Genomic DNA, 56,102 nt, shown 5'->3' on the forward strand with positions numbered 1-56,102 from the left:
GCTCGTTAATCGCATGCAGCCTCCCCGTCTCATACCTACACGACCGGTGCCACCTCGTCCGCTTCTCTTTTTTTTTTTTTTTTTTTTTTTTAATGGTCTCGTGGGCTCGGAGATGTGTATAAGAGACAGGTCCCCGTCCCGGCAACAACCCGTTCGCCACGTCCCAGGGCATGCCCCGCGGCCGCGGCGGCGACAACGAACGTCCCTCGCGTCCGGGCAACAACCCGTTCGCTCCTTCCCAGGGCATGCCCCGTCCGGGCGGAAGCCGCACCGAGGGTGAACGCCCCGGTGGTCCGCGCCCCGCAGCAGGCGCAGGCGGCCCCCGTCCGGGTGGTCCCCGTCCGGCAGCAGGCGCAGGCGGCCCCCGCCCCGGCGCCCCGCGTCCGGCCGGCGCTCCCGGCGCCGGTCGTCCGGCAGGAGCCGGCGGCAACCGCCCGACTCCCGGCATGATGCCTAACCGCACCGAGCGTCCCGCACCCGCTGGTGCCGGCCGTCCCGGCGGCGGAGGCCGTGGTCCGGGCCGTCCGGGTGGCGCTCCGGGTACCGGTGCTCCCGGTGCCGGTGGCGGCGCTCCGGCCGGTGGTGGCTTTGGTAAGGGCGGTCGCGGTCGCGGCGGCACCCAGGGTGCCTTCGGTAAGGGCGGCGCAGGCCGTGGCAAGCAGCGCAAGTCGAAGCGTGCCAAGCGTCAGGAACTGGAGCAGATGAGTGCTCCGTCGCTGGGTGGCGTGAGCGTACCCCGCGGCGACGGCAACACCGTAGTCCGGCTTCGCCGTGGCTCGTCCATCACGGACTTTGCCGACAAGATCGAGGCAAACCCGGCAGCACTGGTGACGGTCCTCTTCCACCTCGGCGAAATGGCCACGGCCACGCAGTCGCTGGATGAAGAGACCTTCGCCCTGCTCGGCGAGGAGCTTGGTTACAAGCTCCAGGTTGTGTCCCCGGAGGACGAGGAGCGCGAGCTGCTCTCCACCTTCGACATCGACTTCGACGCCGAACTGGAAGCCGAAGGCGATGAAGACCTCGAGGCACGTCCTCCGGTTGTCACCGTCATGGGTCACGTTGACCACGGTAAGACCCGACTGCTCGATGCCATCCGCAAGTCCGACGTTATGGCGGGCGAGCACGGCGGTATCACGCAGCATATCGGTGCCTACCAGGTCACCCACGCCCACGAAGGCATCGATCGCAAGATCACCTTCATCGATACTCCGGGCCACGAGGCGTTCACCGCCATGCGTGCCCGTGGTGCGAAGGTTACCGACATCGCCATCCTGGTGGTCGCAGCGGACGACGGCGTCATGCCGCAGACCGTTGAGGCCCTCAACCACGCCCAGGCGGCCAACGTGCCGATCGTCGTGGCCGTGAACAAGATCGACAAGGAAGGCGCCAACCCGGACAAGGTCCGCGGCCAGCTGACCGAGTACGGCCTGGTTCCGGAAGAATACGGTGGCGACACCATGTTCGTGGAGGTCTCTGCCCGCCAGAACCTGAACATCGACGAGCTCCTCGGCGCCGTTCTGCTCACCGCAGACGCTGCCCTGGACATGCGCGCCAACCCGAACAAGGACGCCCGCGGTATCGCGATTGAAGCCAACCTGGATAAGGGCCGCGGTTCCGTGGCCACCGTCCTGGTTCAGTCCGGTACCCTGCACGTCGGCGACACCATCGTGGCAGGCACGGCCCACGGCCGCGTCCGTGCGATGTTCGACGACGACGGCAGCGCCCTGACCGAGGCCGGCCCGTCCCGCCCCGTGCAGGTGCTGGGTCTGTCCAACGTCCCGCGCGCCGGTGACACCTTCTTCGTGACCGCTGACGAGCGTACCGCCCGCCAGATCGCCGAGAAGCGTGAAGCCGCCGACCGCAACGCCGCCCTGGCCAAGCGCCGCAAGCGCATCAGCCTGGAAGACTTCGACCAGGCCGTCGCCGATGGCAAGATCGACACCCTCAACCTCATCCTCAAGGGTGACGTGTCCGGTGCCGTGGAAGCCCTCGAAGACGCGCTGCTCAAGATCGACGTCGGCGAGGGTGTCCAGCTCCGCGTCATCCACCGCGGTGTCGGTGCGATCACGCAGAACGACGTCAACCTGGCAACGGTCGACAGCGCCGTCATCATCGGCTTCAACGTCAAGCCCGCCGAGCGTGTTGCCGAACTGGCAGACCGCGAAGGCGTGGACATGCGCTTCTACTCCGTCATCTACGCAGCAATCGATGACATTGAGGCAGCCCTCAAGGGCATGCTCAAGCCGGAGTACGAAGAGGTCCAGCTTGGCACCGCCGAGGTCCGCGAAGTGTTCCGTTCCTCCAAGTTCGGCAACATTGCAGGCTCGATCGTCCGCTCCGGTGTTATCCGGCGCAACGCCAAGGCCCGCATCAGCCGCGACGGCAAGATCATCGGTGACAACCTCACCGTTGAGACGCTCAAGCGCTTCAAGGACGACGCTACCGAGGTCCGCACGGACTTCGAGTGTGGTATCGGTCTTGGCTCGTTCAACGACATCACCGAAGGTGACATCATCGAGACCTTCGAGATGCGCGAGAAGCCGCGCGTCTAGGTTGGTTTAGCAGTACAGGTGCGGGGCCGTTGGATTTTCCGGCGGCCCTGCACTTTTCCGCCGTAGAGGGGGCCCCGCCCCTACGCTGGGTGGCCCGATGCCACTCCCGGGCCCCCTCCACGGCTCCAAAGGGCCGCCGGAAGAATCCAACGGGAGTCCGTCGTAGACTCGCCTTAGGCGCGTGGCATGAAAACCCAACTGGTGTACGGCAGCCGTTACAGCGCCGTCGTACATCCAAATTTTTAGGAGTGGAAATGGCTGATCCCGCACGGGCCGCCAAGTTGGCGCAGCGGATTAAGGTTGTCGTTGCTGAGGCGCTGGGCCGGAGGGTGAAGGATCCCCGCCTGGAAGGCGTCACCGTGACTGACTCTCGGGTGACCAACGACCTGCAGCACGCAACTGTTTACTACACCGTGTTCGGTGACGAGGTGGCCCAGGCCGATGCCGCCAAGGGGCTTGAGAAGGCCAAGGGCGTGCTGCGGCAGGAAGTCGGGCGGAACATCACCGTGCGGCTGACTCCGACGCTCGAGTTCGTGGCTGACCAGATCCCTGTCAACGCCTCGAACCTTGAGGAGCTGCTCCGGGCGGCGAAGAAGCGGGACGCCGAGGTGGCCGCGCTTGCCGAAAGTGCAAAGCACGCCGGCGACGCCGATCCTTACAAGAGTGACACTCCGCAGGACGTGGAGCTCGACGAGGACGACTTTGACGAAGAGGACTTGGACCTCATTGACAACGACGCAATCGATGAGGACCGCAACAAGTAGGAATGCCTTCCACAGCAGGGGCCGGAACCGGTAACGGATCCGGCCCCTGCTGTTCCGGGTCTTGGTGCTGCTAGGTGCCAGAGGCGCTATTTTGCGATGCGTGCTTGAGGCTCAGGACCGCGACTTGGCCGTTGGGGGGTGTTGTCGAGGGGCCCTCAGGCGGAAGGGCGTTGACGGTGGCGTACAGCGTGGAACCTTGAAGGGCGACGTCGGCCGTGAGCCCAGCGCTCAACAGCGTGCTCTGCCGGCCGGAGTCCCCGTCGATCTTGAGGACTCCCATACCAAACAGGGACGCGACGAACACGTCGCCGTCGTTATCGACCGCCAAGCCGGTGGGGGACAGGATCTTGTCCGCGAACACCTTCACGTGACCGTTGTCCGGATCCACCTTGAAGACGGCGCCCCTGGCCCCAAAGGACGGGTCCTCGGGTCCTCCCGGCAACGACGTGACGTAGAGCCAGCCGTCCGGCCCAACCCCAACATCGGTGGGTACCGGCTCGAAGTCGTAGCTCCGCCCGACCACGCAGGCCGGCAGGTGGTTGGCGGCTGCGGCTTCGGCCGTAATCGTGAACGGCCGAGGCGGCAGTACAGCGACGGTCCGTGTCTTCCCGCTCTCTATATCAACGGACACCACGCTGTTTGCGCCCGCATCCGCCACATAGAGGGTGTGGCCGGAGACGGTAATCCCGTATGGATGGGAATCCACTTCACCGTTGTAGGCCGCCGGCATCTCGGGCGGCAGCAGCGCTGCGCACCCGTTCGGCAGGTTGCGGAAGCCGTAGTGGACTTCTCCGTCGGCGTTATGCCCAGCTTCCAGTGCGGCGAAGTCGCCGTAGGTGCGTTGCCGACCGTCGCCATCGATGGTGTGAACATGACCGGCGAGCGGACGTTGGTCCTCGGGCCCAGCGCCCTGGCTCTCGAGGAAGTAGGTTGTCGATCCGCGCTGGGCATTTCCGGCGACGTCCCAAGCAGGATTCGAGTAGAGGACGCTCTTGGTACCGTGAGCGTCGATCCGGGTCAGCCGGCCCGCGAATTCTTCGCTGACCGTGACGGTTTTGTCATGGCCGGCGCTGACATGAAGCGGGGCCACCAGTCCGCCCGCCAGAGTGGCCGGTGGCTGTCCGTTCGGGGTGGCGGCCGCAGCCGTGAGGGTGGAAAGGAACACCGCGGCGATAGCAGCCGCGGATGGAAATGTCATTAGTTTTCTCATGGTGTGCTCCCGTGGCCGTGATGAAGTATCCACAGTTCGAGACCGATGAAGATCGGGGAAGCACAGCCGGAAACCCACGCCTGCTTCCCAAGCGGATTGTATTCCAGCGGGCCGGCGAAGTCGACAGTTCCCGCGGACGCTCATTTCTCCTGGCTTGTCTCCTGTCCTCGGCGTCGGTGACCTTCGACTCTATGCCCGTCCAAGTGCAGGCGAGTCCCATGGACCCATGAGTGCGTGTATGCGGGAAGGCACCGGCGTGCCGTGGAATCCAGCCTGACCAAGTGCCCGCACTGCGGGAAGACCAACCGGATTCCCGCGGCGGCTGCCGGGCACCCGCGCTGCGGCAATTGTGGCCAGGATCTTCCGTGGATAGTGGCGGCGGGTGACGCAGATTTTCCGGTTGTGGCGGAGCAGTCTTCGGTTCCGGTTCTCGTCGATTTCTGGGCGGCCTGGTGCGGGCCGTGCCGGATGGTCAGCCCGGTGCTGGACAAGTTGGCGGTGGAGCGGGCCGGTAAGGTCAAGCTCGTGAAGGTCGACGTCGACACCTCCCCGGAGCTGTCCCGCCGGTTCGATATCCAGGCCATTCCAACGTTGCTTGTCATCAAGAACGGGGCAGTGGCGGCCCGCCAGGCTGGAGCGCCGCAAGCCGCGGCCCTCCGCAGTTGGCTCGACGCCGCGCTGTCCGCCTAGCGGCGTCTTGAGCGTCCTCGGGCTCCCAGGCCGCCGCCCAGCACGGGAGATCCCATGCCCAGGAGATAGCCGAAGTCGTACCAGTTTCCCGCACGGGCGGAGTTGTAGAACGGGAATTCACTCCAGAAGCCGAAGACATGGGCGATCAGGACGATCCATGCCGTCAGCCCATTCCAGAAACCCCACAACAGGTCTTGCCACCACACGATGTACTCCCTCGGCCGGAAATCGGCGGCGCCCTGTCGGGCCAGCCCGCAGCCAGTACACCGGGCAGGCCTGGAATCGCCGTGAGCTCAGGCTAGGGCGCCAGCTTCGCCGGCGATAGGGCCGGTTGACCCGTCGGTGCCCGCAGGCTCGCGCGCAGGGATGCGCCCGAGGCCCTCCACCAGATCGGCTTGACTGCCGCAGAGCGCGATCCGGATCCAGCCCTCGCCGATCGAGCCGAACGCCGTGCCGGGGGCGAAGGCCACCCCGGAGTCCGCCAGGAAGCGGCGCGTCCATGACCGGACATCCCCGCCACTGGCATGCGAGACGTCCGCCCACAAATAGAACGCGCCTTGGGCCGCGAGGTAGCGGATGCCGCGGGCGCGCAGCACCGCCGAGGCCGCGTCGCGGTTGGCCCGGTAGTGGGCATGGGCGTGGCTGACGTAGTCCTGCGGACCGGTCAGCGCTGCCAGCGCGGCGTACTGCGACGGCGAGGCCACGCACGACACGATCGACTCCATGACGTTGTTCATCTTCTGTTCCAGCCCCGGCGGGCAGATCAGCGCACCGATCCGCAGTCCCGTCAGCCCGTAGGTTTTGGAGAGCGTGAGCGAGGTGAAAACGCGTGCTTCGCCTGGGGCGTCGCTGTCGAAGCGGGCCGGGCTGATGTGCGGGACATCGTAGGTGAACGCCTCGTAGCATTCGTCCGAGATGACCCACAGATCGTGCCGCCTCGCCAGCTCCACGAGCCGGCGGGTCAGATCCTCGCCCAGGACAGCACCGAGCGGGTTGGACGGGGAATTCAGGATCAGGACCTTGGTGCGGGGCGTGATGAGCGCCTCGATGTCCTCGATCCGCGGCTGGAAATCGTGCTCCGGGTACAGCGGGTAGCGGACCGGAACGGCGTGCAGCAGGCTGGACGTCATCGCGAAGGTGGGGTAGCCGGGATTTGGGATGAGGATCTCATCCCCGGGGGAGAGCAACAGGCTCATGGCGAAATGCAGGCCCTGCTGGGCGCCGTCGACCACGTAGACGCGCTCCGCGCCGACCGGCGTCGCATTGTGTTCACGGAAGCGGGCGGCGAAGGCCTCCCGCAGCGCGGGGATTCCGGCGTTCGGTGTGTAGTTGGTCTCGTCCCGGTCGAGGCAGGCCATGCCGGCCTCGAGGACATGGCGGGGGACTGCGAAGCCCGGCTCCCCGATACTCAGCACGATCGCACCGGGCGTTCCCCAGGCGGCTTCGGTGATCTCGCGGATCTGGTTGATCGGGACGTCGCGGACATGTGCGGCAAGCTCGGGCATGTCTGCCATCCTAACGCCCGGCGTCCGCGGTGGCGGCGGGACGGTGGGCGTCGGGGCAGGGCTTGCCCGCATATACTGGGAGGCGTGCTTTCTGGACTGGTGATAGTAGACAAACCGCAAGGTTGGACCAGCCACGATGTGGTTGGACGGATGCGGCGGATTGCCGGTACCCGAAAGGTTGGCCACGCCGGGACACTGGATCCGATGGCCACCGGCGTTCTGGTGGTGGGCATCAACAAGGCCACCCGGCTGCTGACCTACATCGTGGGCACGTCCAAGACCTACACGGCCACCATCAGGCTCGGTGAATCCACCGTGACAGACGATGCCGAAGGCGAGGTCACCGCCACCCGCAGCGCCGCCGGGGTCACCGAAGACGCCGTCCGCGCCGGCGTCGCGGCACTGACCGGGGAAATCGAGCAGGTTCCCAGCAGCGTCAGTGCCATCAAGGTCAACGGCGAACGCGCCTACGCCCGGGTCCGGTCCGGTGAAGAGGTCAAGCTCGCAGCCCGGCCTGTAACGATCCACCGCTTTGAGATCCACGAGACCCGTCCCGTCCACGACGGCGAGGCCCTCGACGTCGACGTCACCGTGGAGTGCTCCTCCGGTACCTACATCCGTGCCCTGGCCCGCGACCTCGGCGATGCTCTCGGCGTCGGCGGCCACCTGACTGCACTGCGGAGGACTCAAGTGGGTCCATACACCCTTGATCAGGCGCACACCCTCGAACAATTGGCCGAGACGCTGGACGTCCTGGAAATCTCGGACGCCGCACGGGCACTCATGCCGAACCGTGAACTCAGCGAGGCGGAAACCACCGAGATTTCCTTCGGCCGCAGAATCGGAGCCGGAGCAACCGCAGGCACGCCCGAGGCAGCGACCGCGGACAAACCGGCAGCGGCGTTCGCGCCAGATGGTTCGCTCGTGGCCCTCCTGGCCGATGCGGGAAGCTACGCCAAACCTGTGCTCGTCTTCGCGCCGGATAATGAAAAGCCGGGCAACGAAAAGCCCGGCAACGGCAAGCCGACTACAGAAAAGCGGCCAACAGATAAGCAGCCCACCGAAAAGCTGGCCGGCCAGTAGTGGACGCGTATTTCTACATCATTCTGGTGGTTGGCCTGCTCTCCAGCATCATCTGCGTCGTCGCGGGCCTCCTGAAAAAGGCGCCCAACGACACGACGATACTGTCGGTGGCCGCCGTCGAACTTGCCCTCCTGGTCTATCTGGGGGGTTCGATTGTCCGGGTGGCCAGCGGCGAGCGGATCGCGGGAGAGTCCTGGGAGTTCTGGGGCTATCTGGCCACGGCGCTGATCCTTCCGATCGGGGCCGTTTACTGGTCCATCCTGGAGCGGACCCGCTGGAGCAACTTTGTCCTGGCCGCCGTCGGCGTCACCGCCCTGGTGATGGCGGCGCGCATGAACCAGATCTGGTATTGAGATGGAAGAGGCAGAAAACGTGAGCGCAAACTCCCCGCACGACGGCACCGGAAACCCGGCGGCGCCGGCGTCCCGGACCCCTGGGCCGGCGGACGCTGGATCCGCCGACACTGCGCCGGCGGAAACCGCGGCGCCGGGCACTGGGGCGACTGAAACTGCGCCGGCAACGACCGATACCCGCAACACCGGGCCGGGACGGCTGCTGATTGCTGTCTATGCCGTCTTCGCGATTTCGGCGACGGCCCGGGCCGGCTACCAGATTCTCACGAAGTTTTCTGAGGCGCCGCTGGCGTACATGCTGTCCGCGTTCGCCGCCGCCGTCTACGTCGTGGCCACCGTGTCGCTGGCGAAGCCGGGGCGCACCGCGTTCAAGGTCTCGGTGGCGGCAGTCCTGGTGGAGCTTGTGGGCGTCCTGGTGGTGGGAGCACTCAGCGTGTTCGACTCGGTGAACTTCCCGCATGAGACGGTGTGGTCCCTGTTTGGCCGCGGCTACGGATTCATCCCGCTCCTGCTGCCGATCCTGGGACTTATCTGGCTGTACCGCCGCCGCCCTGCGCGCCGGGACCACTAACTCCGGCTGCCTACAAGCGGCCGGCGATGCCCCGGGCCTCCGTGAGCCTGCTGCGCAGCCCCGGCCAGGCCGCGGCGAAGCCCGGGTGCAGTTCCTTGCCGCCGACGCCGTCGACCCCCACCCACTGCAGTTCGATACTTTCCGCATCACTGATCGCGGCCTCAAACGGCTGCAGCGCAAGGGCCACCACGGTGGTGTAGGACCAGTAGCCGACGTCGAACACCGACGTAAACAGGACCTCGAGATTCCCCGGAGGCACGGCCGCTTCCTCGTGTGCTTCCCGCAACGCGCCGTGGATGGCTTCTTCCCCTTGGTGCAGGGCGCCGCCGGGGAGCCCCCAGGTGCCGCCCTGATGGCTCCACAAGGCGCGGTGCTGGAGAAGTACCCCCTTGGCGGGGTCGTGGACCAAAAGCCCGGCGGAACCGAACCGACCCCAGAACCGCCCCCGGTCGCCATCGACCCAGGCATCGCCAGGATCGCGTGGGCCCAACGGGCGGCGCGGATCGCCCGGCAGCAGTGGTGCGAACGGTGATTCCCCGACTTGGGGAGCGGCTGTGCTGTCCATCCCTACAGCTTGCCACGCACCGGTCCGTAGGAGGGCGGGGGTCGTACGCAGTGTTACGTGCCCGGACGTGCCCTATGCGCTCCAGATGCTCTGAGGTGCGCTGCCGGGAGTCACTCTCACTATGAGTCGCGCGCCGGCAAGAATGGCTTCCGCTATTTCTGTCGTACCCCTCTGGCAGAGTTTAGTTATGGAAGCCATTGGAGAGTTCATCCCGGACCGGGCCCCGTGGGCCGGCCCGGCTGTGTCCTCCCGGCATCCCCGACTGGCCGCCGTTCCCGGCGCGGCTGACGCAGCCGGCGGCGCTCTGGGCGCCGCGGTGGAGACGGCGCTGGCGGCGCTGCGGGCTTCGAGCCCGACTGCGGATGTCGACGCCGCCTGGTTTGGCTTGCGGGAGGCTGCGGACTTTGCCGGCCACGTCGAGGACCTGTCCCGCACGGTCGAATACTTCCAGCTCGTTGCCGCGGCCGCGGTAGAACGGACGCGCCAACAAGCCGTGTTCACCGCGCCGGCCGCACACGGCTGGGGTGAGGAAGCGGCCCAGGCGGGCTGGCTCACGGGCTGGAAACAGGAATCCGACGGCGGGACGGATGCAGGGGCCGGCGGGGGAGCTGATGCCGTTTCCGACGCCGGGGCTCACGGCGTACCTGTCGGCGGGACGCTTGCCGGGGCCGGACCTGGCCCCCGCGGTGACTTGGCCGGGCACATGGGGATGTCCGCTGCTGCGGATGACGGCTACCGGAACGCCACGGATTTTTTGCGGGCGCGGCTGCGGATCAGCGCCGCCGAGGCAAAGCGCCGGCTGACGCTGGCCGCCGAGCTGCTGCCCCGCGCCGGCAGCGGCGGCCATACCGGGCCACCGGTCCGGAAGGAGCTCGCCGCTGCCGTCGCGGCCGGCGAGGTCGCGTCCCGCGCCGCAACCGTCATCACGCTCGCCCTGGACCGGGTCCGGCACAGCTGCCTCCCCGAGGCCGCCGCAACCATGGAACATGCCCTGACAGTGACGGCCATCGAAAACGACGCCGACTTCCTGGCCCGGATCGCCCGCCGGTGGGCCGAGGCGCTGGACCAGGACGGCGCCGAACCTTCCGAGGAATTGCTCCGCCGGATCCAGGGCGCCTTCCTCCGCAAACCCCGGCACGGCCTGCAGCACCTGGAAATCTTCGCGACCGCGGACCAGTTCGAACACCTTGTGACAGTGATGAACACCGCCACCAACCCCCGCAGCGGCCCCGACACCGGCGAAGGCACCGCCACCGGCCACACGGCGCAGGCCGGACCGGGTGACGGGTCCGAAGCGGCCGACGAGCCCGGCCCGTCTGACGAGCCCGCCACGGCCGAACAGCACGCCGCGCTGCCGTCCCTGGACCTCCGCTCCCGGCCCCAACGTCTGCTCGACGGCCTGGTCGGTGCCTGCAAGGCGGCGCTCGCCACCGGAGGGCTGCCCGCCGCGGGCGGGCTCCGGCCCCAGGTCATGGCCACCATTGACTACCGCGACCTGCTCACCCGGCTCGGGACGACTCCCGCCGAAGCAGGCGCCCCTGCCAACACCGCACAGCACGGCACCGGAACCAGACACGGCACCGGGACGCTGCTGTTCACCGGGCCCGTCACCGCGTCCACCGTCCGCAAAATCGCCTGCGACGCCGACATCATCCCGGTCGTCCTCGGCGGCGAGGGCCAGGTCCTGGACATCGGCCGCGCCTCCCGCGTCTTCCCGCCCCACATCCGCAAGGCCATCACGGCCCGGGACCGGGGCTGCGCCTTCCCGCAATGCACGATTCCGGCATCCTGGTGCGAGGCCCACCACATCACCTACTGGTCCCGCGGCGGCACCACCGGAACCGGCAACGGAACCCTGCTCTGTTCCCATCACCACCACGTGATACATAAGGAACACTGGAGCATCCAGATGCGCACCGGGATTCCCTGGTTCATCCCGCCACCCCACCTTGATCCAGCCCGGACGCCCCGACGGAACAGCTACTTCCGCCTGGAGTGACCCCGCGCCTGGACTGAAGCTCGCCTCGACTGACTCGGTGGGACCCCAGAAATCGGCGCCCTCCGTCGCCGGGCTCCCTGCACCGGGCCGAAAGTCCCAAGCATGCGCGCCCGGTCGGGCCTAGGGTGGAGGCATGGACCAGCGCAGTCTGATGCTGCGGGCAGTAAAGACGCTCCACACCCTTGCCTGGCTCGTGATCGAGGCCTGTATGGCTTACGTCCTGTACGCCGGCATCACGGGCCGAAATGACCGGAAAACGAGGGCTGCCGCCGTCGTGGTTGCCAGCGAATCGCTGATTTTTGCGGGCACCGGCTTCCAATGCCCGCTGACCGTCGTCGCGAAAAATCTTGGCGACGGCTCTGGCTCCGTCACGGACATCTACCTGCCGCGGTGGTTAGCGAATATCCTGCCCGGGCTCCACGTCCCCCTCATCCTCGTCGCCGTCCTGCTGCATTGGCGGAATTGGCGGAAACAGACGGTGCGCGACAGCGAGCGGCGGCTTTTGCTCGGGCGCTAGTGCGCGCCCGCCTCACACCTTCTCCCTGCCGCCGATTAACCGTGGTTCCTCCGGCGGGGCCTCTACGCGGATGCCCCGGGAGCCCGGCGGACCGTCCGGGAGTTGCCCGGATTGCGGGTAATCTAAGAGAGTTCCGGAGCCGGCACGGTCGCTCCGGAGCAGTTCATGGCAGGCAGCAAAAGGCGAGGTTGATGGTCCACATCTGGAACGATCTGTCCGAGGTCCCGGCGGACTTTGGTCCTTCGGTTGTCACGTTCGGCAATTTCGACGGCGTGCACCGCGGCCACCAGCAGGTGCTGTCGCAGCTCATCCGTACCGCCCGGTTGAACCACGCACGCGCCGTCGCCATCACCTTCGACCCGCACCCCGCACAGGTACACCGCCCGGAATCGGCTCCCGAACTGATCATGGGGCTGGAGGACAAGCTCGTGGCTCTCGGAGAGCTCGGCCTCGACGCCGTGCTGGTGATGAAGTACTCGATGGAGCTCGCCAGTCTCACTCCCGAGGAATTCGTCGCGACAGTGCTGGTCGACAGCCTCAAGGCCAGCCACGTGGTGGTCGGCCACGACGCCCGGTTTGGCCGCGGCAATTCCGGCGACCTCGCCACCATGCAGGAGCTGGGCAAGAAGCTCGGGTTCGAGGTGCTGGTCATCAGCGAATTCGGCTCAGAGGGCTTTCCCATCCACGACGACGACGGCACGGACCGCCGCTGTTCGTCCACGTGGGTGCGCGAGGCCCTGCGCGCGGGCGACGTCGCCACCGCCGCTGCCGTCCTCGGCAGGCCGCACCGGATGCGCGGCGAGGTGGTGCACGGTGCCGCACGCGGCCGCGACCTCGGGTTCCCCACCGCGAACCTCTCCTCGACGGCCACCGGGTACATCCCCGCGGACGGCATCTACGCCGGCTGGCTCGTGGACCAGGCAGGCACGCGCTGGCCCGCCGCCATCTCCGTGGGCTCGAACCCGACGTTCGACGGCGTGAGCCGTCAGGTCGAGGCCCACGTGATCGACCGCCCGGAAGAGTCTCCCGACGACTTCGATCTGTACGACCAGACAGTTGTGGTGGAATTTGTCGCCAGGCTCCGCGGCATGGTGGCGTACCGTGGGGCTGAAGCTTTGGTGGAGCAGATGCGCCTGGACGTCGTCCAGGCCCACGACCTCCTGTTCGCCCACTAAGAACCGGGCCGGATCGGCGTCGGCCCCCGCGCGGACAATGTTCTGATTCACTGGAGCGCGCTGATTCACAGCCACTTGGCAAGGAAGGCAAGACACGTGACCATCGAGAAAAACACGAGGGAACTGGACCAGGACATTGTCCGGGATTTCAGTGCGCGGATGAGCTACGCGTCGTACCTGCAGTTGCCCACCCTGCTCAGCGCCCAGCAGCCGGTCAGCACCCCGGAACACCACGACGAGATGCTGTTCATCATCCAGCACCAGACCACGGAGCTGTGGCTGAAGCTGGTATTGCACGAGCTTCGCAGCGCCGCCGCGTGGCTGCGGTCGGACGACCTCGGGTCCGCCCTGAAGGCGATCGCCCGCGTCAAGCACATTCAGAAGACGCTCACCGAGCAATGGTCCGTGCTGGCCACCCTGACGCCCACCGAGTACTCCCAGTTCCGCGGCTTCCTCGGCAATTCGTCCGGATTCCAGTCCAGCCAGTACCGTGCGGTGGAGTTCCTCCTCGGCAACAAGAACGCCAAGATGCTTCCGGTGTTCGAATCGGACCCCGAGGCCCACGAGATGCTGCGCGAACTGCTCGAAGCCCCCAGCATCTACGACGATTTCCTCGCCTATCTCAAGCGCCAGGGCTTTGACGTCCCTGACTCCCTGCTGGAGCGCGACGTCACCAAGGCCCACGAGTTCTGCCCGGAACTGGTCCCGGTGTTCAAGTACATCTACGAGAACGCCGCCGACAACTGGGGCGCATACGAGGCCTGCGAGGAACTTGTGGACCTTGAGGACAACTTCCAGCTGTGGCGTTTCCGCCACCTGCGCACCGTCCAGCGGACCATCGGCATGAAGGCCGGCACCGGCGGATCCAGCGGCGCCGCGTTCCTGCAGAAGGCCCTCGAACTGACCTTCTTCCCCGAGCTCTTCGCCGTGCGGACGGAGATCGGCCAGTGAGCATCTCCGCCAACACCGAAGCGACGGACAGCCTGTGGCAGCGCGCCCTTGAGCTCGACGCCGCGGATCCGCTGGCCGGCTACCGCGACCACTTCGTCGGCACGGACACGGACCTGTCCTACCTTGACGGCAACTCCCTGGGCCGTCCGCTCAAGCGGACCGTCACCGACATCAGCAGCTTCATCCAGGACAGCTGGGGCGGCCGCCTGATCCGGGGCTGGGACGAGGAATGGCTCGAACTGCCCGAGAAGATCGGCGACCAGCTCGGCCGCGCCGTGCTCGGCGCGGCGCCGGGGCAGACGATCATTGCCGATTCCACCACCGTGGTGCTGTACAAGCTCATCCGCGCCGCGCTGGCAGCCGTCACTGATCCGGCCCGGACCGAGATCGTCCTGGACACGGATAATTTCCCCACGGACCGCTACCTGGTGGAGGGAATCGCACGTGAAGAAGGCCTGACCCTTCGCTGGATCGACGCCGATCCCGCCTCCGGCGTCACCGTCGAGCAGGTGCGGGACGCCACCGGCCCGGCCACCGCCGTCGTGGTCCTGAGCCAGATCGCCTACCGCTCCGGCTTCCTCGCGGACCTGCCGGGCATCACCGCGGCAATCCACGACGCCGGCGCCCTGGTGGTGTGGGACCTGTGCCACTCCGCCGGGTCTGTAGAGATCGCTTTGGACGACGCCGACGTCGACTTCGCGGCAGGCTGCACCTACAAATATCTGAACGGGGGACCGGGCTCGCCCGCATTCGCCTACATCAACGCACGGCACCTGGCCGGGCTGCAGCAGCCCATCTGGGGCTGGATGGGGCGCAAGGACGCGTTCGAGATGGGTCCTGGCTACGAGGCCGCCCCCGGCATCCGCGGCTTCCTTAGCGGCACTCCGGCGATCTTCGGGATGCTCGCCATGCGTGGCACCCTGGACCTGATCGAGGAAGCGGGGATGGCTGCGCTCCGGGAGAAGTCGCGGCTGCTGACCGCTTATGCCCTCGAACTTTACGACGCGTGGCTGGCGCCGGCCGGCGTGCAGCTGTCCACCCCGCGGGCGGCGGAACGGCGCGGCAGCCACGTGACGATCGACCACCCGGCCTTCCGTGAAATGACCGCCACATTGTGGGACCAGGACGTGATTCCCGATTTCCGCGCCCCGCAGGGCCTCCGGATCGGGCTCTCGCCGCTCAGCACATCCTTCGCGGAGCTTTACCGGGGCGTCGCCGCTATTCGCGAACTGCTCCCAGCCCAGGAAAGTGGAAAACCGCAACCGCCGCAGGCAGCTGGCGCGCCGGCAGAGTCGGCGGCCGCGCCCGGCGGTTTCGACAAGACCGCGGACGTGCCACTAAACTGAACGTTGGATCCGGCTGCAGTCCGTGGCGGCTGGCTCCTGTTGTGTACGGAATACCCGGCTTCGGCGGGGGATTCCGGGACGGCACCCCCGGCAGTGAATTACTGATTCGGGCCTCACGGCACATCTCTAGGAGTTATTGTGGCACTTGAAGCCGCTGTAAAGCAGTCCATCATCAAGGATTTCGCAACGTCCGAGGGCGACACCGGTTCGCCGGAGGTCCAGGTTGCAGTCCTGACTCAGCGGATCAAGGATCTCACTGAGCACATGAAGGAGCACAAGCACGATTACCACACCCAGCGCGGTCTGCTGGCCATGGTTGGTCGTCGCAAGCGCATGCTCACCTACCTCAAGAACACTGACATCACCCGCTACCGTAAGCTCATCGAGCGCCTCGGCCTGCGTCGCTAGTCAGCTTTAAGGGGCGGCCCCTTCCGGACCGGAAAGGGCCGCCTTCTTCAGGAAAAAACTAAACAGGAGGATCAACCGCATCACGCATTCGCGGTCCTCGGTAGTGATCCCCGGGAACGGCCTCAAGGAATGAGGCCCGGCCCGTGGGTCTCGATCGATGACCGGGTGCAGTGCAGGCCAGTAGACAGATGCTGGACTGGGTTGATGCGGCTGGGCTCCGTGAACCAAGAAACGGAGGTGACTCTCTATGGAGGGTCCCGAAATCCAGTTCTCAGAAGCAATCATTGACAATGGCCGCTTCGGCAAGCGTGTAATCCGCTTTGAAACCGGCCGCCTTGCCAAGCAGGCAGCCGGCGCAGCGATGGTCTACATCGATGAAGAGACCGCGCTGCTGTCCGCAACCACCGCCGGCAAGCACCCGCGTGAAGGTTTCGACTTCTTCCCGCTGACCGTCGACGTCGAAGAGCGTATGTACGCCGCCGGCCGCATCCCGGGCTCGTTCTTCCGCCGCGAAGGCCGTCCCTCCACGGAAGCCATCCTGGCCTGCCGCCTCATGGACCGCCCGCTGCGCCCCGCGTTCGTCAAGGGCCTGCGCAACGAAGTCCAGATCGTCGTCACCGTGCTGTCCATCAACCCGGACGAGCTCTACGACGTCGTCGCGATCAACGCGTCCTCGATGTCCACCCAGCTTTCCGGCCTGCCCTTCTCCGGCCCGATCGGCGGCGTCCGCGTTGCCCTCGTTGCGGACGAGAACGGCTCGCAGTGGGTTGCGTTCCCGAAGCACTCCCAGCTCGAGAACGCCGTCTTCAACATGGTCGTCGCCGGCCGCATCGCCGGTGACGACGTCGCCATCATGATGGTTGAAGCCGAAGCCACCGACAACTCCTGGAACCTCATCAAGGAACAGGGCGCCACCGCCCCGACCGAAGAGGTTGTCTCCGAGGGCCTCGAGGCTGCCAAGCCGTTCATCAAGGCGCTCTGCGAAGCACAGTCCGACCTGGCAGCCCGCGCCGCCAAGCCGACCGTCGAGTTCCCGGTCTTCCTGGACTACCAGGACGACGTCTACGCCGCCGTGGAGTCCGCTGCCGCCGAGAAGCTGGCCGCTGTCTTCCAGATCGCCGACAAGCAGGAACGCGACACCGCGTCCGACGAGCTCAAGGACGAGGTCACCTCTTCCCTGGCCGGCCAGTTCGAAGGCCGCGAGAAGGAGCTGTCCGCAGCCTTCCGCTCCGTCACCAAGCAGGTTGTGCGCCAGCGCATCCTCAAGGACCAGATCCGCATCGACGGCCGCGGCCTGACGGACATCCGCCAGCTCACCGCCGAGGTTGAGGTTCTGCCCCGCGTCCACGGCTCGGCCATCTTCGAACGCGGCGAGACCCAGATCATGGGTGTCACCACGCTGAACATGCTCAAGATGGAACAGCAGATCGACTCGCTGTCTCCCGTGACGCGCAAGCGCTACATGCACAACTACAACTTCCCGCCGTACTCCACCGGCGAGACCGGCCGCGTCGGTTCCCCGAAGCGCCGCGAAATCGGCCACGGTGCCCTCGCAGAGCGCGCCATCATGCCGGTGCTGCCGTCCCGCGAGGAATTCCCCTACGCCATCCGCCAGGTGTCTGAGGCTCTCAGCTCCAACGGTTCGACGTCGATGGGTTCCGTCTGCGCCTCCACGCTGTCCCTGCTGAACGCAGGCGTGCCGCTGAAGGCTGCTGTTGCCGGTATCGCCATGGGCCTGGTCTCCGACCAGGTCGACGGCCAGACCCGTTACGCCGCCCTGACCGATATCCTCGGCGCCGAAGATGCCTTCGGTGACATGGACTTCAAGGTTGCCGGTACTTCCGAGTTCGTCACGGCCATCCAGCTGGACACGAAGCTCGACGGCATCCCGGCCTCGGTTCTGGCCGCCGCCCTGAAGCAGGCCCGCGAAGCCCGCCTGCACATCCTGGACGTCCTGAACTCCGCGATCGACACCCCGGACGAGCTCTCCGAGTTCGCGCCGCGCGTCATCGCGGTCAAGATCCCGGTTGACAAGATCGGCGAGGTCATCGGCCCGAAGGGCAAGATGATCAACCAGATCCAGGAAGACACCGGAGCCGACATCTCGATCGAGGACGACGGAACTGTCTACATTGGCGCCACCAACGGCCCGTCTGCCGACGCAGCACGGTCCGCGATCAACGCCATCGCCAACCCGCAGATCCCGGAAATCGGTGAGCGCTACCTGGGCACGGTCGTCAAGACCACCACCTTCGGCGCCTTCGTTTCCCTGACCCCGGGCAAGGACGGCCTCCTGCACATCTCCGAGCTGCGCAAGATCGCCGGCGGCAAGCGCGTGGACAACGTCGACGACGTCGTCTCCGTGGGCCAGAAGATCCAGGTGGAAATCACCAAGATCGACGATCGCGGAAAGCTGTCCCTCTCGCCCGTAGTGGCTGAGGAGGCTGGCGCGGAAAACGCTGACGACGCCGAGGTCTCCGCGGACGCCGCAGAGTAGTCTCTCCTGAGTCAAAAAGCGGGGCCGGTGGATCAACCACCGGCCCCGCTGCTGTTAAAGGTAGGATGGCAGGCAGATTTGGCATGTGTTCAATGAAAGGCCTTGATGACTGTCGTCCCCCTGCCGCTAGAGCAGAACCAGCACGCTGACACCCTGATCCACGGCGCCGACGGCGGCTCCGAGGTGCGACGCTCGGTCCTGCCCGGCGGCGTCCGCGTCCTCACCGAAGCGATGCCGGGCCAGCGCTCTGCCACGATCGGTTTCTGGGTCGGCGTCGGCTCCCGCGACGAGGCTCCCGGCCAACACGGCTCAACGCACTTCCTGGAGCACCTGCTCTTCAAGGGCACCAAGCGCCGCACCGCGCTGGAGATCGCCTCGGCCTTCGACGAGGTCGGCGGGGAATCCAATGCGGCCACCGCGAAGGAGAGCACCTGCTACTTCGCCCGCGTGCTGGACACGGACCTTCCCATGGCGATCGACGTCATCGCGGACATGATCACCGGCGCGGTCCTGGACCCGCAGGAGATGGAGCAGGAGCGGGACGTCATCCTCGAGGAAATCGCCATGGACAGCGACGATCCCACCGACGTCGCGCACGAGAACTTCGTGGCCGCCGTGCTGGGAACGCACCCGCTGGGCCGCCCCATCGGCGGCACGCCGGCAGCCATCCGTGCCGTGGCGCGCGACTCGGTGTGGGACCACTACCGCCGCTACTACCGTCCCGACGAGCTCGTGGTCACCGCAGCCGGCGGCCTGGACCACGACGTCGTCTGCGGGCTCGTGGTGGATGCCCTGCACTCCGCCGGCTGGAACCTTGAGGCCGCGGCCGCCCCCGTGCAGCGCCGCTCCACCGAACGTGCATCGATCACCGGCACGGCCGGCCTGCATGTGGTCAAGAGGCAGGTGGAGCAGGCCAACATCATTATGGGTTGCCCGTCGCTGGTCGCCACCGACGGCCGCCGCTTTGTGATGAGTGTGCTCAACGCCGTCCTCGGCGGCGGCATGTCCTCCCGCCTCTTCCAGGAGGTCCGGGAAAAGCGCGGACTTGTCTACTCGACCTACTCTTTCGCGTCCTCCTACGCCGATGCCGGCTATTTCGGCATGTACGCCGGATGCACCCCGTCGAAGGTCCGGCAGGTCATTGATCTGCTGGGCGCCGAGCTCGACAAGCTGGCTGCCGACGGCATCTCAGACGAGGAGCTCCGCAAGGCGGAGGGACAGCTGTGCGGCGGAATCGTGCTGGCGCTGGAGGACACCGGTTCCCGGATGTCCCGGCTGGGCCGCGCGGAACTGGTGTCCGGCGAGTACCAGGACATCGATGAGACCCTCCGCCAGATCAAGGCCGTCACAGCCGCGGAGGTCCAGGAGCTCGCCCGTGAGCTCGCGGCAGCCCCGCGGACCGTCACGGTGGTCGGGCCGTTCGAGGAAAGCGAGACGTTCGGACTCCTGGCCTAGACATTCCAACTGGCGCGGCGTCATGATGGTGGCGGGGTCACTCGGGAGGAACTCCATATGGGAGAAACTGTGGACCGGCCGCTGCCAGGCAGTGCATGCGAGGCGCTTGAGGCTTTTCTGGGCCATTGGACGGGGACCACGCACTGGGAGGCAACCGCGTGGGGTCCGGCGCGCACCGCGGACACCGAGATGATCTTTTCCCGGGCAGCCGCCGGGCTTGCCGTCACCCAGAGCTACCGGCACACGGATGCGGACGGGACCCGGTCCGAAGGCCACGGTGTCTTCACGACGGACCCGGACCATCCCGAGGCCTTCTGGTACCACGTCAACAGCTTGGGGTTGCCGCCCGAGGGACCCGCGCGCGCCAGCATGGAAGGCGGCACCTTGACCGTGGAACGCCGGAGTGACCGCGGCACCGCACGGCACACCTTCCGCGTGGACGACGGTGAACTGACTCACGCCGCCGGTCTCCGCCTGGGCAGGGCGAGCGACTTCACGCCCTTCATGACCACCGTGTGCCGTCGCGTCGCTGAGGGCGCCTCCGTCCCGGTGTGAGGTCTCAGGATGCGGCTTCGAGGATCCGGGTCTTTGGAGCCCCTTGTAGGGCCGGGGCGGCGTCGGCGGAGTTCCAGACCTTCGCCTGAAGATTGGCCAACAAGGCTTCCGCCTGCTCGCGTTGGTCGAAGTCCAACTCGACCACCACATAGTGCGGGTCGTCCACCGGGCGGCTGATCCGGTACGCAGTGACACCAGAGGCCGCCCGGTTCACCGGATCACGGTCGAAGGCGGTCTTCCACATGCCAAAATCCTTGATCCTGTGCTCAATCTGCAGTGTGAACATGGCGCTCTCCTGATTGTTTGTCGCCTGCCGCGGGGTAGTCCACACTCTAGGACCGGTCCGGTCCACGCGATAGCCCAGGAATCCGGGCCCAGCTGTGCTGTGCCTACCCGCCGGCGAACGGCGGCAGCACGTCGACGACGTCGGCCGGCTTGAGCGACGCGGCATGGTCCCGCACGGCAACTTCGTTGAGCAGGAAGCTGGAGCGGGAAAGGATGCGGGCCAGCGGCGGCGTACCGGCCGGCGGTTCGGGGCGCTCGACGGCGAGGATCGCCTCGAGCAGCGAGGCGAGGGTGTCGCCGTCGGCGAGGTCGTAGCGTTCTTCATCCACGCCGGCGGCAGCGCGTGCGGCAGCGAAGTAGCGTACATTCACGAAAAAATCAGCCTCCGATGGCGCTCATGCTGCGGTCCGGCTGGACGAAGTCGGGCGCGTCGAGGCCCACATGGTCCATGCCGTGGGCCTTGGGCTTGATCCACATGGCATCCTGCCAGCGTTCGGCGAGCTGTTCGTCGCTGGCACCCTCGCGCAGCAGCCCCAGCAGATCCACTTCCTCGCGTGAGAACAGGCAACTCATGATCTTGCCCTCGGCGGTGATGCGCGTCCGGCGGCAGTCCGAGCAGAACGGCTCCGTGACGGAAGCGATGATGCCCACAGTGCCGAGCAGAGGGCCGGTGGCGCGGTCGGTGCCGGGAACCCGGGCCCGGACTTCGAACCGTTCCGCCGGGGCGCCGTCGCGGTCCCGCGGGTCGGAACTGAGCACGTAGTCGACCGAGAGCAATTCGCGGATCTCCGCGGCGGTGATCATGTTCCGACGGGTCCAGCCGTGGTCCGCGTCGAGCGGCATCTGTTCGATGAAGCGCAGTTCATAGCCGCGGTCCAGTGCCCAGGCCAGGAGGGCCGGTGACTCGGCGTCGTTGATCCCGCGCATGAGTACAGCGTTGAGCTTGACCGGGCCCAGGCCTGCGGCCCAGGCGGCGTCGACGCCGGCGAGGACCCTGTCCAGGAAGGGCCGGCGGGTCAGCTTGGCAAAGGTTTCTTCATGCAGGGAGTCCAGCGAGACGTTGATTCTGGTCAGTCCCGCGGCTTTGAGTCCGGCGGCCTTCTTGTCCAGGCCGACGGCGTTGGTGGTCATCGAGATTGGCAGGTCGGGGTGGGCCTGGCGGAGCGCGGCGATGATCTGCAGCAGGTCCGCCCGCACCAGGGGCTCGCCGCCGGTCAGCCGCAATTCGCGCACGCCGAGCATATCGACGCCTATCCGCACGATCCGGACGATTTCCTCCGCGGACATCACCGCCTGTTTGGACAGCCATTCCAAGCCCTCGGCCGGCATGCAATAGGTGCAACGCAGATTGCACTTGTCCGTCAGTGAGAGGCGCATGTCCGTGGCACGGCGGCCGTAGCGATCCACGAGCCCGGCAGGCAGGCCCTCCGGACGCCCGGACAGCGCGGCGGCAGCAGGAATTCCCGCTCCGGGACTGCCTGCCGCGCGGGGCTGGGGCATACCCAGTTGAACTGTCATAGAGTCAGGCTACGCCACCTCGCTGCCCACGTCACAGCCGCATGACGGCACGGATATTACAGATTCGGGAACGATGTCCCGCGGGGGTCCGGAGCCCTGCCCGGACCGTGGCGGCGAACCTATGCTGGAAGCGTGAACAAGACCCAGCCGGCCCCGGACGCAACGGAGTACCGGCGCATCCTTCTCGTCGAGGACGAACCGACCATCGCCGGAGTGGTCCGGGACTACCTCGTCCAGGCGGGATACCAGGTGGTCCTCGCCGCCGACGGGTTCACGGCCCTGCGCCTTGCGGCCGAACGCCGCCCGGACCTCGTCCTGCTGGACCGGATGCTGCCGGGCCTGGACGGTGTGGAAGTCTGCCGCCGGCTCCGTGCCGCACACAGTGTCCCGGTCATCATGCTCACTGCCCTCGGAACGGAAGACGACCAGATCCTCGGCCTGGAAGCCGGCGCGGACGACTACGTCACCAAGCCATTCTCGCCCCGCGAGCTGGTGCTGCGGGTCCGGTCGGTCCTGCGCAGGAGCATTCCCGAATTCAGCCCGGAGCCCTCCGTCGAAGTAGGCGGTTTCGACCTCAACCCGGCCGCCCGCACCGTCTCACGCCACGGCACGCCCCTGGCGCTGACGGCCCGGGAGTTCGACCTGCTGGCCTTCATGCTCCGCCGTCCCCGGCAGGTCTTCAGCCGCGAGGAACTCATGAAAGCGGTCTGGGGCTGGGACTACGGGGACCTGTCCACTGTCACGGTGCACGTGCGGAGGCTGCGGGAGAAGATCGAGGACGACCCCACCCGCCCCTCCGTCCTGAAAACGGTCTGGGGCGTGGGGTACCGGCTGGACCCCAGCGATGAGGAGTCCGCCGATGCAGACCTCTGAACTCCTGACCATCATCGGCTGGGCCGTGGCCTGGGGAGCCTTGATCGGGGCCGCGTCGCTGCTCATCCTGAAATCCCTGCGCCGGGCCTCGTTCGCGGTCCAGATCTGTGTGGTGGTGCTCGCCGCCGTGGCGGTCCTGACGGCCGGAATGGTCAGCGCCTTCAACGCCATGTTCATCTCGGCCCGGGACCTCGAAGTGATGTGGTACGTCCTGGCCGTGGCGTCCGCCGTGGCTGTTTCGATCGCGCTCGTGCTCGGAGCGAGGGTCTCGCGGAACGCCAAGGCGCTGGTCGAGGCTGCCCGGAGCATCGGCCGCGGCGAGAGCCCCGGGATCCAGTCCCCGGTGATGAGCCACGAACTTGCCGCCCTCGCCGCCGAGCTCGAATCCAGCAGCCGGATGCTGGAGGCCTCCCGGCAGCGTGAGGCTGCGGTAGAGAACGCCCGCCGCGAACTGGTCAGCTGGATCTCCCACGACCTGCGGACGCCGCTGGCGAGCATGCGCGCCATGACCGAGGCCCTGGAAGACGGGATGGCCGCGGATGTTCCCGGCTATTACCGCAAACTCATCGCGCAGACCGACCTCATGGCCGGCATGGTCAACGACCTCCTGGAACTGTCGAAGATCCATGCCGGAACGATGCGGCTCAAGGCCGAGCCGTTGGACCTGTACGACCTCGCCAGCGACGCCATTGCCGACCTCGCCGCGCTGGCGGAGCAGCACGGCATTACGCTCGACGGCGGCGGCCAACGGGAAAGCCTGGCCCTCGCCGACGGCCCCTCGATGGGACGTGCCATCCGGAACGTCGTGCTCAACGCGATCGTCCACAGCAGACCCGGCTCCAGGGTCACCGTGGAAGTCGGCCGGGACGGTGACCGGGCCGTCGTCGCGGTCACCGACGGCTGCGGCGGGATCCCGGAAGCGGACCTCCCGCATGTGTTCGAAACCGGCTGGCAGAAGGACCCGGCGCGGCGGCAGGCCGGCCGTTGGGCCGCCCCGGACGACGGACTGGACGGTATGGCCCCTGATGGCGCGGCCCCGGGCGACGGCTTCCGGGTGCCCGGGCCGGATGAGCCGGCGGGCGTCATGCGCTACAGCGGCGCCGGCCTTGGCCTGAGCATCGTCGCCGGAATCGTCAGTGCCCATCAAGGCACCGTCACCGTGGAGAACGTCGACGGCGGATGCCGGTTCTCGCTGCTGCTCCCCGGCCAGGGAGCAGCCGGCCAGGAGCCGGGTGGCAGCCACGGCACTTCTGCCGGGGGAGCATCAGCCCCGGCGGCAGCAGCCCAGGGCACACACAACAGGATTCCGCGCGACGCGGTAGAGGAAAAACTCCGGACGGGACGGGCACAGTGAGCAGCGGCGTCGGCTTTGACGGGCAGGGGAAGGAAACCGGCGGCACACTCGCCGGCAGGGAACAGCAGCATACGGAACCGGGAGTCCGGCAGCGGCAGTCCCGGGACCTGTGGGCCGCCGGGGCCGGACTGGTGGCCGTGGGGGCGGCGGTGGTCCTCGGTGAACTCACGGCCAGCCTGGTGAGCCCCACGGTGTCTCCGGTGACGGCCGTCGGCGGGGTCGTGATCGACACCGTCCCGCCGGGCGTCAAGGAGTGGGCCATTTCCTTGTTCGGCACGGCGGACAAGGTGGCGCTGCTAGGCGGCATGGCACTGGTCATCGCCGCGCTCGCGGCGCTCTCCGGAGTCCTCGAAGTGCGGCGCCGTTTCGCCGGGGTGATTCTCATCGCGGTGTTCGGCGCGGTAGGGCTCGTGGCCGTGCTGAGCCGGGCCGACCTGACCGCCAACGCCATCCCCGTCCCGGTGCTGGTGGCACTGGTGGGGATCGCGCTGTTGCGGTGGCTCATCCGGAAACTGTTGGAGTGGCAACCCGATGCCGGCCGGCGGCCGGCGGTGGCGTCCGGCCCGTCGGAAACACCACCGGTTGAGCCGGCCCCGCAGGACGCCCCTGCCGCGGCGCGTGCAGATGCCACAGCCAACGACGCCGGGCCCGCCCGGCGCCGGTTCCTGTTGGCGCTGGGCGGGACAGCCGCGGTTGCCGCCGTCGCCGGTGTGCTCGCCTCCACCCTCAGGGGAGCTGCCGCCGTCGTCAGCGAAGTGCGCAGCAAGCTGGTCCTCCCCGTGCCCGCCGCTCCCGCGCCGCCCATCCCGGCCGGCGCCGAGATCCGGCTGGACGGGCTGGGCCCGCTCGTAACGCCGAACAGGGATTTCTACCGGATCGACACCGCCCTGCGCGTTCCCCTGGTGGACCCGGCGGAATGGACGCTGAAAGTCACGGGCCTGGTGGAACGGGAGATTGAGCTCGACTACGCCACCCTCCTGGCCAAACCCCTGACGGAACGGCACGTGACCATCGCCTGCGTCTCCAACGAGGTCGGCGGGGACCTGATCGGCAGTGCCCGCTGGCTCGGCTGGCCGGTGCGCGAACTGCTCGCCATGGCCGGCCCCAAGCCCGGGGCGGACATGGTGCTCTCCCGGAGCACGGACGGCTGGACGGCAGGGACCCCGCTGGAGGCCCTCACGGACAACCGCGACGCGCTGCTGGCCGTCGCCATGAACGGGGAACCGCTCCCGCTCGAACATGGATTCCCCGTCCGGATGATCGTGCCCGGGCTGTACGGCTACGTCTCCGCCACGAAGTGGGTCACCGAACTCAAAGTGACCCGGTACGCGGACGACGTCGCCTACTGGACGCCCCGCGGCTGGAGCGAGCGCGGCCCCATCAAGACATCGTCCCGCATTGACGTGCCGCGCGACGGGGCCAACGTGAAGGGCGGGACGGTTGTCTTCGGCGGCGTCGCGTGGGCCCAGCACACGGGCATCGGCAAGGTGGAGCTGCGGGTCAACCGCGGCGACTGGCATCAGGCCGAGCTGGCCCCCGGCATCTCCAAGGACACCTGGTACCAGTGGAAGCTGGCCCTGCCGCTGGAGCCGGGGCAATATGAGGTCCAGGTCCGGGCCACAGCCCTCGACGGCGTGCCGCAGGCCGAGGAATCCGCCCCGGTCGCGCCGAACGGAGCCACGGGTTACCACACGGTTAGAGTTGACGTGAAGTCCTAGCGAGCCGAGCAGAGGTCAGGAAACGCATGCACCGCACCGAGACAAGGCATGTCAGCGTTCAAGCGCACCGGGACAAGGTGCGGGCCCTGCTGGCCCCCCTGCGCACCGAGGGGCGGGTGGAACGGCTCCCGCTGCTCGAAGCCCTGGGCCGGGGGCTCGCCGCCGACATCCTGGCACCGCTGGACCTTCCCCCCTTCGCCAACTCGCAGATGGACGGCTTCGCGGTCCGCAGCGCCGACGTGCCCGACGGCGGCAGGGAACTTCGCGTCGTCGCGCCCGTCCCGGCCGGTGCCGCACCGGCGAAACTGGCCGCCGGCACGGCCGCCCCGATCATGACCGGCGCGATGATGCCGGCCGGGGCCGACGCCGTCGTTCCCATCGAGCAGGCCGTGCCCGATTCCTTCCCGGTGCCGGGGGAGCCCGCCACGGTCCACCTGCCGGCCACCGCCGCCGGAACGTTCGTGCGCGACGCCGGCAGCGACATCCGCTCCGGCGAGCCCGCCCTCGGCGCGGGGACCTTCCTCGGCCCCGGCCAGCTGGGACTGCTGGCGGCGATGGGCTACACGGAGGTGCCCGTCCATCCCTCCCTCCGGGTCCTCCTGGTCACCACCGGCGACGAGGTGGTGGAACCGGGCAGCCCGCTGGGACCGGGCAAGATCTTCGACTCCAACGGCACGCTGCTCGAGTCCTCCATGCGCCAGGCCGGGCTCCAGGTCACACGGACCGGCGTCTCCATGGACCAGCCGGATGAGCTCGCCGCCTTGCTGCGCCGACATGCCCCCGCCGTGGACCTGATCGTCACCACCGGCGGCGTCAGCAAAGGTGCCTACGAGGTGGTCCGGCAGGCAATGGCCGGACACGACGTCGAATTCGGCGCCGTGGCGATGCAGCCGGGCGGCCCGCAGGGGATCGGCAGCTTCGACGGCGTCCCGGTGCTGGGGTTCCCGGGTAATCCGGTGAGCTGCCTCGTGTCCTTTGAAATGTTCCTGCGCCCGGTCCTCACAGAGCTGTTCGGCGCCCCGGCGCCCCGGCCCGCCGTCCGCGCGCGCCTCGCCGAACCGCTGACCTCACCGGCGGGCAAGCACCAGGTGCGGCGCGGCACGCTGGCTCCGGACGGCACGGTCAGGCTGGAGGGCGGCGCGGGATCCCACCTGGTCCATGCCCTGGCCCGTTCCAACGCCCTGGTCCACGTGCCAGAGGGAACAGCGGCGCTCGCAGCGGGCGACGAAGTGGAAGTATGGATCCTGTGAATGATGTAGAAAACCCTGAAGCGTATGCCACACCAGCGGACAACGGCGAAGCGGACAAAAGAGCAGTGGGCAACACCCGCCTGACCCACCTCCGTCACGACGGCACGGCCCAAATGGTGGATGTGTCCAACAAGGCGCAGTCCACCCGGGAAGCCACGGCCACCGCGACCGTCCGCAGCACGGCCGAGGTTCTGTCCCTCCTCGGCGGCGGTGAGCTCCCGAAGGGCGACGCCCTGGCCGTAGCCCGCATCGCCGGGATCATGGCGGCCAAGAAGACGCCGGACCTGATCCCGTTGTGCCACCCGCTGCCGATCGCCAAGGTCACCATCGACTTTGAGCTCGACACCGACGCCGTGACAATTTTCGCCACGGTCAAGACACGCGGCGTCACCGGGGTCGAGATGGAAGCCCTGACTGCGGCGACGGTCGCGGCACTGAGCGTGTACGACATGATCAAGGCCGTGGACAAGCACGCGGTCCTGACCGATATCAAGGTGCTCGCCAAAAGCGGCGGCAAGAGCGGGGACTGGACCCTATGAACATGCCCGAACCCCACCGCCACGGCGAAGCCATGGGCCGGAAGGCCGGTGTCGTGATCGCCTCCACCCGGGCGGCCTCCGGTGTCTATGAGGACCTCACGGGCCCTGTCATCATCGATTGGCTCACCGAGCACGGCTTCGAGCCGTTCCCCGCCATGGTAGTGCCGGACGGGGCGCCGGTCGGGGCCGCGCTGAGGGCCCTGCTGAGCCAGCAGCCGGCCGTCATCATCACCAGCGGCGGCACCGGGCTGAGCCCCACGGACGCAACGCCGGAGCAGACGCTGCCCCTGCTGGATCGGGAAATCCCGGGCATCATGGAGGGCATCCGGACCGCCGGAACGGCCAAGACTCCGATGGCCATGCTCAGCCGGGGCCACGCGGGCGCAGCCGGACAGACGTTCATCGTGAACCTGCCCGGATCCCCGAAAGGCGTGATGGACGGCCTGGCCGTGCTGGATCCCATCCTTGGACACCTTTGCGACCAACTGGAAGGCAGCCATGGGCACTGATACCGGATTTGAAATCGTGCAGGCCGTGCTGAGCGCCGAACCCATCTCGGTGGAGCAGGCCATCGCGGCGGTGGAGTCGGACACGGCAGGAGCGGTGGTCAGCTTCAGCGGCGTCGTCCGCAACCACGACGGCGGCAAGCAGGTCTCCCGGCTCAGCTACAGCGCCCACCCGACGGCGCACCAGGTGATGGCCGACGTCGTCGCCGGGCTTGTGGCGGAGCACTCGGGCCCGGCCGGGGATGCCGCGCCCGGCGGATCTCCGGAAGACGCCGCCGGCGGCGCCGGCGCCACCCAGGACGGGCGGCAGCCGGTGCGGATCTGGGCGGCCCACAGGATCGGCATGCTGGAGATCGGCGATCCGGCCCTGGTGTGCGCCGTCTCGGCGGCCCACCGCGGCCAGGCCTTCGCCGTATGTGCAGAACTCGTCGACCGGATCAAGGCCCAGGTGCCGATCTGGAAGGAACAGTTTTTCGCCGACGGCACTGTGGAGTGGGTCGGCGCCGGCGAGTAGAGGCAGTGGTGACCGGGCAGGAAAAAGGCTCCCGATCAGGAGGAAAGAACCCTGCGCCGGACCACCGCCCGGTCGACCCCCAGTTCCTTGAGCAGCACGGCTGCCGGATCGTGTTCCTCGCAGTCCAGCAGCGACAGCAGCAGATTCGCGGTGGTGATCTGTCGTGACTTCTGGTCCATGGCGTACCGAAGCATGCCTTCCATTACCGACCGGGCGCCCGAACTGAAGGGCGGCTTCTTCCCCCGGCTGGGCATGGGTACGCGCTCAAAGCCGTGGGCATCTATACCGATTGACGCGAGTGCCGTGCGGTCAAGCCTCGCCGCCGCGGCCCGAGCCTGATCGAGCGTGACACCCAGAAGGCCGGCGGGACCAGGATCGTGGAGCGCCCCCAGCAGCAAATGATCCGTGCCCAGCCGCTTGTCGCCGCTGCAGCGGGCCTCGTCCATGGCGAAGCCAACGATTTTTCGGGTGTCGTCGGCAAATCGTTCAAACATGGCTTGATCTCACTCTCGGTATTTTGCGTGGACGGACTGCCGTGAGACGCCCAGGGCGTCACCGATCTGCTCCCACGTCCATCCCTGCTGTCGGGCCGCTCTGACCTGCGCTGCCTCGACCTGTTCTGCCAGGCGATGGAGGGCGCCGACCGCCCGCAGGCCGACGGCGGGGTCGAGTGAATGAATATGCGCGGACAGGTCGTCAGTCTCCATGTCTGTCAGTTTAGATTGACAGGCTCAGGGCGTCAATCCAGCCTGACAGGCCTGGGTCGGCGTGTGACCCATCGAGCCGGCGGGCCGGGCCCTGCGGAACGTTGCTCACGCCGCGTGGCGGGCAGGCTGTCGCCCCCGACGGCGGCCCTGTAACCAAGCGCCGCCGGTTCCGGAACGCAGCGGCCCCGGCGGTAGGGTTGATGGCATGACCGAACAACTCTCCGTCGCCGTGCTGGGCGCCAGCGGGCGCATGGGCGCAGAGGCCGTGAAGGCCATCGACGCCGCCGCGGACCTGACGCTCGTCGCGGCCCTTGGCCGCAACGACCCCCTCGACTCCCTTGTCAGCTCCGGCGCGCAGATCGTGGTGGACCTGACCGTCCCCGAAAGCACCGAGGCGAACGTTCGCTTCGCCGTCGAGCACGGCATGCACGCCGTGGTCGGCACCACCGGCTGGGATACCGGCCGGCTCGCGGGCCTGGAAGAACTCCTCGCCAACCGGCCCGGCGTCGGCGTCCTGATCGCCCCGAACTTCGCCCTCGGCTCCGTCCTGGCCTCCGCCTTCGCCGCCAAGGCGTCCAAATACTTCGAATCCGTAGAAATTATTGAGCTGCACCACCCGGACAAGGTCGACGCGCCCTCCGGCACGGCCGTGCGCACGGCACAGCTGATCTCGGCCGAGCGCTCCGAGGCTGGCGTGCCGTCCAGCCCGGACGCCACCACCTCGGAACTCGCCGGTGCCCGCGGCACCGACGTCGACGGCATCCGGGTCCACAGTGTCCGGCTGGCCGGTCTTGTCGCGCACCAGGAGGTCCTGCTGGGCGGCCCGGGGGAGCAGCTGACCATCCGCCACGACTCCTTCGACCGTGCGTCCTTCATGCCCGGGGTGCTGCTGGGGATCCGCAGCGTCGCCGCTCACCCCGGTCTCACCGTGGGTCTCGACGGCTACCTGGACCTGGGACTCTGAGCCCGATGTCCGCTGCCTTGACTGCCCTGAAAGCGAACCGCACCAAGATCTGGGTGGGGGCCGTCACCCTGCTGCTCGTGTTTTACCTGGTGGTGTCCCTGCAACGTTCCGTGCTCCTGATGTCCGATCCCAGCCTCGTGGCGAAGGCGATCGGCGTCGCCTACCTGGTGCTGCCGGTCATCGGGGCCTGGGCCCTGATCCGGGAACTGCTGTTTGGTGCCCGCACTGAGCGGTTGGCAAAGATCCTCGAAGCCGAGGGAGGCCTGCCGGAGGACACGCTGCCGCGCACGCCCGCCGGCCGGATCATCCGCGAAGCCGCCGACGCCGAATTTGAGAAGTACCGCGCCGAAGCCGAAGCCGCCCCGGAGGACTGGCGTTCCTGGTTCCGGCTCAGCTGTGCGTACGATGCTGCCGGAGACCGCAAGCGCGCCCGCGCCTCAATGCGCGACGCCGTGCGGATGTTCCGCGCCGGGGTGCAGAAGAACTAGCCGGACACCGTTTGCCGGGCCGCGCAGGGCCCGGCTGCGGAACTCAGCGTCAGATCCGGCGGCGGAACTTAGCGCACGCGTCGAGGCCGGCGGACTTGGGCCTGCTGGTGGCGGCCGGCCTGGCTGGCCGCATGGGTCGCCCACTCCAGCGGCCCGCGCCACGCCATGGCCGCGAAGACTCCGCCGGCCACCAGCATCCCGACAGCCTGCGCGAAGTACACACCCTCCACGGTCCAGCCCGGCATCAACGGCTGGTCGTGCAGGGCGGCCATGATGTACAGGTGAGCCGTGTAGAGGCTCAACGTCATGGCCCCGGCTCCGCGCAGCGGCAGCAGCAGATCCAGTTCCAGCCAGTCGCCCAGCCGGCCCAGCAGCAGGCACAGGCCGATCACGGCGGCAGCGGCCCCCGAGGTGTGCAACAGATCCAGCGTGGTGCCGGAGTGCGGTGCACTCGTGGCCAGCCACCACACTGAGCCTGACTGGTCGATGCCGGCCAGGTTGACCTGCAGCAGGCTCTCCAGCGGGTAGGCGGGATCGCCGATGTGCGCCTGAAGGGCCTGCCTGCCGCCCCAGTCCTCCAACGTGAGAGTCCCCAGCCACTTGCACATGACGGCCACCACCGTGCCGGCAACAACGAGCAGGAATGGCACGGCCGCTTTCCACAGCGCCATCCGGCCGATCACCAGCCCTACGAGGAGATAAGCGATCCACTGCAGGACAGGGTAGTAGCCCGTGAGAAAGAGGTCGCCCAGCAGCCTGGCCGGGGCGGTCAGATCCTCCCAGCTTGGATTGTGCCCCAGCCGCAGGGGCGGATCGGCGGACAGCAGCCACGGCCGCAGGAGGTAGGCCAGGGCGGGGGCAGCCAGTATCCAGAGGACCGCGAGTGCGGCCAGGCGTTTCAGCCCAAGCCCGACAAAGGGCAGCACACACAGGAACAGCAGGGCGTAGTGGACCAGAATTATCGCGATGTTGACTTCCAGCCCGCCCAGGGAGAGCCCGACGGCACCGATCACGAGCGCCCGCAAGGCGATGCCTCTGCGGGCACCCCGCAGTTCGGCGCCCTCAAGCGGCTGCTGTTTCCCCGTGGACAAGGCGAGTCCGACTCCGGCCAACACGGCGAACAGCGCGGCTGCCCGTCCGGAAAACGCCAGGCCGATCCAGGTGGGCGTGAGCTGCGGGTCCGGCTCAAAGGTTGCCAGCACGTGGGTGGCCATCATGGCCAGCAGGGCCAGGCCGCGCGCGGCGTCGATACCGGCCAGCCGGACGCCGGGGGGAGTGCCCCGGACGGTCCGGGAAGCCGTAGTCATTCCGCGCGCCGTCATCATCTGATCGTCTCACGATCGGTCCGGTGACCGTCTCATCTTCGGCCTGCCCGCAGCCCCGATCCTTCTCCGGGCATCCCTTGTATTCGAATATATGTTCGAATACGATGGGCGCATGAACGACGCCCCAGAGCCAGCCTTCCTGAAGCCCGAATTCACCGGCCGGGATTCCACAAGCCGACAATTTCCGGGCCCGGATCCGTCGGGCCCGCAATGGACCAGCGCGACGCCTGGCGGAAGAACAAAGCGTGGCGAGCCGGCGGCCGGTGTCCTCAAAGCCATGAGCCCGGGCGTGGTGGACTTCCTCTTCCGGCGCTTGGTCGCCGGGGAGCCGGCCGAGGACGTCCAGTGGGGGAAGGAGGGGGCGGCGCTGGCCGCGGTACCGCCGGGAGCTGAGCTGGCGCGGCGGCTGGCCGAGACGGACCTCGATGCCCTCACTCCAACCGAATTGTTCGACTACGTGCGGGCGGCCCAACGTCTGGCCGCCTGGGCGGAGGCCCTTCGCGAAACCGCCGTCGGGCGCTACTGCTCGGCACCTTCGGCTCCCTCCGGCGAAAGAGGGAGTGCATAGGATGGCAGGGTGACCACTGGCTCAATCACCGCGCTGACGCTGTCCGCCGTCCAATACCAGGCCCTGGATGGTGGCGTTGCCGCCAACGTGCCCGAGCACATCCGGCTGATCGAAGACGCCGAGTCGCATGGAGCCCGGCTTGTCATCTTTCCCGAACTCTCGCTGACGGGATACCGGCTGGACCTGCTGGACGGACCCGGGGAGTGGCTGAGCGCGGCTGACCGGCGGCTGGACGGCATCCGGGAAATCTGCCGGCGCACCGGAATAACCGCCGTCGTCGGTGCCGCGTTCAAAGACGCGGACGGTATGCCGCGGCTGGCCGCCCTCGCGGTCCATCCGACAGGCTCCATCGAGACCAGCTTCAAAACGCACCTGCACGGACCGGAGCAGGATCTCTTCGTGGCCGGCAGCAATCCCGCGGTCCTGGAGATCGACGGCTGGAAGGTCGCCCTGGCGATCTGCTTCGACGCAGCCCGCCCGGGCCATGCGGAATGGGCCGCGGACGCCGGGGCGGACATCTATGCCGTCTCGGCCCTCTACACGGCCGGCGAAGACCACCGGCTGGCACTGCATCTCGGCGCCCGGGCCATGGACAACCGGATGTTCTCCGTCCTGGCGAACCTGGCGGGCGCCACGCCGCTCGGCCCTTCGTGTGGCCTGAGCGGGTTCTGGGGTCCTGACGGGCTCCCGCTCCGGCAGGCGGCCGGCACCGGCACCGAGGTGCTGACCGCGAGTCTCCAATACAGTGTGCTGGCGCGGTTTCGGCGGCCCTGAGTCCGGCCGGACCGCCGAAACGTGACGCACGGCCGCCGAGTTTGACGTTCGTCACACCGCCGCCATTGTCCTAACATGCCGCAGACAAGGTAACGTTTTTCATATGGCTGACTCTGATATTCGCTCTTACACGTTCGGGACCCTCGTGACTGCCATGGTCACGCCTTTCACATCGGACGGTGAGGTCGACTACCGGCAGTCGGCGGAACTGGCGAGCAAGCTCGTCGACGACGGCAATGACGCCCTCGTGATCTCCGGCACGACGGGTGAGACCTCCACGCTCGAGGACGACGAAAAAGAGAAGCTCTTCCGCGTCATCGTCGAGGCCGTGGGCGACCGCGCCAAGGTCATCGCCGGAACCGGGACCAACCACACCTCGCACTCGATCGAGATGGCCAAGCGCGCCGCCAAGGCCGGAGCGCACGGCCAGCTGATCGTCACGCCGTATTACAACAAGCCCAGCCAGGCCGGTATCCAGGCGCACGTCGAGGCCGTGGCCGACGCCGCCGACCTCCCCGTCATGGTCTACGACATCCCCGGCCGCGCCGGAGTGCCCATCCTGCCCGAGACCATGATCCGGCTCGCCGACCACCCCAGGATCGTCGCCCTCAAGGATGCCAAGGCCGACTTCAACGCCGTCACGCGCGTCCTGGCGAACACCGATCTTGATGTCTACTCAGGCGACGACGGCCTCACGCTGCCATGGATGGCCGCCGGCGCCGTCGGGCTGGTCAGCGTCTCCGCGCACGTCGCGACACGGCAATTCCGTGCGCTGATCGATGCCGCACTTGCAGGCGATTTTGCTACCGCCCGCACCCTACATTTCGAACTGGACCCCGTGGTCCGCGCAGTGATGACCCACATTCAGGGTGCTGTCGCTGCCAAGCAGGTTCTTAAGTGGCAGGGAGTCCTGCCCAACTCGGTTGTCCGTTTGCCCCTCGTGGAGCCGGGCGAGGCCGAGATCGCAACCATCCGCGAGGATTTGGCGGAAGCGGGGATGGTCTTTTCCTGATCGGGAGCCAATCCTGACGGTTAAGAACCAGCCCGGCTTCAGCCTGGAAAGTAGTGCACTATGACCCAAACCGCCCTTCCCGGCCTTGTCACGCCGCCCCGCCTCCCGAAGAACACCCTGCGGATCGTACCGCTCGGCGGAATCGGGGAAATCGGTCGAAACATGACCGTTTTCGAGATCGATGGCAAGCTCCTCATCGTTGACTGCGGCGTCCTCTTCCCCGAAGAGACCCAGCCCGGCGTCGACCTCATCCTGCCGGACTTCTCCTACATCGAGAACCGTCTCCAGGACATCGTCGCGGTAGTCCTGACCCACGGTCACGAGGACCACATCGGCGCCGTCCCCTACCTCCTGCGCCTGCGCGCCGACATCCCCATCGTCGGTTCACAGCTGACACTGGCCCTCATCGAGGCCAAGCTGCAGGAACACCGGATCAAGCCGAACACGAAGATCGTCGTCGAGGGCCAGGTCGAGAAGTACGGGCCCTTCGAATGCGAGTTCATCGCCGTCAACCACTCCATCCCGGACGCCCTGGCCGTGTTCCTCCGCACCTCGGGCGGCACCGTCCTGCACACCGGTGACTTCAAGATGGACCAGCTGCCGCTGGATGGCCGCATCACCGACCTCCGGCACTTCGCCAAGCTGGGCGAAGAAGGCGTGGACCTGTTCATGTCGGATTCGACCAACGCCGACGTCCCGGGGTTCACCACCGCCGAGAAGGAAATCGGACCCACCCTGGACCGGCTGTTCGGGCAGGCCTCCAAGCGCATCATCGTCGCCTCCTTCTCCTCCCACGTGCACCGCGTCCAGCAGGTTCTCGATGCCGCCGCCAACCACAACCGCAAGGTTGCCTTCGTGGGCCGCTCCATGGTCCGGAACATGGCCATCGCCGCGAAACTGGGCTACCTGGAGGTCCCGGCCGGGATCCTGGTCGACATCAAGAACATCGACAACCTGCCGGACAACCGGGTTGTGCTGATGTCCACCGGCTCCCAGGGCGAGCCCATGGCCGCCCTGTCCCGCATGGCCAACGGCGACCACCGCGTCGTCGTCGGCGAGGGCGACACCGTCATCCTTGCGTCCAGCCTGATCCCGGGCAACGAAAACGCCGTCTTCCGCATCATCAACGGACTGCTGAAGCTCGGCGCCGACGTCATCCACAAGGGCAACGCCAAGGTGCACGTCTCCGGCCACGCTGCCGCCGGCGAACTGCTGTACTGCTACAACATCCTTGAGCCGCTCAACGCCATGCCGGTGCACGGCGAAACCCGCCACCTCATCGCCAACGGCAAGATCGCCCTCGAATCCGGCGTGCCGGAGGAAAGCATCCTGCTCGCGGACAACGGCAGCGTGATCGACCTGCGCGACCACCAGGCCGACATCGTGGGCCAGGTCGAGGTCGGATTCGTCTACGTCGACGGCTCCAGCGTCGGCGAGGTCACCGAAGCAGACCTCAAGGACCGCCAGACCCTCGGCGATGAAGGCTTCATCTCCATCATCACGGTCATCCACCGTGCCACCGGCAAGGTGGTGTCCGGGCCGGAAATCCACGCCCGCGGCGTGGCGGAGGACGATTCCGTCTTCGACGAGATCATCCCCAAGATCAATGAGGCCCTCGAAGAAGCCGTGCTGAACCGCACGGACCACACGACGCACCAGCTGCAGCAGGTCGTCCGCCGGGTCGTCGGCACGTGGGTCAACCGCAAGCTCCGCCGCAAGCCCATGATCATCCCGGTGGTCCTTGAGGCGTAAGCCTCAGGTGGTTCACCGGGCGTAAGCCTCAGGTGGTTCACCGGGCGTAAGCCTCAGGTGGTTCACCGGGCGTAAGCCTCAGGTGGTTCACCGGGCGTAAGCCCTTCACACCGCCCGGCGCATGCCTGGTCAACGGCCTTCCCGGCCAACCCGCGGCCTGAGCGCCGCGGGAGGCGGGGGAGGCCGTTCCCGTTGGCGTTGGCGGCAACATGATCCCGGACGCCCGGAAATTCGGGGTTTTCGGCCCGGCATCCGGTACCGTGGCGGGTATGGCGACTCGTACTTCTTCCGCGCCTAGAGGAAACTCAAGCGGCAAATCAGGCAGTTCTCCCGGCCGGGGGTCCCGTCCCGCCGCATCCAAATCCGCCCGGCCGCGGGGAGCCGCAGGTGGCACCGCAGGTAGAACCACAGCCACCGCGCGGACCCGGCAGTTGGCCGTTGTTGAGCCGCACCAGCCCTGGGTGGTGAGGGTGCTGGCCGGTGCCTGGCTGGGCATCGCCCACGTGATCGGCGCCGGCATCCGGCGGGTCGGCCACGACGTCAGCGACCTCGCCCCCGAGGACCGCCGCGACGGCGCCGCCCTGTTCAACCTGGCCCTGGGAGTCTTCGTTGCCACCTTCGCGTGGTGGGGGTTCCAGGGCTGGCTCCCTGACCTCGTGTTTGCGATCGTCAACGGCACGTTCGGCTGGATGGCCCTGCTGCTGCCGCTCATGCTGTTCGTGTGCGCCTTCCGCCTGTTCCGCCAGCCCGACGACGGCCGCGGCAACAACCGGGTAGGCATCGGTTTCCTCATCATGACGTTCGCCGGTTCCGGGCTGGCCCACATCATTGGCGGCCAGCCGACCGTCGCCGACGGCTTCGATGGCCTGCGCCGGGCCGGCGGCATGCTCGGCTACCTCGCCGCCGCCCCGCTGGCCGCCGTGCACACCGCCGTCCCCGTCGCGGTCTACGGCCTGCTGGCCTTCACCTCCCTGCTGATCGTCACCGCCACGCCCTTCGGCGCGATCCCTGGCCGCCTGCGCGACGCCTACGAGCACCTGATGGGCATCGACCTGCAGGACGGCGACGGCGGCGACCGCCACGACCGCAGCTACCTGTACGAGAACGACGCACCGGCCCCGCCCCGGAAGAAGCGCAAGCGCCTCTTCGGCAAGGACCACGACGACGAGTCCGGCCTGGAAGGCTACGTCGGCGACGAGGCCTTCGAACGCGCCCTCATCGCAGATGAGGAAGCGGCCGACGCACCTCCGGCCAAGGGCACGCGGGGCAAGGCGCGCTCTGGCGTCGCAGCCGACGCCGCGCCCGACGTCGCGCCCGGCGTCCGCCGTCCCACCCAGGCCGAGATCGCCGTCGAAAAGATCAAAGCCGCCCAGGGCCTCGGCACGGCAGGATCCGCCGGCGCTGCGGCGGAGTCCAGCGGCGATGCCACGGAGGCCATCCCGCTGGTCACTCCGGGGATGGTGGCCGCGGGATCGCTCAATGCCGCCGCTGCGGCCGCCAAAGTCCCCTCCAACCCGGTCGCGCCCGCACCGCTGCCCACCCCGATTCCGCAGCGCACCGAGCAGCTTTCCCTGGCCGGCGATGTCACCTACACCTTGCCGGCGTCGGACGTGCTGACACCCGGTTCCATCCCCAAAGAACGCACCGAGGCCAACGACGCGATTGTCGCCTCGCTCACCGAGACCCTCAACCAGTTCAACGTGGAGGCGCAGGTCACCGGCTTCAGCCGCGGCCCCACCGTGACCCGCTACGAAATCGAACTGTCCCCGGGCACCAAGGTGGAACGGGTCACCGCCCTGTCCAAGAACATCTCCTATGCCGTGGCCAGCTCGGATGTGCGCATCCTGAGCCCCATCCCGGGCAAGTCGGCCATCGGCATCGAAATCCCCAACACGGACCGCGAAACCGTGTCCCTGGGCGACGTGCTCCGCAGCCAGAACGCCCGTCGCACCGACCACCCCATGGTCATGGGGGTCGGCAAGGACGTCGAGGGCGGGTACGTCGTGGCCAACCTGGCCAAGATGCCGCACCTGCTCGTGGCCGGCGCCACCGGTGCCGGCAAGTCCTCGTTCGTGAACTCGATGATCACCTCGATCCTGATGCGGGCCACCCCGGACGAGGTCCGGATGGTCATGGTGGACCCCAAACGCGTGGAACTCACGGCCTACGAGGGGGTCCCGCACCTCATCACCCCGATCATCACCAACCCGAAGAAGGCGGCCGAGGCCCTGCAGTGGGTGGTCCGGGAAATGGATGCCCGCTATGACGACCTCGCCAATTACGGCTTCAAGCACATCGATGACTTCAACAAGGCTGTCCGGGCCGGCAAGGTCCACCCGCCGGTGGATTCCAAGCGCGTCATCAAGCCGTACCCGTACCTGCTGGTCATCGTGGACGAACTCGCCGACCTCATGATGGTTGCCCCGCGCGACGTTGAAGACTCGATTGTCCGCATCACGCAGCTGGCCCGTGCGGCCGGCATCCACCTGGTCCTGGCCACCCAGCGCCCGTCGGTCGACGTCGTGACCGGCCTGATCAAGGCCAACGTGCCCTCCCGCATGGCCTTCGCCACCTCCTCTGTCACCGACTCCCGGGTGGTCCTGGACCAGCCGGGCGCCGAGAAACTCATCGGCCAGGGCGATGCCTTGTTCCTGCCGATGGGGGCCTCCAAGGCCATGCGTGTCCAGGGTGCCTGGGTCACCGAGTCCGAGATCCACAAGGTCGTCGAGCACGTCAAGGGCCAGCTCAAGGCCGTTTACCGTGATGACGTCGCGCCCGAGGCGCAGAAGAAGCAGATCGATGACGACATCGGGGACGATCTCGAGGTCCTGCTCCAGGCAACCGAGCTCGTGGTCACCACCCAGTTCGGCTCTACCTCGATGCTCCAGCGCAAGCTCCGCGTCGGCTTCGCGAAGGCCGGCCGCCTCATGGACCTGCTCGAGTCCAGGGGTGTGGTGGGGCCCTCCGAAGGTTCCAAGGCGCGCGACGTGCTGGTCAAGCCCGATGACCTCGCCGCCGTGCTGGCCGCGATGAAGGGCCAGGACGGTCCGGTGTCCGCCGACTCGCAGACCGCGGCGCTGAGCGATAACGCCAACGCGAACATCGCCCAGGGCGGTTACGCCGAGGACCTCGTGGCGGCGGACCTGGAGAACCGCACCCAGGCGATCGACTACCATGACGGCGCCGACGGCGGTTCCGGCGACGAGGACGGCTCAGAGGACGCCTGGTCGCTCACCGGCCGGTAGCGCAGAAGGTAGCCTAGGAAGGTGAATAGCGCCGAAGCCAACGCCGGATCCGCCTCGCGGATCTGGAACCTGCCGAATGTCCTCACGATGCTGCGGATAGTGCTGGTGCCGTTCTTCGTCTGGTTCCTGCTCCTCGACGCGCCGGGGCTGCAGGCCCAGAACGGCGTCTGGCGCTGGGCGGCCGCCTTCGTTTTCGCGGTGGCCATCTACACGGACAAGCTCGACGGCGACATCGCCCGGTCCCGCGGCCTCGTCACCGATTTTGGCAAGATTGCTGACCCGATCGCCGACAAGCTCCTGATCGGTTCCGCGCTGGTCATGCTCTCGTTGCTCCAGGAACTGCCCTGGTGGGTCACCATCCTGATCCTGGTCCGGGAGTGGGGCATCACCGCGCTGCGCTTCTTCGTCATCCGCTACGGCGTTATCCCGGCCTCGCGCGGCGGAAAGCTCAAGACGGTGGTGCAGACGGCGGCCATCTTCCTCTACGTCCTTCCGCTGGCATCCCTCGCCCCGTGGCTGGGCGTCGTGGCGTTCATCGTGATGATGGCCGCCCTGGCCATCACCCTGTGGACCGGCGGCGAATACGTCATTGAGGCGCTCAAGCTGCGGTCCGCCGGCATCAAGGCAGAGAAACAACGTTCAAGGGAGAACAAGCCATGAACCAGCCGGACCCCGCTCTGCACCCCAATCTGCACCCCAATCTGCACCGCCTGGCGGAGCAGGCCGTCACCGGCGCCCTCGGCCGCGGCCTGACCGCCGCCACCGCCGAATCGCTCACCGCCGGCATGGTCACCGCCGTGCTGGCCGATACGCCCGGCGCCTCCGGGATGCTGCAGGGCGGCGTGGTGTCCTACGCCAACAGGGTCAAATCCGACGTCCTTGGCGTCCCCGCTGAGCTGCTCGACGCCGTCGGCTCCGTGGACGGCCAGGTAGCCGCAGCCATGGCCGACGGGGCGCGCCGCATCTGCGGCGCCGATATCGGCGTTTCCACCACCGGCGTGGCCGGTCCCGAACCGCACGACGGCAAAGCGGTGGGCACGGTCTTTGTCGGCATCGCCACGGCGGAAGGATCGACGTCGTACCCCTATTCCTTTGACGGCAGCCGCGCCGAGATCCGCGCACTTGCGTGCGGCGCCGCGCTGGAGCGTCTGCTGGAGGCCCTATCTTCCGAAGGCTACCGGGCGTAAAGTTGCCGGGAACAAAAGTTGATTCCGAATAGTTGTTACATTGTGTCGCTTCCAAATGAGGGAGGCGCCTAGGATGAAAACATCAGCAGAGTCCGCCCCCACCGGCGGACTCGACAGTACGAGGAGCAAGGCGATACAGATGGTAAAGCAGCCCGTATCCGTAAACGGCGTTGTCCGCTGGAAGGATGTGGGCCTCGCCGATCAGGCCAAGAGCGAACAGAAGGAGCGCAAGATGGTTGTACTACGTCACGAAATCGGTGATGTCCTGCGCGATGTCCGCCAGCGCCAGGGCCGTACGCTCCGCGAAGTCTCGCACAGTGCCCGCGTTTCCCTGGGCTACCTGAGCGAAGTGGAACGCGGCCAGAAGGAAGCCTCCTCGGAGTTGCTCTCCTCGATCTGCTCGGCCCTCGATGTTCCGCTTTCGAGCATGCTCCGCGAAGTCAGCGACCGCGTCGCGGTCGCCGAGGGCGTCGCGGTTCCGGATACCGTTCCCCAGGAGTTCGCGCAGCGCTATGGCCGCGACCTCGACCGGGAACTGAACTCCGATCTCTCCGACGAGCTGGCCAAGGGCCTCCTTTCCGGAGCGCGCTAGCCCGCCCACTCACCTAAGACCTAAGACACAAAAGAGGACCTCCGGCCCAGGCCGGAGGTCCTTTGACGTGTTGTCCTTTGACGTGTTTCGGTGACCAGGGTTCCCGGTGGGGGAGTCAGGCGTGCTCGTCCCGGGGGAAACCGTCGCGCTCGTAGGTGGCATTGAGCTTGGCCATGTACATGGCCAAAGCCTGCAGATCCTTGGCCGGCCATTCCGCCAGGCGTTCCCGGAACACCTCACGCCGTGCGTCCTGGACCTGGTGCATCCTTTCCTCGCCTTCGGACGTCAACCGGATGGCCTGCGCCCGGCCGTCCAGCGGGTCCGCCTCCTTCGACACGAGGCCGAGGCCCTCGAGGAAAGCAATCTGCCGGCTCACCGAAGGCTTGCCGACGCCGATGCAGGATGCGAGGTCGGTCAGCCGGATGGGGCCCTGCTTGCGGATCACGCTGAGCAGCCCGTAAGCGGCGGGTTCCATGTCCGGGTGGACCTGGCGCGAGAGCTGGTGGGAAATCGACCGGCCCCGGCGCCAGAGCAGACTCAGCTGGTTCTCGACGGCGTCCAGGGCGGCGTCCGCGCCGGCGGTATCGGGAGCGGGATCTCCCGCGGACTCAGTTGGGTTGCTCATGGCAACCATTCTAGAGTCCCCGGCCGTGAGAGACTTTACTCGTGCGAATCAGTGACTTTTGGCGGCTTATGGACGACGAGTTCGGCGCGGGATACTCCCGCGTCCTGAGCAATTCGCTGGTCCTGGCTGGGGTCGGAGGCCGCACCGCGGACCAGGCCCTCAGCGCCGGCATTCCGCCGCGCCAGGTGTGGCTTGCCCTGTGCGACGTCCAGGACGTTCCGCCGGAACGCCGCCTGGGCCGCGACGTCAAACCCCGTGACACCACCGGGCCCCGCTGACGCCTGCTGACGCCCGCGCCGTCGCGCTGACGCCGGCTGAGCACCGCTGACGCCTGACACGCCGCCCGCTTGTTCGAATATCTGTTCGGATAGCGATATGCTTTTTTTCAGACCGTTTTCCACATAAGTGGTTCTCCCGATAACTTTGTCGGAGGGTGCCAGTAGCGTCAGTGATGACAGACAAAGGCCTCCACGGCCACTCCACAGCGAGAAAGTATTAGAGGTGTGAATCATGGCCGCAGCCCCGGATCGCCAGAAGGCGCTCGACGCAGCGCTTGCCCAGATTGACAAGCAGTTCGGCAAAGGCTCGGTCATGCGCCTCGGCGATGAAGTCCGTGCACCCATCGAAGTCATCCCGACCGGGTCCATCGCACTGGACGTCGCCCTGGGAATTGGCGGCCTGCCCCGCGGCCGCGTCGTGGAAATCTACGGTCCGGAATCATCCGGTAAGACCACGGTCGCGCTGCACGCGGTTGCCAATGCCCAGCGCCAGGGCGGCATTGCCGCCTTCATCGACGCCGAGCACGCCCTCGATCCGGAATATGCCGCCAAGCTGGGCGTCGACACCGACGCGCTCCTGGTCTCCCAGCCGGACACCGGCGAGCAGGCGCTGGAAATCATGGACATGCTTATCGGGTCCGGCTCCCTTGACGTCATAGTCATCGACTCCGTGGCCGCCCTCGTTCCCCGCGCGGAAATCGAAGGCGACATGGGCGACAGCCACGTGGGCCTGCAGGCCCGCCTGATGAGCCAGGCCCTACGTAAAATCACCGGCCGCCTGAGCCAGACGAAGACCACGGCCATCTTCATCAACCAGCTGCGTGAAAAGATCGGTGTCTTCTTCGGCTCCCCGGAAACCACCACCGGTGGTAAGGCGCTGAAGTTCTACGCCTCCATCCGCATCGACGTCCGCCGCATCCAGACCCTGAAAGAGGGCGCCGATTCCGTCGGCAACCGCACCAAGGCCAAAATCGTCAAGAACAAGATGGCCCCGCCCTTCAAGATCGCCGAGTTCGACATCATCTACGGCCAGGGCATTTCCCGTGAGGGCGGCATCATCGACATGGGTGTCGAGCACGGCCTGATCAAAAAGTCGGGCTCCTGGTTCACCTACGATGGCGACCAGCTGGGCCAGGGCATGGAGAACTCCCGCCGCTTCCTGCGCGACAACCCGGAGCTGGCGGCCGAACTCGAGCGCCTGATCAAGGAAAAGCTCGGCGTTGGCGTCAAAGCCCCGGCTGAGACCGAAGAATCTCCGAAGCTGAAGGCCGTTGACGGCTTCTAACAGCCGGCGGCGCAAAGGGGCAGGATTTCCGTCACGGAGTCCTGCCTCCGGCTTTGTCGGCCCGGATCAGCCGGCGGACCGCACCGATGGCGCGGATTCGCTGGCCGGGCAGGACCGGGACGCGGACCCCGCGGCCGTGGCGCGTGCCATCGTGCTGCGGCAGCTGACGAATTCGCCCAAGAGCCGGCTGCAGCTCTCGCGCAAGCTGGCCGAGCGCAACGTCCCCGAGGACGTCGCGGAGGCCGTGCTGGACCGCTTCGAGGAAGTGCGGCTGGTTGACGACGCCGAGTTCGCCGACATGTGGGTCCGCAGCAGGTCCCAGACGCGCAAGCTCGCCAAAGGGGCCTTGCGGCGCGAACTTGCGGACAAGGGCATCGACCCGGAGATCGCTGCCGGTGCATTGGATCAGCTCAGCGACGCCGACGAGGAAACGGCCGCCCGGGAGCTCGTGGAGCGCAAGCTGCGGGGATTCACCGGCGGCGAAGACCGTGCCGAACGCGACAAAGTTACGCGCCGCCTCGCGTCAATGCTGGCCCGCAAGGGATACCAGCCGTCGCTCGCCTTCCGGGTGGTGGGTGAGGTGCTCGATGCCGCCGCCGGCCAGGCAGGGGACGGGGATTAGGACCGCCGGGCCGGGGTCTGCGCTGGCCCAGCCGCTGCCCACTACCCTTACCCGTTACCCTTAACAGGTGAGTTTTACCATTCCCTCCCCAACGGCCGGCACGACTTCTCCGACAGCGCCACCGGCGGTGCCGCCATCAGGGCCCCAGACATTCGGTGCGGACCCTGTTTCCGCACCGGAAAGTCCCGCCCCGGCCCAGCCCCGCACCTACCAGGTGCGCACCTTCGGCTGCCAGATGAACGTGCACGATTCCGAGCGGATGGCCGGCATGCTGGAAGCGGCAGGCTACGTCCCCTCCGCCGGCGAGCTGGCCGACGTCGTGGTCTTCAACACCTGCGCCGTCAGGGAAAACGCCGACAACAAGCTGTACGGCAACCTCGGCATCCTCGCCCCGGTCAAGGCAGCCAACCCGGGCATGCAGATCGCCGTCGGCGGCTGTCTCGCGCAAAAGGACCGGGAGACCATCCTCAAGAAAGCCCCGTGGGTGGATGCCGTGTTCGGCACGCACAATGTCGGTGCCCTGCCGGCGCTGCTGGACCGGGCCCGCCACAACAATGAGGCCCAGCTGGAGATCCTCGAATCGCTGGACGTCTTTCCCTCCACCCTCCCCACCAAGAGGGACTCCGTCTACTCGGGCTGGGTATCGATCTCGGTGGGCTGCAACAACACCTGCACCTTCTGCATCGTCCCGGCCCTGCGGGGCAAGGAAAAGGACCGCCGCCCCGGTGAGATCCTGGCCGAAATCCAGGCGCTCGTGGACGACGGTGCCATCGAGGTAACCCTGCTGGGCCAGAACGTGAACTCCTACGGCGTCGAATTCGGCGACCGGCAGGCGTTCTCCAAGCTCCTGCGTGCCTGCGGAGACATTCCGGGCCTGGAGCGGGTCCGGTTCACCAGCCCGCACCCGGCCGCCTTCACCGACGACGTCATCGACGCCATGGCCGAGACGCCCAACGTCATGCCGCAGCTGCACATGCCCCTGCAGTCCGGCTCGGACAAGGTCCTCAAGGACATGAAGCGGTCCTACCGTTCGACCAAGTTCCTCGGCATCCTGGACAAGGTCCGCGAGAAAATTCCGCACGCCGCCATCTCCACGGACATCATCGTTGGGTTCCCCGGCGAGACCGAGGAGGACTTCCAGGCCACCCTCGACGTCGTGGAGAAGTCCCGGTTCGCCACCGCCTTCACCTTCCAGTACTCCAAGCGGCCCGGCACGCCCGCCGCCGACCTGCCGGACCAACTGCCCAAGGCCGTGGTCCAGGAACGCTTCGAACGCCTCACTGCCCTGCAGGACCGGATTGCCGCCGAGGAAAACGCCCGGCAGCTTGGCCGCCGCGTCGAGGTCATGGTGACGGCCCAGTCGGGCCGCAAGGCTGGGGAAACCCACCGCCTCTCCGGCCGCTCCCAGGACCAGCGGCTGGTGCACTTCTCCGTGCCCGCCGGAGCCGAAGTGCCCCGGCCCGGCGATCTGGTGACTGTCACCATCACGGAGGCGGCGGCGTTCCACCTCGTCTCCGACCCTGTCTCGGCCGAGGACTACAGCCTGCGACGGTCCCGTGCCGGCGACGCCTGGGACCGGTCGCAGGCGGATTCGTGCGGCGCCCCGGCCATCCCGGCGGGGAAGACCAGCGCGTCGGGCACCTCCGGCGTGTCGCTGGGCATGCCCAGCCTCCCGGTCCGCGGCCGTTAGCGCCGTGCCCGGCCAGCAGGGCGCTCCCGGCAACGCAGCAGTCCAGAACGCAGCAGCCCGGGCCACAGCCCAGGCCACGGCGGTCGAGGCCACAGCCCAGGCCGCTGCCCAGCAGGACACGGCCCAGCGGGACGCTGCCCAAAATGCGGCGGCGCAGGGGGCACGGCCAGCTACTCCGCCGGTGATCGCCGTCGTCGGGCCGACGGGATCCGGCAAATCAGACCTGGCCGTCTCCCTCGCCCTCGAACTCGACGGGGAAGTCATCAACGCCGACTCGATGCAGTTCTACCGCGGCATGGATATCGGCACCGCCAAGATCACCGAGGCGGAGCGCCGCGGTGTGCCGCATCACCTGCTGGACATTCTGGACGTGACCGAGGAAGCGAGCGTCTCGGACTTCCAGCAGCAGGCCCGGGCGTTGATCGCCGACATCCACGGCCGGGGTAAGCGGGCCATCCTGGCCGGCGGCTCCGGACTCTACGTCCGCGCCGCCCTCGACGTCCTGGAATTCCCCGGCACGGATCCGGACATCCGCGGCCGGCTCGAGGCGGAACTGGCTACCGCAGGACCCGCGCCCCTGCGGCAACGGCTCGAGGCAGTGGACCCCGTCTCCGCGGGCAGGCTCGGCGATGAGCGCAGGATCATCCGCGCCCTGGAAGTCTTCGAGCTCACCGGGCGGCCATTCAGCTCCTTCATGCCGGCCCGCCAATACTTCCAGCCTGCCGTCCAGATCGGACTCGAGGCGGACCGGGAACTGCTCCGGCAGCGCCTGGCTGACCGGGTCCACGCGATGGTGGACCGGGGGCTCCTGGACGAAGTCCGCCGGCTGGACGCCGCAGGGCTCCGCAACGGCCGGACCGCGCCGCGGGCCCTCGGCTACGCCCAGTTCCTCCGGGTGCTCGACGGTGCCTCCAGCGTGGAGCAGGCCGCGGATGAAACCATCATCGCCACCCGGCAGTTCGCGCGCCGCCAGCTGACCTGGTTCCGTGCGGATCCCCGGGTCACCTGGCTGGGCTGGCACGGTCCTGACCTCGTGGCAGAGGCCGCCGACCTCTGCCGGGCGACGCCGGTTCTGCCTCCGGCGTAGCGCTTGGGTCACAGTGCCGGAGGGGTCGGGGCGGAACGGTAACCTTGGAGCATGGACGAATCCCAAGCCGTAGCCGCTGACCGTACTGCCGGCGATACCGCCCCGCTGAGCGGCCTGAACTTTTCCAAAGGCCACGGAACGGGCAACGACTTTGTCCTGATCTCGGACCCCAACGGCGCGCTCGAGTTGAGCCCGGAGCACGTCGCGGCGCTCTGTGACCGGCACCGTGGCATCGGCGGCGACGGCCTGATCCGGGCCGTGCCTTCCCGGCTCCTGCCCGAGGGGCAGCAATTGCTGACCGCGCACCCCGATGCCGAGTGGTTCATGGACTACCGCAACGGCGACGGCTCGCTCTCTGAGATGTGCGGGAACGGGGTCCGCGTCTTTGTGCACTTCCTCATCGCCGAAGGCCTCGTAGACCTGCCGGCCGGCGAATCGCTCGTCATTGGAACCCGGGGCGGTGCCAAGACGATCGTCCGGACGGCTGCGGGCTACGCCGTCGACATGGGCCCTTGGGAATTCATTTTCCCGGGCGAGGCGACCGCGCGGGCCATGGACTCGCTGGTCAGCGCCGACGGGCTCGAAGTCGCGCGGCCCGCCCTCTCCGTCAGCATGGGCAACCCGCACACCGTCGTGGCCCTGGCCGAAACAGCCGAACTGCAGGCCACGCAGCTGTTCACTGCCCCCCGGGTGGACCCGACGCCTCCGCACGGCACCAACGTCGAATTCGTTGTGCCCTCCGAACCACTGGTCCACGACGGCACCGGCACCATCACCATGCGGGTCCACGAGCGCGGAGTGGGGGAGACCCAGTCATGCGGCACGGGCGCCTGCGCCGCCGCCGTCGCGATTCGCCACTGGGCCGGGCAGGGCGCACCGGACGCATGGAACGTCCACGTCCCCGGCGGCGTCGTCGGCGTGAAATTCTTCCTGGGCCCGGAGGGGCACGAACACGTCGAACTCAGCGGCCCGGCCGTGATAGTCGCTAGCGGGACGCTTTCCTGATTCGAAGGATCCGGAACGACTTCGACGTGCTCTCCCGGGTCACGCTGAAGCTGGCGTCGAGCTCCGCCGAGAGCCAGCGCTGCAACGAGTCCGAGCCGAGGTTCTTTTGGACGACGAGCCAGGCCGATCCGCCCGGCGCCAGCCTGGGAATCCACAGGCGCAGGAGGGCATGAAGCTCATCCTTGCCGATCCTGATCGGCGGGTTGGACCAGATGGTGTCAAAGCGCAGGTCGGGGTCCACGGCGTCCGGCGTGCTGGCGGATACGTTGTGCAGCCCCAGCAGCCCGGCGTTTTCATTGGTCAGGGTCACGCAGCGTTCGTTCACGTCCACCGCGTAGACCTGGGCGTGCGGTGCCCGCAGGGCCATGGTCAGGGCGATCGGTCCCCAGCCGCAGCCGATATCCAGCAGGTTGCCCTGCGGCGACGGCGCCGGGACATCGGCCAGCAGCACGGCCGTTCCCTTGTCGATCCCGTCCGGGCTGAAGATCCCCGAGGACGTCTGCAGCCGGCGCGTCTCACCGGCAAGATCCACGGTGAGCGGCTTGCGGGTAAAGGGCCCGGCCGGCTGGGCGCTGAAATAGTGTGCAGACTCCATAATGGGCCAGATTAGTTCGCGGCCAGCCCGTATGGGAAACCGGGTGGCAGCGCCGGCGTCTGCTACGCTACAAAACATGATCTTGATCTCCAAGTAGCCGGCACGGGTCCCGTCCCGTCCTTGTCAGGGACGCCGAGGGACCCCGAAGCGACGCAGGTAAACGCCTTCCGCTGAGTGCGCCATCGCAGGGGTGAGTTTTCTCACCCGCGGGCGCCCGCACCACTTGGAATCCAGCCATTTCCCAGGCACCGAGTTTTGCTGGCACCGTTTTTGCTGGCACTGTGCTCGCGCTGTGCTCCCGGGCCCGGCGTGGCGGAGGCACCCACCTCACCGCGTTTTGCACCGGCACCGGCACCGCCCAGACAGCCAGTGTCCCCGTAGCCAGGCGACTTAGCCGCCTCTACCGTCACCCAGCCACCGCTCTGCACAGAGCCAGCCCCGCCCCGGCGCCGTTGCCGCGGGCATTCCAGGAGGCCCGCATGACCCCCCGCCGTCAGCCCAGCGCGAATACCGCCCCACAGAGCAACAATCGGCACTATTCTGAAAGTGCCGAACCTTTAAAGGAGACCATGACCAGCCACCCCAACACCGGACCCGATTCAGCAGCCCAGGACATGAGCCCTGAAGAGATTCAAGCTGTAATCGACCGGATCCTTTCCAAGGACACCCCCGCCCCAGGCCGCGGCGGCTCCGGCACCAGCCATGGCACCGCCGCCGGTGCTGGTACCAGCAGCCCGGCGTCGGTGCTCGGCAAGGCGCAGGCCATCTCCCGCCTGGACGAGGTGTACACCAACTTCGACGGCGACCAGCAGGACCTTGAGGAACGGCACGCACTGCGCCGCAAGGCCGGCCTGTCCACCGAGCTCGAAGACGTCACCGAGGTCGAATACCGGCAGTTGCGCCTTGAGCGCGTCGTCCTGGCCGGCCTCTGGACCGAGGGCACCCTCGCGGACGCCGAGAACTCCCTGCGCGAACTTGCCGCCCTCGCTGAGACGGCCGGCTCCGAGGTCCTCGACGGGCTCGTCCAGCGGCGCGCCAAGCCCGATCCCGGGACTTTCCTCGGCTCCGGCAAGGCACAGGAGCTGAAAGCCATCGTGATGTCCACCGGCGCCGACACCGTCGTCGTCGACGCCGAACTGGCCCCCTCCCAGCGGCGTGGGCTGGAGGACATCGTCAAGGTCAAGGTCATTGACCGGACAGCGCTGATCCTGGACATCTTCGCCCAGCACGCCAAGAGCCGTGAAGGCAAGGCGCAGGTGGAGCTCGCCCAGCTCGAATACCTGCTCCCGCGCCTGCGCGGCTGGGGTGAATCGATGTCCCGACAGGCCGGTGGCCAGGTGGGCGGCGCAGGTGCCGGCATGGGCTCGCGTGGTCCCGGTGAAACCAAGATCGAACTGGACCGCCGTCGGATCCGCACCCGGATGGCCAAGCTGCGGCGCGAAATCGCCGCCATGAAGCCTGCCCGGGAAACGAAGCGCGCCAACCGCCGTCGTAATGCCGTGCCCTCTGTCGCGATCGCCGGGTACACCAACGCAGGGAAGTCCTCGCTGCTGAACCGGCTGACCGACGCGGGGGTGCTGGTGGAAAACGCCCTGTTCGCCACCCTGGACCCCACCGTCCGCAAGGCCGAAACCGCTGACGGGCTGGGATACACCCTGGCCGACACCGTGGGCTTTGTCCGTTCCCTGCCCACCCAGCTCGTGGAGGCATTCCGCTCCACGCTGGAAGAGGTCGCCGACTCTGACCTGATCCTGCATGTCGTGGACGTCTCGCACCCGGATCCGGAGGGCCAGATCGCCGCTGTCCGGACGGTCTTCAGCGAAGTCGACGCACGCAAGGTTCCGGAAATCATTGTCCTGAACAAGGCCGACGCCGCTGACCCGTTCGTGGTCGAACGGCTCAAGCAGCGCGAGCCGCGCCACGTGGTGGTCTCGGCCCGCACCGGCGAAGGCATTCCGGAACTGCTCAAGGCCATCAGCGACGGCATTCCGCGGCCCAGCGTGAAGCTTGAACTGCTCATCCCGTACAACCGCGGAGATCTGATCAGCAAGCTTCACGAGAGCGACGCCGAGATCCTCAGCCTCGACCACGAGGAAACCGGGACCCGTGCCGTGGTGATGGTGCGTGAAGGACTCGCCGCCGAACTGGATCCCTTCATCAGCAATGACTGAGGCCGCGGTGACCAGGACCGACGCCGAACCAGTTGACGCCGAACCAGCCGACGCCAAACCAGCTGACGCCAAACCAGCTGATGCTGGGCCGGCCGAAGCCGACACCGGCGCCGGTTCAGGTGCCGGCGCGGCCGGCGAGGAGTTTGTTGTTAAGCTGCTCGACCGTGCCGTGTCCGGCATGGGCGGGCAGAGCCGCGATGGCCAGCACGAAATGGCCCGGCAGGTGGCGCGCGCGATAGACAGCGGCGATCACCTGCTGGTCCAGGCCGGCACCGGCACCGGCAAGTCGCTGGCCTACCTGATTCCGCTGATCGCGCATTCGCTGACCAGCAACAAACCCACCCTGGTCTCCACCGCCACCCTGGCGCTGCAGACACAGATTGTGGGCCGGGACCTGCCCAGGCTGCTCAAGACCATCACGCCCGCCCTGGAGAGGCCCGTCAAGGTCGCCCTGGTCAAGGGCCGTTCCAACTACGTCTGCCGGCACAAACTCGAGGGCGGCTTCCCGTCCGAAGAACCTTCCGAGGGACAGCTGTTTTCCCTTGGCGAGGACACGTCCGTGCCGCATTTCGCCGCCGCACTTGGCGGGCCGTCCTCCCAGCTGGGCAAGGAAGTCGTCCGCCTGCGCGAATGGGCCGAGGAGACCGCCACGGGGGACCGCGACGAGCTCATGCCCGGCGTCACGGACCGGGCCTGGCGCCAGGTCTCGGTCACCTCCATGGAGTGCCTCGGTGCGCAGAAGTGCCCGCTCGCGGCCGAATGCTTCAGCGAGCTGGCACGGCAGAACGCCGCCGATGCCGACGTCGTGGTCACCAACCACGCCATGCTCGCCGTCAGTGCCTTCGAAGGCCTGGCGGTGCTGCCCGAGTACGACGTCGTCGTGGTGGATGAAGCACACGAACTTCAGGACCGCGTCACGGGCGCGGTCTCGGGCCAGCTCTCCGTGGCGATGGTGCACGCCGCCGCGTCCGGGGCCCGGAAGCACACGGGCATCACCGTGGATGCACTGAGCAATGCCGCTGCCCACCTGGAGCTCGCCATCGACGGCGTCCCCAGCGGGCTGATGCCCAACGGCCTGAACAGCGAGCAGCTGGACTGCATCGACCAGCTGCGCGACGCATGCCGCGCCGCGCTGTCCGATTCCAAGGGGGACAGCTCCGTGTCGGCGGACGGCGGACGGCAGCTGGCCCGCTCGCGCCTCATGGTCATCCTGGAGCTCTGTGAACGCCTCCTGGCCGCGCGCGAAAACCGCGAAGTCGTGTGGTTCTCCCGCAACAGCAGCTTCGATCCGGCGCAGGGCTACTCGCAGCCGGACGAGAGCGCGCCGGCGTTGATCAATGTTGCCCCGCTGAGCGTCGCAGGGCGGTTGCGCGAGGGCCTGTTCGCAGACCACACCGTCATCCTGACCTCGGCCACACTGGCCATCGGCGCCGCCTTCGAACCCGCCGCCGGCGGCCTGGGCCTGGTTGGCAACGGCGCACCGAGCTGGACCGGCGTCGACGTCGGCTCCCCGTTCGACTACCCGAAGCAGGGCATACTCTACGTCGCCCGGCACCTGCCCAAACCCGGCCGCGGAACGTCCCCCGAGGCCCTGGACGAACTCGAGAAGCTGATCCGCGCCTCCGGCGGAGGCGCCCTGTGCCTGTTCTCCTCGCGGCGCGCCGCAGAGGAAGCAGCCGAGGCCATGCGGCCCCGGCTGGGCCTCAGCATCCTCTGCCAGGGGGAGTCGACCATGACGGCGCTCGTGCGGCAGTTTGCCGACGAACCTGACACGTGTTTGTTCGGCACTATGTCCCTCTGGCAGGGCGTCGACGTCCCTGGCGTGTCCTGCCGGCTGGTGGTCATCGACCGGATTCCCTTCCCGCGGCCGGACGACCCGCTGATGACGGCACGTTCGCGGGCCGTGGCCCAGGCCGGCGGCAATGGCTTCATGGCCGTCTCGGCCACGCACGCCGCCATCCGCCTCGCGCAGGGCGCCGGACGGCTGATCCGCTCGACCTCGGATAAGGGCGTGGTGGCGGTGCTGGATTCGCGGCTCTCCACGGAGCGTTACGGCGGCTTCCTGCGCGCCGCGCTGCCGCCGTTCTGGCCCACCACCGATTCATCGATAGCCATGGCAGCCCTGAAGCGACTGGCGAAAGACTAAGTCCCAAACCGGGGCCGCCACCCTGCGCCGGAAATCCGCCGCGGGGTGGCCGCTCCGAACTGGCGGCATGGCCCGGGACGGCTAAGGGGAGCGCAGTTTAGAGCGAGCGCAGTACCGAGACGACCTTGCCCATGATGACGGCGTGGTCGCCCAGGATGGGCTCGTACTGGGTGTTTTGCGGCAACAGCCACGTGTGGCCGTCCCGCTGGCGGAAGGTCTTGACCGTGGCTTCGTCGTCCAGCAGGGCGGCAACGATGTCGCCGTTCACGGCATCGCCCTGGCGGCGGACAACCACCCAGTCGCCGTCGCAGATGGCGGCGTCGATCATCGAGTCGCCGGCCACTTTGAGCATGAAGAGTTCGCCATGGCCCACGAGCTGGCGGGGCAGCGGCATGACGTCCTCCACCACCTGGTCCGCGAGGATCGGCCCGCCGGCGGCGATGCGTCCGACGAACGGCACCATTGCCGTGTCGGTGGCGCTGGCCAGCTCAGTCACTGACAGGCCGCCGACGGCCCGCAGGCCGCTTGACTTCTCCACACCGGAAATCGGTGTGGTCCCCTCGTCCAGGGTCAGCGGCATGAGCACTTCCATGGCCCGCGGGCGCTTCGGATCACGCCGCAGGTAGCCGAGCTTTTCGAGCTGGGAGAGCTGGTGGGTCACGCTCGAGAGGCTGGCGAGACCGACGGTGTCGCCGATTTCGCGCATGGACGGCGGATAGCCCTTGTCCGTGACGGACCGCTGGATGGTCTCCAGGATTTTCTTTTGCCGGACGGTGAGGCTCTTGGGGGCCCGGGCGGGCTGCGGGCTCCGTGGGGTGGCCCTGCCGCCGGTGGCTTGTGCTGCCATGTTCGCCAACGCCTTTCCGTTCCGCCCGGCTGCAGTGGCTGCTGTCACCGGGAACTTCCGGCCTGAAATGTCAGACCCTGCTGATCAACTACGAATGAATTCCCACGGGTAGTTCGAAAGTGGGAGTTCGAAAGGTTGTCCTGTCCCTCAAAAATAGGCCAGCCGCAGACCTTTTTCAAACATTTGTTCTAGCGAGTCTCGACATCGTTCGTTAGTAAGTGCTAAAACAGAACTAGCAAGATTCGAATATGTGTTCGATTCCGACGATCTGGGTTCGCATGCGATGTTCGGTTCTATGTTCGAAGGTTCGGCCGGTTGGCGGCGAGTACGTGAGTACGCCGGGCGGCAACTTATGGTCCAGGAGGGCTCAGTTCATGTCAGTTTCAAGCGCGTTTGACGGCACTAACATTCAGGGCGTCACGACCCGCCACCGCGGTGTTGGTCCACGTGGCGCAGCGGCTCGCCGCAACATCGGACACGGCAGCCTCGGACACGGCAGTCGCGACCAAGGCGGCATGGGCCAGGGTGGTTCCCTTCACGGCAACGTGTACCCGCTCAACGCCAGGCGCCGCGGCGCCGCGACGTCGCAGGGGCCGCAAGGAGCCGCCGCGGTTTCGGGCGGCCGGACCAAGCAGCCGCCGCTGCGGCTCACCCGGCGCGGACGCTTCGTCTTCTTCGGTGTCCCGCTGATCCTGCTGGCGGCGTTCATCCTGTCGTTCAGCGGATTCCTCAACGCTCCCGCGAAAGCGGCAGATTCCGCAGACCAGCTCTCAGTGACGCCGACCGTATCCGTCACAGTCCAACCGGGGGAGTCCCTCTGGGCCATTGCCGGGTCGGTGGCTCCGGAGCGCGATCCCCGCGACGTCGTGGCCGACATCGTGGAGCTGAACAATCTGGACGCCGCGCGTGTGATGCCGGGCCAGCAACTGTTCGTCCCGTCCAAGTAACCACCCCCCCGGTGGCGTCGCGGGCGTCACAGTTTCAGCGCCCGTCCCGCTACCACTTAAACTGGTCACGTGACTGACCAGCTTGAGCGCCTCAACCGACTGCCCCTCCGAACTAATCTGCGTGGCCTGCGTCCGTATGGCGCGCCGCAGCTGGACGTCCCCATCCTGCTCAACGTCAACGAGAACACCCATGGGGTCCCGGCCGATGTCCGCGCAGCGATCACCGAGGCCGTGAGTGCCGCCGCTGCCGGGCTGAACCGCTATCCGGACCGCGAATTCACCGAATTGCGAGAAGCCCTCGCGGAATACCTTGGCCACGGGCTGGACGCGGAGAACATCTGGGCCGCGAATGGTTCCAACGAAGTCCTTCAGCAGATCCTCCAGGCCTTCGGCGGCCCCGGCCGGACGGCCCTCGGGTTCCCTCCCACGTATTCGATGTACCCGTTGCTGGCCTCTGGCACGGATACGGAATACGTCGTCGGGGCCCGCGCGTCAGACTATGGGCTCAGCGCGGACTCGGCGGCACAGCAAGTCCGCGAGCTTCAGCCCAACATCGTCTTCCTGTGCTCCCCAAACAACCCCACCGGTACCGGTCTGGGGCTCGATGTCGTCGAGGCCGTCTATGACGCCGGCGAGGCCAGCCAGACCATCGTGATCGTCGACGAGGCCTACCACGAGTTCGCCCACGACGGCACGCCCAGTGCCCTCACCCTGCTGCCTGGCCGGGAGCGGCTCATCGTCTCGCGCACCATGAGCAAGGCCTTCGCCCTCGCGGGTGCGCGGCTCGGCTACATGGCCGCGGCACCGGAGGTCGCTGACGCCCTGCGCCTGGTCCGTCTCCCGTACCACCTTTCCGCCATCACCCAGGCTGCGGCCCTGGCTGCCCTGCACCACCGGGAGGCGCTCATGGCGGACGTCGAGGACATCAAGCGCCAGCGCGACCGGATCGTGTCGGAACTGACGCGGTTGGGCTTGACCCCGGCCGCGTCCGATTCCAACTACGTGTTCTTCGGCGGCCTCGAGAACCCCCATGAGGTTTGGCAGCGGATGCTGGACGCCGGTGTCCTCATCCGCGACGTCGGTATTCCGGGGCACCTGCGCGTCACCGCGGGCACTGAGACAGAAACCACAGCCTTCCTGGAGGCACTTGAACTTATCCTGGCCGGCTCCGCAAAGCCGCAGGCCTAGACTTGGTGGGGAGCCCGATCGTCCCCGCCAGATTGCCCAACACCCTGCCTTCTTCCAAAGGACACATCTACATGAGCACCACCGGATCCACCACCGCCGAGGGCCGGACCGCACGCATGGAACGGACCACCAGCGAGTCCTCGGTCCTGGTCGAGATCAACCTGGACGGCACCGGCGTTTCAGACATCAGCACGTCGGTCCCGTTCTACGACCACATGCTGACGGCCCTCAGCAAGCACTCCCTGATCG

56 protein-coding genes (1 of these 56 running past the window's edge) are annotated in these 56,102 nt (G+C 67.5%); 43 read left to right on the top strand and 13 right to left on the bottom strand.

From position 1 onward, the window contains the following. Positions 1-170 precede the first annotated feature (170 nt). On the top strand, positions 171-2,552 hold the full coding sequence (gene infB / locus ARTB_RS17955) for a translation initiation factor IF-2 (protein ID WP_243181739.1): 2,382 nt from the start codon (positions 171-173) through the stop codon (positions 2,550-2,552). Between the two features lie 254 nt (positions 2,553-2,806). Continuing rightward, entirely contained in the window at positions 2,807-3,316 is a 510-nt protein-coding gene (gene rbfA / locus ARTB_RS17960; protein WP_018774499.1) for a 30S ribosome-binding factor RbfA, read from the top strand. 70 nt (positions 3,317-3,386) lie between these two features. Here rbfA and ARTB_RS17965 read toward each other — a convergent pair whose 3' ends face one another. Beyond that, on the bottom strand, positions 3,387-4,514 hold the full coding sequence (locus tag ARTB_RS17965; RefSeq protein WP_243181740.1) for a ScyD/ScyE family protein: 1,128 nt from the start codon (positions 4,512-4,514) through the stop codon (positions 3,387-3,389). 273 nt (positions 4,515-4,787) lie between these two features. Between ARTB_RS17965 and trxA the strand changes: the two genes are divergently transcribed. After that, positions 4,788-5,216 carry a thioredoxin gene (trxA, locus tag ARTB_RS17970; RefSeq protein WP_243181741.1) on the top strand — a complete coding sequence of 143 codons (429 nt, stop codon included), beginning with the start codon at positions 4,788-4,790 and terminating at the stop codon, positions 5,214-5,216. Here trxA and ARTB_RS17975 read toward each other — a convergent pair. Next, complete coding sequence (locus tag ARTB_RS17975) at positions 5,213-5,422, bottom strand: hypothetical protein (RefSeq protein WP_028278246.1); 210 nt, start codon at positions 5,420-5,422, stop codon at positions 5,213-5,215. The genes trxA and ARTB_RS17975 overlap by 4 nt on opposite strands. A gap of 87 nt (positions 5,423-5,509) precedes the next feature. Then, positions 5,510-6,721, bottom strand: a complete 1,212-nt coding sequence (locus tag ARTB_RS17980; RefSeq protein WP_243181742.1) for a pyridoxal phosphate-dependent aminotransferase — start codon at positions 6,719-6,721, stop codon at positions 5,510-5,512. Positions 6,722-6,805: 84 nt separating this feature from the next. Between ARTB_RS17980 and truB the strand changes: the two genes are divergently transcribed. Genes truB through ARTB_RS17995 form a run of 3 tightly spaced genes read left to right on the top strand, consistent with a single transcriptional unit; the run spans position 6,806 to position 8,728 of the window. Next, entirely contained in the window at positions 6,806-7,804 is a 999-nt protein-coding gene (gene truB, locus ARTB_RS17985) for a tRNA pseudouridine(55) synthase TruB (protein WP_243181743.1), read from the top strand. After that, positions 7,804-8,157: a hypothetical protein gene (locus ARTB_RS17990; protein WP_028278244.1), complete on the top strand. Its 354-nt coding sequence runs from the start codon at positions 7,804-7,806 to the stop codon at positions 8,155-8,157. Before truB ends, ARTB_RS17990 begins: the two co-directional genes overlap by 1 nt. Positions 8,158-8,176: 19 nt before the next feature. Beyond that, positions 8,177-8,728, top strand: a complete 552-nt coding sequence (locus ARTB_RS17995; protein ID WP_243181744.1) for a hypothetical protein — start codon at positions 8,177-8,179, stop codon at positions 8,726-8,728. 10 nt (positions 8,729-8,738) lie between these two features. Here the strand turns inward: ARTB_RS17995 and ARTB_RS18000 are convergent, their stop codons facing one another. Next, a complete protein-coding gene (locus ARTB_RS18000) occupies positions 8,739-9,293 on the bottom strand; it encodes an NUDIX domain-containing protein (protein ID WP_243181745.1) in 555 nt (184 codons plus the stop codon). A gap of 187 nt (positions 9,294-9,480) precedes the next feature. On the opposite strand from ARTB_RS18000, the gene ARTB_RS18005 reads away from it, so the two are divergent. The 9 genes from ARTB_RS18005 (at position 9,481) to ARTB_RS18045 (ending at position 20,196) form a co-directional block, all read left to right on the top strand. Then, positions 9,481-11,292, top strand: a complete 1,812-nt coding sequence (locus ARTB_RS18005) for a DUF222 domain-containing protein (RefSeq protein ID WP_243181746.1) — start codon at positions 9,481-9,483, stop codon at positions 11,290-11,292. A gap of 133 nt (positions 11,293-11,425) precedes the next feature. Beyond that, positions 11,426-11,809, top strand: a complete 384-nt coding sequence (locus ARTB_RS18010) for a hypothetical protein (protein ID WP_028277198.1) — start codon at positions 11,426-11,428, stop codon at positions 11,807-11,809. A gap of 191 nt (positions 11,810-12,000) precedes the next feature. Then, the gene (locus tag ARTB_RS18015; RefSeq protein WP_243181747.1) at positions 12,001-12,984 is read left to right on the top strand and encodes a bifunctional riboflavin kinase/FAD synthetase; all 984 of its coding nucleotides are present in this window, start codon (positions 12,001-12,003) and stop codon (positions 12,982-12,984) included. A gap of 96 nt (positions 12,985-13,080) precedes the next feature. Beyond that, complete coding sequence (kynA, locus tag ARTB_RS18020; RefSeq protein WP_028277200.1) at positions 13,081-13,935, top strand: tryptophan 2,3-dioxygenase; 855 nt, start codon at positions 13,081-13,083, stop codon at positions 13,933-13,935. Further along, entirely contained in the window at positions 13,932-15,281 is a 1,350-nt protein-coding gene (gene kynU / locus ARTB_RS18025; protein ID WP_243181748.1) for a kynureninase, read from the top strand. Before kynA ends, kynU begins: the two co-directional genes overlap by 4 nt. 138 nt (positions 15,282-15,419) lie before the next feature. Continuing rightward, complete coding sequence (gene rpsO / locus ARTB_RS18030; protein WP_018774485.1) at positions 15,420-15,689, top strand: 30S ribosomal protein S15; 270 nt, start codon at positions 15,420-15,422, stop codon at positions 15,687-15,689. Between the two features lie 247 nt (positions 15,690-15,936). Beyond that, complete coding sequence (locus ARTB_RS18035) at positions 15,937-18,186, top strand: polyribonucleotide nucleotidyltransferase (protein ID WP_243181749.1); 2,250 nt, start codon at positions 15,937-15,939, stop codon at positions 18,184-18,186. Between the two features lie 105 nt (positions 18,187-18,291). Next, positions 18,292-19,641, top strand: a complete 1,350-nt coding sequence (locus tag ARTB_RS18040) for a M16 family metallopeptidase (RefSeq protein WP_243181750.1) — start codon at positions 18,292-18,294, stop codon at positions 19,639-19,641. Between the two features lie 57 nt (positions 19,642-19,698). Next, a complete protein-coding gene (locus tag ARTB_RS18045) occupies positions 19,699-20,196 on the top strand; it encodes a DUF1579 domain-containing protein (RefSeq protein ID WP_243181751.1) in 498 nt (165 codons plus the stop codon). Between the two features lie 4 nt (positions 20,197-20,200). Here ARTB_RS18045 and ARTB_RS18050 read toward each other — a convergent pair whose 3' ends face one another. The 3 genes from ARTB_RS18050 to moaA form a co-directional block, all read right to left on the bottom strand. Continuing rightward, entirely contained in the window at positions 20,201-20,482 is a 282-nt protein-coding gene (locus ARTB_RS18050; RefSeq protein ID WP_028277204.1) for a hypothetical protein, read from the bottom strand. 103 nt (positions 20,483-20,585) lie between these two features. Beyond that, the gene (locus tag ARTB_RS18055; protein WP_028277205.1) at positions 20,586-20,852 is read right to left on the bottom strand and encodes a MoaD/ThiS family protein; all 267 of its coding nucleotides are present in this window, start codon (positions 20,850-20,852) and stop codon (positions 20,586-20,588) included. 7 nt (positions 20,853-20,859) lie between these two features. Further along, entirely contained in the window at positions 20,860-21,999 is a 1,140-nt protein-coding gene (gene moaA / locus ARTB_RS18060) for a GTP 3',8-cyclase MoaA (protein ID WP_243181752.1), read from the bottom strand. A gap of 132 nt (positions 22,000-22,131) precedes the next feature. Between moaA and ARTB_RS18065 the strand changes: the two genes are divergently transcribed. The 7 genes from ARTB_RS18065 (at position 22,132) to ARTB_RS18095 (ending at position 28,753) form a co-directional block, all read left to right on the top strand. Beyond that, positions 22,132-22,872: a response regulator transcription factor gene (locus ARTB_RS18065; RefSeq protein WP_243181753.1), complete on the top strand. Its 741-nt coding sequence runs from the start codon at positions 22,132-22,134 to the stop codon at positions 22,870-22,872. Continuing rightward, positions 22,859-24,226, top strand: a complete 1,368-nt coding sequence (locus ARTB_RS18070) for a sensor histidine kinase (RefSeq protein WP_243181754.1) — start codon at positions 22,859-22,861, stop codon at positions 24,224-24,226. The genes ARTB_RS18065 and ARTB_RS18070 overlap by 14 nt, the downstream gene beginning before the upstream one ends. A gap of 149 nt (positions 24,227-24,375) precedes the next feature. Then, the gene (locus ARTB_RS18075; protein WP_243181798.1) at positions 24,376-25,944 is read left to right on the top strand and encodes a molybdopterin-dependent oxidoreductase; all 1,569 of its coding nucleotides are present in this window, start codon (positions 24,376-24,378) and stop codon (positions 25,942-25,944) included. Between the two features lie 26 nt (positions 25,945-25,970). Beyond that, positions 25,971-27,194 carry a molybdopterin molybdotransferase MoeA gene (locus tag ARTB_RS18080; protein ID WP_243181755.1) on the top strand — a complete coding sequence of 408 codons (1,224 nt, stop codon included), beginning with the start codon at positions 25,971-25,973 and terminating at the stop codon, positions 27,192-27,194. After that, on the top strand, positions 27,191-27,733 hold the full coding sequence (gene moaC / locus ARTB_RS18085; RefSeq protein WP_308197253.1) for a cyclic pyranopterin monophosphate synthase MoaC: 543 nt from the start codon (positions 27,191-27,193) through the stop codon (positions 27,731-27,733). Before ARTB_RS18080 ends, moaC begins: the two co-directional genes overlap by 4 nt. Continuing rightward, the gene (locus tag ARTB_RS18090) at positions 27,730-28,242 is read left to right on the top strand and encodes a MogA/MoaB family molybdenum cofactor biosynthesis protein (RefSeq protein WP_243181756.1); all 513 of its coding nucleotides are present in this window, start codon (positions 27,730-27,732) and stop codon (positions 28,240-28,242) included. Before moaC ends, ARTB_RS18090 begins: the two co-directional genes overlap by 4 nt. Then, positions 28,232-28,753, top strand: coding sequence for a molybdenum cofactor biosynthesis protein MoaE (locus tag ARTB_RS18095; RefSeq protein ID WP_243181757.1), 522 nt, complete (start codon positions 28,232-28,234; stop codon positions 28,751-28,753). The genes ARTB_RS18090 and ARTB_RS18095 overlap by 11 nt, the downstream gene beginning before the upstream one ends. A gap of 35 nt (positions 28,754-28,788) precedes the next feature. Here the strand turns inward: ARTB_RS18095 and ARTB_RS18100 are convergent, their stop codons facing one another. Both ARTB_RS18100 and ARTB_RS18105 read right to left on the bottom strand, forming a co-directional pair. Continuing rightward, positions 28,789-29,247 carry a Clp protease N-terminal domain-containing protein gene (locus ARTB_RS18100; protein ID WP_243181758.1) on the bottom strand — a complete coding sequence of 153 codons (459 nt, stop codon included), beginning with the start codon at positions 29,245-29,247 and terminating at the stop codon, positions 28,789-28,791. Between the two features lie 9 nt (positions 29,248-29,256). Continuing rightward, positions 29,257-29,460: a helix-turn-helix domain-containing protein gene (locus tag ARTB_RS18105; protein ID WP_026266610.1), complete on the bottom strand. Its 204-nt coding sequence runs from the start codon at positions 29,458-29,460 to the stop codon at positions 29,257-29,259. A 205-nt stretch (positions 29,461-29,665) separates the two neighbouring features. On the opposite strand from ARTB_RS18105, the gene dapB reads away from it, so the two are divergent. Beyond that, positions 29,666-30,424, top strand: a complete 759-nt coding sequence (dapB, locus tag ARTB_RS18110) for a 4-hydroxy-tetrahydrodipicolinate reductase (protein ID WP_028277216.1) — start codon at positions 29,666-29,668, stop codon at positions 30,422-30,424. 5 nt (positions 30,425-30,429) lie between these two features. After that, positions 30,430-30,912: a hypothetical protein gene (locus ARTB_RS18115; RefSeq protein ID WP_028277217.1), complete on the top strand. Its 483-nt coding sequence runs from the start codon at positions 30,430-30,432 to the stop codon at positions 30,910-30,912. Between the two features lie 68 nt (positions 30,913-30,980). On the opposite strand, the gene ARTB_RS18120 is transcribed toward ARTB_RS18115, so the two are convergent. Next, positions 30,981-32,234 carry a heparan-alpha-glucosaminide N-acetyltransferase domain-containing protein gene (locus ARTB_RS18120; RefSeq protein WP_439954146.1) on the bottom strand — a complete coding sequence of 418 codons (1,254 nt, stop codon included), beginning with the start codon at positions 32,232-32,234 and terminating at the stop codon, positions 30,981-30,983. A gap of 115 nt (positions 32,235-32,349) precedes the next feature. Here ARTB_RS18120 and ARTB_RS18125 point away from each other — a divergent pair, with 115 nt between their 5' ends. The 8 genes from ARTB_RS18125 to ARTB_RS18160 all read left to right on the top strand — a co-directional run bounded on the left by ARTB_RS18125 (position 32,350) and on the right by ARTB_RS18160 (position 41,367). Next, positions 32,350-32,805 carry a hypothetical protein gene (locus ARTB_RS18125; RefSeq protein ID WP_243181760.1) on the top strand — a complete coding sequence of 152 codons (456 nt, stop codon included), beginning with the start codon at positions 32,350-32,352 and terminating at the stop codon, positions 32,803-32,805. A 9-nt stretch (positions 32,806-32,814) separates the two neighbouring features. Then, entirely contained in the window at positions 32,815-33,579 is a 765-nt protein-coding gene (locus tag ARTB_RS18130) for a carbon-nitrogen hydrolase family protein (RefSeq protein ID WP_243181761.1), read from the top strand. A 103-nt stretch (positions 33,580-33,682) separates the two neighbouring features. Continuing rightward, positions 33,683-34,591, top strand: coding sequence for a 4-hydroxy-tetrahydrodipicolinate synthase (gene dapA, locus ARTB_RS18135; RefSeq protein WP_028277221.1), 909 nt, complete (start codon positions 33,683-33,685; stop codon positions 34,589-34,591). Positions 34,592-34,651: 60 nt separating this feature from the next. After that, the gene (locus tag ARTB_RS18140) at positions 34,652-36,343 is read left to right on the top strand and encodes a ribonuclease J (RefSeq protein WP_028277222.1); all 1,692 of its coding nucleotides are present in this window, start codon (positions 34,652-34,654) and stop codon (positions 36,341-36,343) included. A 269-nt stretch (positions 36,344-36,612) separates the two neighbouring features. Continuing rightward, complete coding sequence (locus tag ARTB_RS18145) at positions 36,613-39,588, top strand: FtsK/SpoIIIE family DNA translocase (RefSeq protein WP_243181762.1); 2,976 nt, start codon at positions 36,613-36,615, stop codon at positions 39,586-39,588. 21 nt (positions 39,589-39,609) lie between these two features. Beyond that, on the top strand, positions 39,610-40,248 hold the full coding sequence (pgsA, locus tag ARTB_RS18150) for a CDP-diacylglycerol--glycerol-3-phosphate 3-phosphatidyltransferase (RefSeq protein WP_028277224.1): 639 nt from the start codon (positions 39,610-39,612) through the stop codon (positions 40,246-40,248). Continuing rightward, on the top strand, positions 40,245-40,775 hold the full coding sequence (locus tag ARTB_RS18155; RefSeq protein WP_243181763.1) for a CinA family protein: 531 nt from the start codon (positions 40,245-40,247) through the stop codon (positions 40,773-40,775). The genes pgsA and ARTB_RS18155 overlap by 4 nt, the downstream gene beginning before the upstream one ends. Before the next feature lie 139 nt (positions 40,776-40,914). After that, complete coding sequence (locus ARTB_RS18160) at positions 40,915-41,367, top strand: helix-turn-helix domain-containing protein (RefSeq protein ID WP_018774460.1); 453 nt, start codon at positions 40,915-40,917, stop codon at positions 41,365-41,367. Between the two features lie 115 nt (positions 41,368-41,482). Here the strand turns inward: ARTB_RS18160 and ARTB_RS18165 are convergent, their stop codons facing one another. Beyond that, the gene (locus ARTB_RS18165; protein ID WP_243181764.1) at positions 41,483-41,992 is read right to left on the bottom strand and encodes a MarR family winged helix-turn-helix transcriptional regulator; all 510 of its coding nucleotides are present in this window, start codon (positions 41,990-41,992) and stop codon (positions 41,483-41,485) included. A 41-nt stretch (positions 41,993-42,033) separates the two neighbouring features. Here ARTB_RS18165 and ARTB_RS18170 point away from each other — a divergent pair, with 41 nt between their 5' ends. From ARTB_RS18170 to dapF, 6 genes are all read left to right on the top strand, one after another. Beyond that, positions 42,034-42,270, top strand: coding sequence for a DUF3046 domain-containing protein (locus tag ARTB_RS18170; RefSeq protein ID WP_028277227.1), 237 nt, complete (start codon positions 42,034-42,036; stop codon positions 42,268-42,270). Between the two features lie 232 nt (positions 42,271-42,502). Continuing rightward, on the top strand, positions 42,503-43,555 hold the full coding sequence (gene recA / locus ARTB_RS18175; RefSeq protein WP_018774457.1) for a recombinase RecA: 1,053 nt from the start codon (positions 42,503-42,505) through the stop codon (positions 43,553-43,555). Beyond that, a complete protein-coding gene (locus ARTB_RS18180) occupies positions 43,542-44,177 on the top strand; it encodes a regulatory protein RecX (RefSeq protein WP_439954147.1) in 636 nt (211 codons plus the stop codon). The genes recA and ARTB_RS18180 overlap by 14 nt, the downstream gene beginning before the upstream one ends. Before the next feature lie 214 nt (positions 44,178-44,391). Further along, positions 44,392-45,867: a tRNA (N6-isopentenyl adenosine(37)-C2)-methylthiotransferase MiaB gene (gene miaB / locus ARTB_RS18185; RefSeq protein WP_308197255.1), complete on the top strand. Its 1,476-nt coding sequence runs from the start codon at positions 44,392-44,394 to the stop codon at positions 45,865-45,867. Positions 45,868-46,048: 181 nt separating this feature from the next. Then, on the top strand, positions 46,049-46,954 hold the full coding sequence (gene miaA, locus ARTB_RS18190) for a tRNA (adenosine(37)-N6)-dimethylallyltransferase MiaA (protein WP_243181802.1): 906 nt from the start codon (positions 46,049-46,051) through the stop codon (positions 46,952-46,954). Positions 46,955-47,005: 51 nt separating this feature from the next. Next, positions 47,006-47,959: a diaminopimelate epimerase gene (gene dapF / locus ARTB_RS18195; protein WP_243181766.1), complete on the top strand. Its 954-nt coding sequence runs from the start codon at positions 47,006-47,008 to the stop codon at positions 47,957-47,959. Here dapF and ARTB_RS18200 read toward each other — a convergent pair. Further along, positions 47,940-48,554 (bottom strand): class I SAM-dependent methyltransferase, encoded by a 615-nt coding sequence (locus tag ARTB_RS18200; RefSeq protein WP_230008613.1) that lies wholly within the window; start codon positions 48,552-48,554, stop codon positions 47,940-47,942. The two genes, dapF and ARTB_RS18200, sit on opposite strands and share 20 nt — an antisense overlap. A 569-nt stretch (positions 48,555-49,123) precedes the next feature. Here ARTB_RS18200 and hflX point away from each other — a divergent pair. Both hflX and ARTB_RS18210 read left to right on the top strand, forming a co-directional pair. Continuing rightward, positions 49,124-50,725 carry a GTPase HflX gene (gene hflX / locus ARTB_RS18205; protein ID WP_243181767.1) on the top strand — a complete coding sequence of 534 codons (1,602 nt, stop codon included), beginning with the start codon at positions 49,124-49,126 and terminating at the stop codon, positions 50,723-50,725. After that, positions 50,718-52,871, top strand: a complete 2,154-nt coding sequence (locus ARTB_RS18210) for an ATP-dependent DNA helicase (RefSeq protein WP_279294407.1) — start codon at positions 50,718-50,720, stop codon at positions 52,869-52,871. Before hflX ends, ARTB_RS18210 begins: the two co-directional genes overlap by 8 nt. Before the next feature lie 97 nt (positions 52,872-52,968). Here the strand turns inward: ARTB_RS18210 and lexA are convergent, their stop codons facing one another. Then, the gene (gene lexA, locus ARTB_RS18215; protein ID WP_028277234.1) at positions 52,969-53,718 is read right to left on the bottom strand and encodes a transcriptional repressor LexA; all 750 of its coding nucleotides are present in this window, start codon (positions 53,716-53,718) and stop codon (positions 52,969-52,971) included. Between the two features lie 515 nt (positions 53,719-54,233). Between lexA and ARTB_RS18220 the strand changes: the two genes are divergently transcribed. The 3 genes from ARTB_RS18220 to hisB form a co-directional block, all read left to right on the top strand. Then, complete coding sequence (locus ARTB_RS18220) at positions 54,234-54,665, top strand: LysM peptidoglycan-binding domain-containing protein (RefSeq protein ID WP_243181768.1); 432 nt, start codon at positions 54,234-54,236, stop codon at positions 54,663-54,665. A 69-nt stretch (positions 54,666-54,734) separates the two neighbouring features. Then, positions 54,735-55,853, top strand: a complete 1,119-nt coding sequence (locus ARTB_RS18225; protein ID WP_028277236.1) for a histidinol-phosphate transaminase — start codon at positions 54,735-54,737, stop codon at positions 55,851-55,853. A 71-nt stretch (positions 55,854-55,924) separates the two neighbouring features. Next, positions 55,925-56,102, top strand: partial view of an imidazoleglycerol-phosphate dehydratase HisB gene (gene hisB / locus ARTB_RS18230; protein ID WP_028277237.1) — the start only. The gene runs 449 nt beyond the window's last position; only the first 178 of its 627 coding nucleotides appear in the window; its start codon is at positions 55,925-55,927; its stop codon lies beyond the right edge, outside the window.

The sequence above is a fragment of the Arthrobacter humicola genome (genome assembly GCF_022803015.1).
Classification (GTDB): domain Bacteria; phylum Actinomycetota; class Actinomycetes; order Actinomycetales; family Micrococcaceae; genus Arthrobacter; species Arthrobacter humicola_A.

Excerpts from the sequence above, each read along its gene's own strand:
- infB (WP_243181739.1), top strand. The coding sequence starts at position 171 with ATGCCCCGCGGCCGCGGCGGCGACAACGAACGTCCCTCGCGTCCGGGC.
- rbfA (WP_018774499.1), top strand. The coding sequence starts at position 2,807 with ATGGCTGATCCCGCACGGGCCGCCAAGTTGGCGCAGCGGATTAAGGTT.
- ARTB_RS17965 (WP_243181740.1), bottom strand. The coding sequence starts at position 4,514 with ATGACATTTCCATCCGCGGCTGCTATCGCCGCGGTGTTCCTTTCCACC.
- ARTB_RS17980 (WP_243181742.1), bottom strand. The coding sequence starts at position 6,721 with ATGCCCGAGCTTGCCGCACATGTCCGCGACGTCCCGATCAACCAGATC.
- ARTB_RS18000 (WP_243181745.1), bottom strand. The coding sequence starts at position 9,293 with ATGGACAGCACAGCCGCTCCCCAAGTCGGGGAATCACCGTTCGCACCA.
- ARTB_RS18005 (WP_243181746.1), top strand. The coding sequence starts at position 9,481 with ATGGAAGCCATTGGAGAGTTCATCCCGGACCGGGCCCCGTGGGCCGGC.
- ARTB_RS18010 (WP_028277198.1), top strand. The coding sequence starts at position 11,426 with ATGGACCAGCGCAGTCTGATGCTGCGGGCAGTAAAGACGCTCCACACC.
- ARTB_RS18015 (WP_243181747.1), top strand. The coding sequence starts at position 12,001 with ATGGTCCACATCTGGAACGATCTGTCCGAGGTCCCGGCGGACTTTGGT.
- ARTB_RS18035 (WP_243181749.1), top strand. The coding sequence starts at position 15,937 with ATGGAGGGTCCCGAAATCCAGTTCTCAGAAGCAATCATTGACAATGGC.
- ARTB_RS18040 (WP_243181750.1), top strand. The coding sequence starts at position 18,292 with ATGACTGTCGTCCCCCTGCCGCTAGAGCAGAACCAGCACGCTGACACC.
- ARTB_RS18045 (WP_243181751.1), top strand. The coding sequence starts at position 19,699 with ATGGGAGAAACTGTGGACCGGCCGCTGCCAGGCAGTGCATGCGAGGCG.
- ARTB_RS18050 (WP_028277204.1), bottom strand. The coding sequence starts at position 20,482 with ATGTTCACACTGCAGATTGAGCACAGGATCAAGGATTTTGGCATGTGG.
- moaA (WP_243181752.1), bottom strand. The coding sequence starts at position 21,999 with ATGACAGTTCAACTGGGTATGCCCCAGCCCCGCGCGGCAGGCAGTCCC.
- ARTB_RS18070 (WP_243181754.1), top strand. The coding sequence starts at position 22,859 with ATGCAGACCTCTGAACTCCTGACCATCATCGGCTGGGCCGTGGCCTGG.
- ARTB_RS18080 (WP_243181755.1), top strand. The coding sequence starts at position 25,971 with ATGCACCGCACCGAGACAAGGCATGTCAGCGTTCAAGCGCACCGGGAC.
- ARTB_RS18090 (WP_243181756.1), top strand. The coding sequence starts at position 27,730 with ATGAACATGCCCGAACCCCACCGCCACGGCGAAGCCATGGGCCGGAAG.
- ARTB_RS18095 (WP_243181757.1), top strand. The coding sequence starts at position 28,232 with ATGGGCACTGATACCGGATTTGAAATCGTGCAGGCCGTGCTGAGCGCC.
- ARTB_RS18100 (WP_243181758.1), bottom strand. The coding sequence starts at position 29,247 with ATGTTTGAACGATTTGCCGACGACACCCGAAAAATCGTTGGCTTCGCC.
- ARTB_RS18105 (WP_026266610.1), bottom strand. The coding sequence starts at position 29,460 with ATGGAGACTGACGACCTGTCCGCGCATATTCATTCACTCGACCCCGCC.
- dapB (WP_028277216.1), top strand. The coding sequence starts at position 29,666 with ATGACCGAACAACTCTCCGTCGCCGTGCTGGGCGCCAGCGGGCGCATG.
- ARTB_RS18115 (WP_028277217.1), top strand. The coding sequence starts at position 30,430 with ATGTCCGCTGCCTTGACTGCCCTGAAAGCGAACCGCACCAAGATCTGG.
- ARTB_RS18120 (WP_439954146.1), bottom strand. The coding sequence starts at position 32,234 with ATGACGGCGCGCGGAATGACTACGGCTTCCCGGACCGTCCGGGGCACT.
- ARTB_RS18125 (WP_243181760.1), top strand. The coding sequence starts at position 32,350 with ATGAACGACGCCCCAGAGCCAGCCTTCCTGAAGCCCGAATTCACCGGC.
- dapA (WP_028277221.1), top strand. The coding sequence starts at position 33,683 with ATGGCTGACTCTGATATTCGCTCTTACACGTTCGGGACCCTCGTGACT.
- ARTB_RS18140 (WP_028277222.1), top strand. The coding sequence starts at position 34,652 with ATGACCCAAACCGCCCTTCCCGGCCTTGTCACGCCGCCCCGCCTCCCG.
- ARTB_RS18145 (WP_243181762.1), top strand. The coding sequence starts at position 36,613 with ATGGCGACTCGTACTTCTTCCGCGCCTAGAGGAAACTCAAGCGGCAAA.
- ARTB_RS18155 (WP_243181763.1), top strand. The coding sequence starts at position 40,245 with ATGAACCAGCCGGACCCCGCTCTGCACCCCAATCTGCACCCCAATCTG.
- ARTB_RS18160 (WP_018774460.1), top strand. The coding sequence starts at position 40,915 with ATGGTAAAGCAGCCCGTATCCGTAAACGGCGTTGTCCGCTGGAAGGAT.
- ARTB_RS18165 (WP_243181764.1), bottom strand. The coding sequence starts at position 41,992 with ATGAGCAACCCAACTGAGTCCGCGGGAGATCCCGCTCCCGATACCGCC.
- recA (WP_018774457.1), top strand. The coding sequence starts at position 42,503 with ATGGCCGCAGCCCCGGATCGCCAGAAGGCGCTCGACGCAGCGCTTGCC.
- dapF (WP_243181766.1), top strand. The coding sequence starts at position 47,006 with ATGGACGAATCCCAAGCCGTAGCCGCTGACCGTACTGCCGGCGATACC.
- ARTB_RS18200 (WP_230008613.1), bottom strand. The coding sequence starts at position 48,554 with ATGGAGTCTGCACACTATTTCAGCGCCCAGCCGGCCGGGCCCTTTACC.
- hflX (WP_243181767.1), top strand. The coding sequence starts at position 49,124 with ATGACCAGCCACCCCAACACCGGACCCGATTCAGCAGCCCAGGACATG.
- ARTB_RS18210 (WP_279294407.1), top strand. The coding sequence starts at position 50,718 with ATGACTGAGGCCGCGGTGACCAGGACCGACGCCGAACCAGTTGACGCC.
- lexA (WP_028277234.1), bottom strand. The coding sequence starts at position 53,718 with ATGGCAGCACAAGCCACCGGCGGCAGGGCCACCCCACGGAGCCCGCAG.
- ARTB_RS18220 (WP_243181768.1), top strand. The coding sequence starts at position 54,234 with ATGGGCCAGGGTGGTTCCCTTCACGGCAACGTGTACCCGCTCAACGCC.